52 protein-coding genes, 2 pseudogenes and 1 riboswitch (1 of these 55 cut by a window edge) are annotated in these 56,548 nt (G+C 62.2%); of the genes and pseudogenes, 32 read left to right on the forward strand and 22 right to left on the reverse strand.

All coding sequences use genetic code 11. The annotated features are described in order from the left end of the window. Positions 1–203 (reverse strand): thiamine pyrophosphate-binding protein (locus ACF8EF_RS11125; RefSeq protein WP_249226214.1); only part of this gene is annotated, 203 nt, incomplete at its 3' end. 185 nt (positions 204–388) lie between these two features. Between ACF8EF_RS11125 and ACF8EF_RS11130 the strand changes: the two genes are divergently transcribed. From ACF8EF_RS11130 to ACF8EF_RS11150, 5 genes are all read left to right on the forward strand, one after another. Continuing rightward, a complete protein-coding gene (locus tag ACF8EF_RS11130; RefSeq protein ID WP_021783794.1) occupies positions 389–1,270 on the forward strand; it encodes a LysR family transcriptional regulator in 882 nt (293 codons plus the stop codon). Between the two features lie 92 nt (positions 1,271–1,362). Further along, positions 1,363–2,547 (forward strand): MFS transporter, encoded by a 1,185-nt coding sequence (locus tag ACF8EF_RS11135; RefSeq protein WP_176683471.1) that lies wholly within the window; start codon positions 1,363–1,365, stop codon positions 2,545–2,547. 62 nt (positions 2,548–2,609) lie between these two features. Next, positions 2,610–3,461: a LysR family transcriptional regulator gene (locus ACF8EF_RS11140; protein ID WP_392461140.1), complete on the forward strand. Its 852-nt coding sequence runs from the start codon at positions 2,610–2,612 to the stop codon at positions 3,459–3,461. A 96-nt stretch (positions 3,462–3,557) separates the two neighbouring features. Continuing rightward, positions 3,558–4,553, forward strand: coding sequence for an aldo/keto reductase (locus tag ACF8EF_RS11145; protein WP_176683469.1), 996 nt, complete (start codon positions 3,558–3,560; stop codon positions 4,551–4,553). A gap of 93 nt (positions 4,554–4,646) precedes the next feature. Then, complete coding sequence (locus tag ACF8EF_RS11150; RefSeq protein WP_392461141.1) at positions 4,647–5,612, forward strand: endonuclease; 966 nt, start codon at positions 4,647–4,649, stop codon at positions 5,610–5,612. Between the two features lie 42 nt (positions 5,613–5,654). Here the strand turns inward: ACF8EF_RS11150 and ACF8EF_RS11155 are convergent, their stop codons facing one another. The 8 genes from ACF8EF_RS11155 to ACF8EF_RS11190 form a co-directional block, all read right to left on the reverse strand. Further along, on the reverse strand, positions 5,655–6,617 hold the full coding sequence (locus ACF8EF_RS11155; protein ID WP_392461142.1) for a 2-hydroxyacid dehydrogenase: 963 nt from the start codon (positions 6,615–6,617) through the stop codon (positions 5,655–5,657). Between the two features lie 10 nt (positions 6,618–6,627). Further along, positions 6,628–7,920, reverse strand: a complete 1,293-nt coding sequence (locus ACF8EF_RS11160; RefSeq protein WP_392461143.1) for an MFS transporter — start codon at positions 7,918–7,920, stop codon at positions 6,628–6,630. 55 nt (positions 7,921–7,975) lie between these two features. Then, on the reverse strand, positions 7,976–8,926 hold the full coding sequence (locus ACF8EF_RS11165; protein WP_392461144.1) for a sugar kinase: 951 nt from the start codon (positions 8,924–8,926) through the stop codon (positions 7,976–7,978). Further along, positions 8,919–9,698 (reverse strand): sugar phosphate isomerase/epimerase family protein, encoded by a 780-nt coding sequence (locus tag ACF8EF_RS11170; RefSeq protein ID WP_392461145.1) that lies wholly within the window; start codon positions 9,696–9,698, stop codon positions 8,919–8,921. Before ACF8EF_RS11170 ends, ACF8EF_RS11165 begins: the two co-directional genes overlap by 8 nt. A gap of 67 nt (positions 9,699–9,765) precedes the next feature. Next, positions 9,766–10,785: a transcriptional regulator PtxS gene (ptxS, locus tag ACF8EF_RS11175; protein ID WP_392461146.1), complete on the reverse strand. Its 1,020-nt coding sequence runs from the start codon at positions 10,783–10,785 to the stop codon at positions 9,766–9,768. Between the two features lie 266 nt (positions 10,786–11,051). Next, on the reverse strand, positions 11,052–12,299 hold the full coding sequence (locus ACF8EF_RS11180) for a c-type cytochrome (protein WP_392461147.1): 1,248 nt from the start codon (positions 12,297–12,299) through the stop codon (positions 11,052–11,054). Positions 12,300–12,311: 12 nt separating this feature from the next. Continuing rightward, on the reverse strand, positions 12,312–14,096 hold the full coding sequence (locus ACF8EF_RS11185; RefSeq protein WP_392461148.1) for a GMC family oxidoreductase: 1,785 nt from the start codon (positions 14,094–14,096) through the stop codon (positions 12,312–12,314). A gap of 3 nt (positions 14,097–14,099) precedes the next feature. Next, positions 14,100–14,846 carry a gluconate 2-dehydrogenase subunit 3 family protein gene (locus tag ACF8EF_RS11190; protein WP_103444449.1) on the reverse strand — a complete coding sequence of 249 codons (747 nt, stop codon included), beginning with the start codon at positions 14,844–14,846 and terminating at the stop codon, positions 14,100–14,102. Positions 14,847–15,294: 448 nt separating this feature from the next. Here ACF8EF_RS11190 and ACF8EF_RS11195 point away from each other — a divergent pair, with 448 nt between their 5' ends. The 6 genes from ACF8EF_RS11195 (at position 15,295) to ACF8EF_RS11220 (ending at position 22,101) form a co-directional block, all read left to right on the forward strand. After that, positions 15,295–16,623, forward strand: coding sequence for a hypothetical protein (locus tag ACF8EF_RS11195; RefSeq protein ID WP_176683453.1), 1,329 nt, complete (start codon positions 15,295–15,297; stop codon positions 16,621–16,623). Positions 16,624–16,655: 32 nt separating this feature from the next. Further along, a complete protein-coding gene (locus ACF8EF_RS11200) occupies positions 16,656–18,887 on the forward strand; it encodes an Ig-like domain-containing protein (protein WP_392461149.1) in 2,232 nt (743 codons plus the stop codon). A gap of 15 nt (positions 18,888–18,902) precedes the next feature. Continuing rightward, a complete protein-coding gene (locus tag ACF8EF_RS11205; RefSeq protein WP_176683451.1) occupies positions 18,903–19,376 on the forward strand; it encodes a curlin in 474 nt (157 codons plus the stop codon). Positions 19,377–19,392: 16 nt separating this feature from the next. Beyond that, positions 19,393–20,838 carry a curlin gene (locus ACF8EF_RS11210; protein ID WP_176683450.1) on the forward strand — a complete coding sequence of 482 codons (1,446 nt, stop codon included), beginning with the start codon at positions 19,393–19,395 and terminating at the stop codon, positions 20,836–20,838. Positions 20,839–20,997: 159 nt separating this feature from the next. Continuing rightward, positions 20,998–21,645, forward strand: a complete 648-nt coding sequence (gene alkB / locus ACF8EF_RS11215) for a DNA oxidative demethylase AlkB (protein WP_392461150.1) — start codon at positions 20,998–21,000, stop codon at positions 21,643–21,645. Positions 21,646–21,813: 168 nt separating this feature from the next. Beyond that, positions 21,814–22,101 (forward strand): hypothetical protein, encoded by a 288-nt coding sequence (locus ACF8EF_RS11220; protein ID WP_176683473.1) that lies wholly within the window; start codon positions 21,814–21,816, stop codon positions 22,099–22,101. A gap of 123 nt (positions 22,102–22,224) precedes the next feature. Here ACF8EF_RS11220 and ACF8EF_RS11225 read toward each other — a convergent pair whose 3' ends face one another. The 4 genes from ACF8EF_RS11225 to ACF8EF_RS11240 all read right to left on the reverse strand — a co-directional run bounded on the left by ACF8EF_RS11225 (position 22,225) and on the right by ACF8EF_RS11240 (position 25,225). Then, positions 22,225–22,485: a DUF1652 domain-containing protein gene (locus ACF8EF_RS11225; protein ID WP_392461151.1), complete on the reverse strand. Its 261-nt coding sequence runs from the start codon at positions 22,483–22,485 to the stop codon at positions 22,225–22,227. Between the two features lie 232 nt (positions 22,486–22,717). Then, complete coding sequence (locus tag ACF8EF_RS11230) at positions 22,718–23,605, reverse strand: pirin family protein (RefSeq protein ID WP_176683447.1); 888 nt, start codon at positions 23,603–23,605, stop codon at positions 22,718–22,720. Between the two features lie 96 nt (positions 23,606–23,701). Then, a complete protein-coding gene (locus tag ACF8EF_RS11235) occupies positions 23,702–24,574 on the reverse strand; it encodes an alpha/beta hydrolase (RefSeq protein WP_339533490.1) in 873 nt (290 codons plus the stop codon). Positions 24,575–24,595: 21 nt separating this feature from the next. Next, the gene (locus tag ACF8EF_RS11240) at positions 24,596–25,225 is read right to left on the reverse strand and encodes a LysE family translocator (RefSeq protein ID WP_392461152.1); all 630 of its coding nucleotides are present in this window, start codon (positions 25,223–25,225) and stop codon (positions 24,596–24,598) included. Between the two features lie 124 nt (positions 25,226–25,349). Between ACF8EF_RS11240 and ACF8EF_RS11245 the strand changes: the two genes are divergently transcribed. From ACF8EF_RS11245 to ACF8EF_RS11280, 8 genes are all read left to right on the forward strand, one after another. Further along, positions 25,350–25,829, forward strand: a complete 480-nt coding sequence (locus ACF8EF_RS11245) for a GNAT family N-acetyltransferase (RefSeq protein WP_176683444.1) — start codon at positions 25,350–25,352, stop codon at positions 25,827–25,829. A 119-nt stretch (positions 25,830–25,948) separates the two neighbouring features. Continuing rightward, positions 25,949–26,172, forward strand: a riboswitch (cobalamin riboswitch). Between the two features lie 92 nt (positions 26,173–26,264). After that, positions 26,265–26,453, forward strand: coding sequence for a CbtB domain-containing protein (locus tag ACF8EF_RS11250; RefSeq protein WP_176683443.1), 189 nt, complete (start codon positions 26,265–26,267; stop codon positions 26,451–26,453). A gap of 9 nt (positions 26,454–26,462) precedes the next feature. Continuing rightward, a complete protein-coding gene (locus ACF8EF_RS11255; RefSeq protein WP_176683442.1) occupies positions 26,463–27,149 on the forward strand; it encodes a CbtA family protein in 687 nt (228 codons plus the stop codon). Continuing rightward, the gene (locus ACF8EF_RS11260) at positions 27,149–27,535 is read left to right on the forward strand and encodes a cobalamin biosynthesis protein (RefSeq protein ID WP_176683441.1); all 387 of its coding nucleotides are present in this window, start codon (positions 27,149–27,151) and stop codon (positions 27,533–27,535) included. The genes ACF8EF_RS11255 and ACF8EF_RS11260 overlap by 1 nt, the downstream gene beginning before the upstream one ends. Positions 27,536–27,569: 34 nt before the next feature. Further along, entirely contained in the window at positions 27,570–28,322 is a 753-nt protein-coding gene (gene cobM / locus ACF8EF_RS11265) for a precorrin-4 C(11)-methyltransferase (protein ID WP_176683440.1), read from the forward strand. A 66-nt stretch (positions 28,323–28,388) separates the two neighbouring features. After that, positions 28,389–28,631 carry a DUF1272 domain-containing protein gene (locus ACF8EF_RS11270; protein ID WP_176683439.1) on the forward strand — a complete coding sequence of 81 codons (243 nt, stop codon included), beginning with the start codon at positions 28,389–28,391 and terminating at the stop codon, positions 28,629–28,631. 221 nt (positions 28,632–28,852) lie between these two features. Beyond that, on the forward strand, positions 28,853–29,467 hold the full coding sequence (locus tag ACF8EF_RS11275; RefSeq protein WP_176683438.1) for a response regulator transcription factor: 615 nt from the start codon (positions 28,853–28,855) through the stop codon (positions 29,465–29,467). A 13-nt stretch (positions 29,468–29,480) separates the two neighbouring features. Further along, positions 29,481–32,753 carry a transporter substrate-binding domain-containing protein gene (locus ACF8EF_RS11280; protein ID WP_339533492.1) on the forward strand — a complete coding sequence of 1,091 codons (3,273 nt, stop codon included), beginning with the start codon at positions 29,481–29,483 and terminating at the stop codon, positions 32,751–32,753. On the opposite strand, the gene ACF8EF_RS11285 is transcribed toward ACF8EF_RS11280, so the two are convergent. Both ACF8EF_RS11285 and ACF8EF_RS11290 read right to left on the reverse strand, forming a co-directional pair. After that, a complete protein-coding gene (locus ACF8EF_RS11285; protein WP_373604740.1) occupies positions 32,728–33,222 on the reverse strand; it encodes a methyl-accepting chemotaxis protein in 495 nt (164 codons plus the stop codon). The genes ACF8EF_RS11280 and ACF8EF_RS11285 overlap by 26 nt on opposite strands. 42 nt (positions 33,223–33,264) lie before the next feature. Beyond that, positions 33,265–34,149: pseudogene (locus ACF8EF_RS11290) on the reverse strand (PAS domain-containing protein); the annotation flags it as partial. A gap of 344 nt (positions 34,150–34,493) precedes the next feature. Here ACF8EF_RS11290 and ACF8EF_RS11295 point away from each other — a divergent pair. Both ACF8EF_RS11295 and ACF8EF_RS11300 read left to right on the forward strand, forming a co-directional pair. Further along, positions 34,494–34,827 (forward strand): annotated as a pseudogene (locus ACF8EF_RS11295) (IS66 family transposase zinc-finger binding domain-containing protein); the annotation flags it as partial. After that, complete coding sequence (locus ACF8EF_RS11300) at positions 34,767–34,946, forward strand: transposase domain-containing protein (RefSeq protein ID WP_392461153.1); 180 nt, start codon at positions 34,767–34,769, stop codon at positions 34,944–34,946. The pseudogene ACF8EF_RS11295 and the gene ACF8EF_RS11300, both read left to right, overlap by 61 nt. Positions 34,947–34,976: 30 nt before the next feature. Here ACF8EF_RS11300 and ACF8EF_RS11305 read toward each other — a convergent pair whose 3' ends face one another. Further along, complete coding sequence (locus ACF8EF_RS11305) at positions 34,977–35,666, reverse strand: YafY family protein (RefSeq protein WP_209965614.1); 690 nt, start codon at positions 35,664–35,666, stop codon at positions 34,977–34,979. Positions 35,667–35,735: 69 nt separating this feature from the next. On the opposite strand from ACF8EF_RS11305, the gene ACF8EF_RS11310 reads away from it, so the two are divergent. Continuing rightward, a complete protein-coding gene (locus ACF8EF_RS11310) occupies positions 35,736–36,101 on the forward strand; it encodes a VOC family protein (RefSeq protein WP_176683419.1) in 366 nt (121 codons plus the stop codon). A gap of 297 nt (positions 36,102–36,398) precedes the next feature. Here the strand turns inward: ACF8EF_RS11310 and ACF8EF_RS11315 are convergent, their stop codons facing one another. Beyond that, complete coding sequence (locus ACF8EF_RS11315; RefSeq protein ID WP_392461154.1) at positions 36,399–37,418, reverse strand: LacI family DNA-binding transcriptional regulator; 1,020 nt, start codon at positions 37,416–37,418, stop codon at positions 36,399–36,401. Positions 37,419–37,624: 206 nt separating this feature from the next. Here ACF8EF_RS11315 and ACF8EF_RS11320 point away from each other — a divergent pair, with 206 nt between their 5' ends. The 3 genes from ACF8EF_RS11320 to ACF8EF_RS11330 all read left to right on the forward strand — a co-directional run bounded on the left by ACF8EF_RS11320 (position 37,625) and on the right by ACF8EF_RS11330 (position 40,017). After that, a complete protein-coding gene (locus ACF8EF_RS11320) occupies positions 37,625–38,164 on the forward strand; it encodes a gluconokinase (protein WP_176683417.1) in 540 nt (179 codons plus the stop codon). Between the two features lie 111 nt (positions 38,165–38,275). Next, the gene (locus ACF8EF_RS11325; protein WP_176683416.1) at positions 38,276–39,628 is read left to right on the forward strand and encodes a GntP family permease; all 1,353 of its coding nucleotides are present in this window, start codon (positions 38,276–38,278) and stop codon (positions 39,626–39,628) included. A gap of 86 nt (positions 39,629–39,714) precedes the next feature. Beyond that, positions 39,715–40,017 carry a hypothetical protein gene (locus ACF8EF_RS11330; RefSeq protein WP_176683415.1) on the forward strand — a complete coding sequence of 101 codons (303 nt, stop codon included), beginning with the start codon at positions 39,715–39,717 and terminating at the stop codon, positions 40,015–40,017. Between the two features lie 14 nt (positions 40,018–40,031). Here the strand turns inward: ACF8EF_RS11330 and ACF8EF_RS11335 are convergent, their stop codons facing one another. The 4 genes from ACF8EF_RS11335 to ACF8EF_RS11350 all read right to left on the reverse strand — a co-directional run bounded on the left by ACF8EF_RS11335 (position 40,032) and on the right by ACF8EF_RS11350 (position 45,447). After that, a complete protein-coding gene (locus ACF8EF_RS11335) occupies positions 40,032–41,459 on the reverse strand; it encodes a sigma-54 dependent transcriptional regulator (RefSeq protein ID WP_176683414.1) in 1,428 nt (475 codons plus the stop codon). Then, positions 41,428–42,921, reverse strand: a complete 1,494-nt coding sequence (locus ACF8EF_RS11340; RefSeq protein WP_392461155.1) for a sensor histidine kinase — start codon at positions 42,919–42,921, stop codon at positions 41,428–41,430. The genes ACF8EF_RS11335 and ACF8EF_RS11340 overlap by 32 nt, the downstream gene beginning before the upstream one ends. A 306-nt stretch (positions 42,922–43,227) precedes the next feature. Beyond that, the gene (locus ACF8EF_RS11345; protein WP_176683412.1) at positions 43,228–44,679 is read right to left on the reverse strand and encodes a HAMP domain-containing sensor histidine kinase; all 1,452 of its coding nucleotides are present in this window, start codon (positions 44,677–44,679) and stop codon (positions 43,228–43,230) included. A 174-nt stretch (positions 44,680–44,853) separates the two neighbouring features. After that, positions 44,854–45,447: a lytic transglycosylase domain-containing protein gene (locus ACF8EF_RS11350; RefSeq protein ID WP_176683411.1), complete on the reverse strand. Its 594-nt coding sequence runs from the start codon at positions 45,445–45,447 to the stop codon at positions 44,854–44,856. A 185-nt stretch (positions 45,448–45,632) separates the two neighbouring features. Between ACF8EF_RS11350 and gspG the strand changes: the two genes are divergently transcribed. From gspG to ACF8EF_RS11385, 7 genes are all read left to right on the forward strand, one after another. Next, the gene (gspG, locus tag ACF8EF_RS11355) at positions 45,633–46,058 is read left to right on the forward strand and encodes a type II secretion system major pseudopilin GspG (RefSeq protein ID WP_003253843.1); all 426 of its coding nucleotides are present in this window, start codon (positions 45,633–45,635) and stop codon (positions 46,056–46,058) included. Positions 46,059–46,069: 11 nt separating this feature from the next. Next, entirely contained in the window at positions 46,070–47,260 is a 1,191-nt protein-coding gene (locus tag ACF8EF_RS11360; RefSeq protein ID WP_176683410.1) for a type II secretion system F family protein, read from the forward strand. A 191-nt stretch (positions 47,261–47,451) separates the two neighbouring features. Beyond that, positions 47,452–48,693 carry a multidrug efflux RND transporter periplasmic adaptor subunit MexE gene (gene mexE, locus ACF8EF_RS11365; RefSeq protein ID WP_392461156.1) on the forward strand — a complete coding sequence of 414 codons (1,242 nt, stop codon included), beginning with the start codon at positions 47,452–47,454 and terminating at the stop codon, positions 48,691–48,693. Positions 48,694–48,706: 13 nt separating this feature from the next. Beyond that, on the forward strand, positions 48,707–51,886 hold the full coding sequence (locus ACF8EF_RS11370; protein WP_339533494.1) for an efflux RND transporter permease subunit: 3,180 nt from the start codon (positions 48,707–48,709) through the stop codon (positions 51,884–51,886). Further along, complete coding sequence (locus tag ACF8EF_RS11375; RefSeq protein ID WP_176683407.1) at positions 51,883–53,298, forward strand: efflux transporter outer membrane subunit; 1,416 nt, start codon at positions 51,883–51,885, stop codon at positions 53,296–53,298. The genes ACF8EF_RS11370 and ACF8EF_RS11375 overlap by 4 nt, the downstream gene beginning before the upstream one ends. 225 nt (positions 53,299–53,523) lie before the next feature. Continuing rightward, the gene (locus ACF8EF_RS11380) at positions 53,524–54,579 is read left to right on the forward strand and encodes a HEAT repeat domain-containing protein (RefSeq protein WP_176683406.1); all 1,056 of its coding nucleotides are present in this window, start codon (positions 53,524–53,526) and stop codon (positions 54,577–54,579) included. A 78-nt stretch (positions 54,580–54,657) separates the two neighbouring features. Then, positions 54,658–56,274, forward strand: a complete 1,617-nt coding sequence (locus tag ACF8EF_RS11385; protein WP_392461157.1) for a response regulator — start codon at positions 54,658–54,660, stop codon at positions 56,272–56,274. A gap of 6 nt (positions 56,275–56,280) precedes the next feature. Here the strand turns inward: ACF8EF_RS11385 and ACF8EF_RS11390 are convergent, their stop codons facing one another. After that, on the reverse strand, positions 56,281–56,548 hold the 3' portion of the coding sequence (locus ACF8EF_RS11390; RefSeq protein WP_176683404.1) for a PAS domain-containing sensor histidine kinase. It continues 1,796 nt past the right edge of the window; the window shows 268 of its 2,064 coding nt (coding positions 1,797–2,064); the start codon falls outside the window, past its right edge — the gene reads right to left on this strand; the stop codon is at positions 56,281–56,283.

Genomic DNA, 56,548 nt, shown 5'->3' on the forward strand with positions numbered 1-56,548 from the left:
CTGACGCCGGTCTTGCCGGTCAAACGACCGTAGGTGGCAGCCATGAAACCTGCAGACTGCTCATGACGGGTCAGTACCAGCTTGATCTTCGACTTGCGCAGGGATTCGAGCAGGTCGAGGTTTTCCTCACCGGGGATGCCGAATACATACTCGACACCTTCATTTTCCAGGCATTGCACAACGACATCGGCGGCCTTGGCCATTTGGGGTACTACCTCAAAATCTTTGTGGGATTGCAGATTTATTAAGCTGCGTGACTGAGATGTTGCAGGATGTCTCAGTGGCGCGCATCGTAGGCCCTCTGGTTAATAATAATAAATATATTGTTATGATGCTTAGCATCACATTTCGTTATGAATGCATCCCGCATGAAAGGTAGCACCCCTCAATGAACCTCAAGGCATTGCGTTGCTGTGTCGAAATCGTCCGCCAAGGCAGCTTCACCAAGGCCGCGCAGCACCTGCACATCGCCCAGCCAGCGCTGAGCATGGCCGTTACCCGGCTGGAAGAAGAACTGGGGGTCACCCTGTTCAACCGCACCACGCGCAAAGTGATCCTCACGGCAGAGGGCGAGCAGTTCTTGCCGCGAATTGCCTCCGCCCTGCGCGAAATGGACATTGCCCGGCAAGAACTGCGCGACATGGCCGATCTCAAGCGTGGTGAAGTTCGCCTGGGTATTCCGCCGATGTTCGGCCTGCACTACGTCCCCGGGTTGATGAACGCCTTCCGCCAGTTGTACCCGGGCATTGCCATGACCGTGTTCGAAGGCAGTGCCGAAGACATTGGCCACCGCCTGGAGCAACGGGAAATCGACCTGGCGCTGCTGGAGTCCCGGCGTGTGCCGCCCGACAAGGAGTCGATCCTGCTGGGCAGCGACGAGATGCTGGCGTGCATGCACCCTGATCATCCCTATGCCGGCAAAGCCTTCCTCACCGCCGAAGACCTGCGCAATACCGACATGGTGGTGTTCGATCGCACCTTCGTTCAACGCCATCTTCTGGATGCGTTCTTCGCCGAACATGGGATCACTTACCAGGTGGCGCTACAGAGCAACTTCGTCTCGCTGGTGGTGCAGGCCGCGCTGGACAACATGGGGGTGGCGACCCTGTTGCGCTCAGTGCAGCAACGTACGCCAGGTATCGTCGGTGTGCCCTTCCGGCCGGCACAGCAAATGAGTTTCCGCTTGTGCTGGCGCTCGGGGGAATACCTGTCGCTGGCGAGCAAGCGGTTCATCGACTTTGCTGCACAGACGCATTACCTGGAGCGCTGAGGGCCAATCGGGGGCAGCATCCTCGACGTTGCAGCCATCGATTGACTATTATCCCGCCTTGAACGTTTCAGCATGTTTCAATAGGGATACAGATGTCAGTCCAGGAACGCCCCCCGCTACCCAGTAAAAGCACCGTCGCCAAGATGGAAGCTGCCATGGCACTGGGCAGCTTTGCCATCGGCACCGGCGAATTCGCCATCATGGGCCTGATGCCCGACATTGCCAGCAATTTGCAGTTGAGCGAGCCGCAGGTGGGTCATGCCATCAGCGCTTATGCGCTGGGGGTGATGGTTGGCGCTCCGACACTGGCCATTCTCGGTGCCAAACTGCTGCGCAAGCACATGCTGCTGCTGTTGATGCTGCTGTATGCCGTGGGCAACCTGGCCACTGCCTTTGCCCCCTCGTTCGGTGGCCTGGTCACATTTCGTTTCATCAGCGGCCTGCCCCACGGTGCCTACTTCGGCATTGCCGCAGTGGTGGCCTCGAGCATGGTGGCCAAGGATCAGCGCGCGGGGGCCGTTGCCCGGGTGATGATGGGCCTGACCTTGGCCATGTTGCTCGGCAACCCGGTTGCCACCTTCCTGGGCCAGTACTTCGGCTGGCGTTCGGCATTCGTGCTGGTCGGCGCGATCGCCCTGTGCACCATCGCCCTGGTCTGGCGTTTCGTGCCCCAGCGCCACGACGAAACACGCAGCGACCCGCGCAAGGAACTACAGGCCTTTGCCCTCCCACAGGTCTGGATGGCGCTGGCCATCGCTTCGATCGGTTTTGCCGGCATGTTCTGCGTGTTCAGCTACCTGGCACCGACCATGCTGCAAGTGACCCAGGTGTCGCCACAGTGGATTCCGTTCGGTCTGGCAGCGTTCGGCGTGGGCGGTATCGTCGGCAACATCGCGGGCGGCAAGCTGTTCGACCGCCTGCAGTTCCGCGCCGTGGGGCTGGTACTGGTGTGGTCGATTGCCGTGTTGCTGTTCTTTACCTTCGCCGCCCAGGCGCTGTGGAGCCTGCTGCTGGGCATCGGCCTGGTGGGTACCATGATCGCCCTGGCGGCACCGCTGCAAATTCGCCTCATGGACATTGCCCATGAAGCGCCAAGCCTGGCAGCGGCGTCGAACCATGCGGCGTTCAACCTGGCCAATGCCCTGGGGCCATGGCTGGGAGGCATGGCGATTACTGCGGGTATGGGCTGGACCAGCACCGGGTACATCGGCGCCGCGACTGCGCTGGTAGGCCTGGGCATCTACCTGGTGGCGCGGCGGATGAAAGGCGGGCATTGAAGCCGGCATGGTCATAAAGGGTTACCCTACCCCGTTATGCACCCGCCACTGCCGAGTCATTCATGTTCGATTGGGAAGACCTGCGCCATTTCTCCGCCTTCAGCTCGGCCGGCTCGCTGTCGGCCGCCGCCAAGACCCTGGGTGTCGACCACGCCACCGTGGCCCGGCGCATCGCCTCGCTCGAAGCTTCGCTCAAGCTCAAGCTGGTTGACCGGCGCCCCCGCGCCTATGCCCTCACCCACGAAGGCCAACGTGTGGCGGAACTCGCCGAACAGATGGCCATGTCCTCTTTTGCCCTGGAGCATTTCGCCAGCGCCGGCCAACAGGCAGTGGAAGGCGAAGTGGTGCTCTCGGCACCACCGGCGCTGCTGGGCAGTATCGTCGCCCGGCGCCTGGGCGAGCTGTACCAGCGCTACCCACAACTGCGCCTGAAGCTGGTAGGCAGCAAATCCAGGGCATCCCTGGCCCGCCGCGAAGCTGACATCAGCATCGCCCTGGCCAGGCCGACAGAGCCAACCCTGGTGGTCAGCCTGCTGGGGCACCTGGATTACCGGCTGTACGCGTCGCCCGGTTACCTGGCCAGCGCAACGGCAAGGCGCTACATCGGCTACGACGAGTCCCAGGCCCGTTCACCACAACAGCAATGGCTCAACCTCCAGGCCGGCCAACAGCCGTTCGCATTGCACAGCAATGACCTGCGCATCCAGGCCCAAGCCTGTGCCGGCGGCATCGGTATCGCCTGCCTGCCCGCGTTCATGGCACAGGAACACGGCCTGAAGCAAGCAGGCAGCGCCGAACAGACCATGAGCATCGAGATCTGGCTGGCAGTGCATGAAGACGTACGCGCCACACCGCGGATCAAGGCGGTTACCGACTTCCTCCAGCAGCAGGTCCGGCCGCTGCTGCGCTTGTGAATTCTTGCAGATGGCAAATGCATCAATACGGAATTTTCGCCCAAGTCTTCCAGCGTTAGGCTAACTCCATCACTCACGCCCTTGAAGGAGACGACGATGCAGTACGTAAAGCTGGGTAGCACCGGGCTGGACATTTCAAGGCTGTGCCTGGGCTGCATGACCTTCGGTGAACCCGACGCGGGCACTCATCCCTGGACCTTGGGCGAAGACGCCAGCCGGCCAATCATTCGCCACGCCGTCGAGCAAGGCATCAACTTCTTCGACACTGCCAACAGCTATTCCGCCGGCACCTCGGAAATCATCCTCGGCAAACTCCTGAAGGAGTTTACCCGCCGCGAAGAAACCGTGATCGCCACCAAGGTGTTCTTCCCTGCCAACATGTGGGAAGGCGCCAGCCGGCCCAATGAGCAAGGCTTGTCACGCAAGGCGATCATGGCCAACATCGACGCCAGCCTCAGCCGCCTGGGCACAGACTACGTCGACCTGTACCAGATCCACCGCTGGGACTACCACACTCCCATCGAGGAAACCATGGAAGCCCTGCATGATGTGGTCAAGGCCGGCAAGGCGCGCTACATCGGCGCATCGTCGATGTATGCCTGGCAGTTCGCCAAGGCCCAGCAGGTAGCCGCCAGCCACGGCTGGAGTCGCTTCGTGTCGATGCAGAACTACCTCAACCTGATCTACCGCGAAGAAGAGCGAGAGATGATTCCGCTGTGCCTGGATCAAGGCATCGGCCTGATGCCCTGGAGCCCGATGGCGCGCGGCCGCCTGACCCGGCCGCATGGGCAGCAGACCGAGCGCACGCGCACCGATGTGTCCGGGCAGTCGTTCTATGAAAAGACCGAGGTGGAGGATGGCCGGGTAATCGATGTGGTCGAGCAGATCGCCAGCGAACGGGGTGTGCCGATGGCCCAGGTTGCGCTGGCCTGGGTGCTGGGTAAGGCCGGTGTTAGCGCCCCTATCGTCGGCGCCTCGAAGCCCGCCCACCTGGACGATGCTCTGGGCGCACTGTCACTGCAGCTGAGCGAAGACGAGGTGGTGCGCTTGCAGGCCCCTTACGTTCCCCACGCGGTCACCGGCTTCAAATAGCGCGGGCTTGCGGCAGTTGGTATGGGTCCGCGAGCTGGTCAGCCTCGCGGAAACCATTACAATGCGCGGCCCAACCTGAAATATGTTTTCCCCATGAAATCACTGCTTTACGCCATAACCTTATTATTTTCCTTTACCCTCCCCGCCTTGGCCAACCCGCCGGCCACCTTCACCGAAGCCAAGGTGGTGGCCAAGCAGAAGGTTTATCTGGACCAGGCCAGCAGTGCCATGGGTGACCTGTACTGCGGTTGCAAATGGACCTGGGTGGGCAAGTCTGGCGGGCGCATCGATGCCGCCTCGTGTGGTTACCAGACGCGCAAGCAGCAGAACCGCGCCGAGCGCACCGAGTGGGAACACATCGTGCCCGCCCATACCTTCGGCAACCAGCGCCAGTGCTGGAAGAACGGCGGCCGTGAGCACTGCGTGGACAACGACCCGGTATTCCGCGCCATGGAGGCCGACCTGTTCAACCTTTACCCGGCCGTGGGTGAGGTCAACGGTGACCGCAGCAACTTCAACTACGGCATGGTCACTGGCAATACCGGCGAATACGGCCAATGCACCACCAAGGTCGATTTCGTCCAGCGCACCGCCGAACCGCGTGACGAAGTCAAAGGCCTGGTGGCCCGCACCACCTTCTACATGTTCGACCGCTACAAGCTGAACATGTCGCGCCAACAGCAACAGTTGCTGATGGCCTGGGACAAGCAACACCCGGTGTCGGCCTGGGAGAAAGAACGCGACCGGCGCATTGCCGCGATCATGGGCCATGGCAACCCGTTTGTAAGCGGCGAACGCAAGTGGACTGCCGGCTACAAGCCGGTTGGCAGCGGCGTGGCACAGACGGTGCCGGTAAAAGCGGCCAAGCCTGAGGCCAAACCAAGCCTGGCCAGCGCCGGTTCGGTCGGCGCCGTGCTTGGCAACCGCAACAGCCACGTCTATCACCTGTCAGTCGGCTGCCCGAGCTACAACCAGGTTGCAGCGAAGAATCAGGTCACCTTCGCTAACGAAGGTGAAGCGCAGGCAGCAGGCTATCGCAAGGCAGGTAACTGCCGCTGATCGTTTCAAAGGCTGCGCGGCCCCTGTGGGAACGGGGTCGCGTCAGCCGTTGACCAGGTTTACCGGCCGCTCACCGGCCAGCGCGCTGAGCAGGTTGTCCACCGCGCAACGCGCCATGGCCTGGCGGGTGTCCTCGGTCGCCGAGCCGATGTGCGGGGTCGCTACCACGTTATCCAGCTGCAACAGCGGCGAGTCGGCCGGCAGCGGCTCATGCACGAACACGTCCAGCCCCGCACCGCGGATGCGCCTGGCCCGCAGCGCATCGATCAGCGCCTGCTCATCCACCACGCGACCGCGTGAGATGTTCACCAGAATTGCCTCTGGCTTCATCAACGCAAGTTCCCGTGCGCCTATCAGCCCTTCGGTGCTGGCGCTCAACGGCACCGTCAGGCAAACGAAATCTGCCTGCTGCAACAGCTTATCCAGGCTGCACTGGCATGCGCCATAGCGTGCTTCCACCTCGGGCTTGGCACGCTGGCTGTGATACAGCACGCGCATGCCAAAGCCCGCGGCCGCGCGCCGGGCCAGGGCCTCGCCAATGCGGCCCATGCCGACGATGCCCAGCGTCTTGCCGTGTACATCACTGCCAAAATGCGCTGGCCCCAGGTTGGCCTGCCAGCGGCCGTCACGCACCCAGTTCGCCAGCTCCACCACCCGCCTGGCGGTAGCCAGGATCAAGGCAAAGCCTGTGTCCGCGGTGGTTTCGGTCAACACGTCGGGCGTGTTGGTGAGCATCACACCACGCCTGCTGAGTTCAGCAATGTCGTAGTTGTCCACGCCTACCGAAACGCTCGACACCACTTCCAGTTGCGGGGCAAGGTCGAGCAGGCTGGCATCCAGGCGCAGGCTGGCCCCCAGCAACCCGTGCGCCCCCGGTAACGCATCGCGCAGGCGGGCCAGGCCATCGGGCTGGGTAGTATCCACCCAGGTCACCTCGACGCGATCTTGCAGGCGTGCCATCAGGTCGCCGGACAGGCGTTTATACAGGACGATTCGCTTCTTCATTGCGGGTTTCCTAATGGTTCATGGCCAGACGCGAGCTATCGCGCTTTGCCCGGCCAGAGGTCTGGGAAGTATTGAGCGCAGCGGTAAGCGCCACTGCCGTCAGCAGCGCACCGCACATGAACAGATAAGAGGCGCCGGGCCCGCCCGTAGCCCCATTGAGGTAACCCACCAGCCACGAACCGCCAAACGAGCCCAGCGCCCCCATGCTGTTGATCAGCGCCATGGCGCCGCCTGCGACGTTGGCCGGCAGGATTTCGGGCACGATCGCGAAGAACGGGCCATAAGGTGCGTACATGCAGGCACCAGCAAGCACCAGCAATGCATAAGACAGCCAGAAATGCTCGCTGCCCAAGGCGTAAGAGCTATAGAACGCCACGGCGGCAATCAGCAGCGGCGGCCAGACGAAGCGCTTGCGCTTTTGCAGGCGGTCCGACGCCCAGGACACGCCCACCATCGCCAGCACCGCCGCCAGGTAGGGCACCGAGGCCAGCCAGCCGGCCTGCACGATATCGACGTTCGCCGCCTGCTTGAGAATCGATGGCAGCCACAGCACGAAGCCATACACGCCGATGCTCCAGCAGAAGTACTGCAGCGCCAGGATGATCACCTGCGGCGAGCGAAACGCTTCGCGGTAGTTCTTCACAGGCTTGATACCCTGCTGCTCGGCAGCCAGCGCCTGCGCCAGGGCGGCCTTCTCCTGCTCGCTCAGCCACTTCACCTGGGCCGGGCGGTCATCCACCAGGCGCCACCAGAAGAACGCCCAGATCACAGCGGGCAAGCCTTCGATGATGAACATCCAGCGCCAGTCGTAATGCTTGATCAGGTAACCCGACACCACCGACATCCACAGAATGGTCACCGGGTTGCCCAGCATCAGGAAAGTGTTGGCGCGCGAACGCTCGGCCCGGGTGAACCAATGGCACAGGTACACCAGCATGGCCGGCATGACCGCAGCCTCCACCACCCCGAGCAGGAAGCGGATGCCAATCAGCATGTAGACGTTGCTGACCATGCCGGTAAGCGTGGCAAGGCCGCCCCACAGGATCAGGCAGACGAAGATGAGCTTCTTCACGCTGCGCTTTTCAGCGTAGATGGCACCAGGCACCTGGAAGAAGAAGTAACCGAGAAAGAACAGCGCCCCCAACAGCGAAGACATCACCGGGGTGATATGCAGGTCTTCGGCCATGCCGGAGGCAGCGGCGAAGCCGTAATTGGCGCGGTCCAGGTACGCCAGGCTGTAGGTGACGAACACAATCGGGATGATGTACCACCAGCGGCGAGGTGCCAGGCTTTGGCTTTGCATGGTTTGTTTCTCCTGAGCTTGTTGTTTTTGTTGCAACAGGTGATTCGGGGTCGGCTCATGCGCTTCTGCGCAGGTCGTAGGCCTCCAGTTCATGGCGCAGCGGCAACCCTTCCATGTCGCCCCGCGATTGCACGGCACGGCTGCCGCACCAGTTGCCACGCGCTACCGCCTCGACTATCGGACGGCCCTCCAGTAGCGCGCTAAGCACACCGACGGCAAAGGCATCACCTGCACCGACGGTGTCCACCACGCGGCTGACTGGCACGGCGGCTACCTGCCCTTCGCCCTTGGCGCTGCGGAAGTAGGCGCCAGCGTCGCCCAGCTTGATCACCACGAGCTCCACCCCTTGGTCCAGATAGAACGCGGCGATATCAGCCGGGGTGTGCTGACCGGTCAACAACCGCCCCTCTTCCAACCCCGGTAAAACCCAGTCGGTCTTGGCCGCCAGGGCATTGATTTCACGCACCATGCTGCTTTGATCGGGCCACAGCGAGGGACGCAGGTTGGGGTCGAACGATAGGCTTCGCCCGGCTGCGCGCATCTCGTCCAGCAGCGCGTGGGAAAGCGCCCGACAGCTGTCCGACAACGCCAGCGGAATACCGGTAGCGTGCACGTGGCGAGCCTGCAGCCAAACGGGGCTCAACATCGCAGGTGACAGCCTGCTGGCCGCCGAACCGCGGCGAAAGTACTCCACTGCCGGGTCGCTGCCATCATCGCTGCGGGCCTTGAGCTGAAAACCCGTCGGGTAGTTGGCATCCACCTCGACGCCGGAACAGTCCAGGCCTTCGCCGCGCAAGCTGTCGAGCACGAAACGGCCCAGCGAATCGTCACCAACCCGGCTCAGCCAGCGTACCTTGAAACCCAGCCGCGCCAGGCCGATCGCCACGTTGCTGTCGGCGCCGGCGATGCGTTTGCCGAACTGGCCGACAGCGGCCAGGTCGCCGGCCTGCTCGGCAACGAACATGGCCATGGTCTCGCCAAAACACAGCACGTCATGTTCATGCATGGTCCAACTCCTGCGCCGCGCCCAGTGCAGACAGGTGACGTACCTGGACCCGGGTCAGCGCCAGCAGGTCGTCGCCCACCAGTGGGTACTCGACAGCGCGCACCACGCCCGGCGCGAACTCGGCCATCAGCGCTGCCCACTCCTGCAGGTCCGCCGCTTGCGGCGGTATGGCAACCAGACGGCCATCGGCCCGACGTTGCACGGCCTTGCAATGCACATAGCGCACCCAACGGCCTAGCTGCCTTGCAGCTTGCCGCGCAGGCTCACCCTGCCACTGCCAGTTACCGATATCGAACGTCATACCCAGGCGCAGCCCAAGCGGGTCGACGCGCTGGAAGAACTGCAGCATCGGTTCGAGCCTGCCACCTTGTGCGGTCTGATCGTTTTCCACCAGCAACAGAGGCCCATGCGCAGGCAGCAGCGACGCCAGGGCCGTCACATCGCAGTGCTCATCGAAGTGCCCCAGGGAAACCTTCAGCGCCACCGCGCCAAGCGACCGGGCAATTTCCAGCTTCTGCACCAGTAGCGGGTCGGGCACGCCTTGCGCGGTCCACAGTTCAAGGGGGGTGGAGTACAGGCATTCCAGGCGCAGCGCGGCAATGACCCTACCCAGCGCAGCGGCGTCCGGTGCACTGGCGAACAATTCTTCGCGCAGTTCGACGCGGCTGACGCCAGCGGCGGCCAGCAGGTCCAGAAACTGCTCCTGGCCACGTTGGCGCACAAAGTCGGCGCCGTAGCTGGAGAGACTGATGGAAACGGGGTTCGCGTGCATTGTTCTTGTCCTTATGAAACCGGTTTCATTTTTTGATCAACAGCAGCAGGCACAAACCTGCTGTTTCTTACTGGGGTTGGGTTGAACCGCGAATGATCAGGTTGGCTTTGAAGTCGATGCGCCGTGCTGCGCCGCTATCGCCGCGCAAACGACCGAGCAGGCTTTCGAATGCCGCCACGCCGATACGCTCGGTGGGCTGGGCCAGTGCGGTAATGCCTTTGCCAACCAAGGGGTACCAGTCGAGGTCGTCGAGGGCGATCAGCCCGACATCGGCAACCAGGTTGCGCCCGGCCTCGAGCAGGGCCCGGGTCACCGCCAAGGTGGCAACGCCGTTGAAGGTGAAGATGGCTTGCGGACCATGGCCACTGTGGGCAAGAAACGAAGCCAACTGGCCCTGCAGCTCTGCGCTGATTTCAAGTACCTGCTGACGCATGCCTGGCCGGCGGCTGATCGACGCGCCGAACGCCTGCACCCGCTCCAGGCGTGAACTGGTGCCATCGAGGGGTTCGCTGACCGCCAGGATGTCGCGGTAGCCCTGGGCCTGCAGGTGGTCGAGGGCCTGCTCGACTGCGTCGGCATTGTCCAGGCCGACAAGGTCCACATTCAGCTCGGGCAATTGGCGGTCGACCAGCACCATGGGGATGTCACGCTGCAGGTTGAGCAGTTCGCCGGGGTGGTGACCGAGCGTGTTCACGATCAACCCTTCGACGTTGTAGCTCTGCAGGGCCACCAGGTGGTGACGCTCCTGCTCGTCGTCGCGGTTGGTGTTGCACACCACCAGGCTGTAACCATGTTGACGGCAGGCGGTTTCCACGCCGTGCATCACGGCCACTGAATAGGGGTTGAGGATATCGGCCACCAGCATGCCGATCAGTCGCGTCTGGCCGCGCTTGAGGCCGCGAGCCATCTGGTTGGGGCGATAGCCGAGGCGTTCGATGACCTCTTCCAGCCGCTTGGCCGTGGCTTCGGCCAGCAATTGGCGGTCGCCACCAATGTAACGGGAGACGGTGGCTTTGGAAACGCCAGCAACACGCGCCACTTCGCTGATGGTGACCCGTTCGCGGGTATGGGCAGGCGCGTCGGTCATGGGTTTTCCTTATGATTGTTTTAATGGGGATGAAACCGGTTTCAATACAGCAAAAATGCGCGGGTTCGTCAACAGGCCGTTGGTCGGGCGCGAATTCAGTAAATGTTAAATCGCATTAATAATATTGCATAAATTATTGATATTTTTAGATTTATATCTATGGAACAGGGCTTACCCTGGAATCTGATTACGTTAGGGGATGGCACGGGCTTCGCCCGTGTTCGCGGGTAAACCCGCTCCTACGGGCGAGGGCGCAGAAAAACACGTCAGCGAAGCGACTTCACGTCACCGGCCGTGACGGCACTGCCTTGGTTACCCCAACTGCTGCGAATGAAATTCACCACCTCGGCAACCTCCTGGTCGCTCAGGCGCCAGCCGAAAGCCGGCATGGTGAAGTTCGACGGCGCAGTGTGCGTTGCCGGTACCGTGCCACCGGCAAGCACCACATGGATCAGCGACGTGGCATCCGCCGTCTGCACCACCGGGTTGCCGGCCAAGGCCGGGAACACGCGGGTGTAGCCCTGCCCGTCGGTGCGGTGGCAGGCCGCGCAGTTGTCGATGTACACCGCCGCCCCAGGCTTGCTGTCGTCACCCTTCCATAGCGCATCCGCGACCTGCTTGTCGTAGACATGCGGCTGGTCATCCGGATTGCTCGGCGGCAGGGTTTTCAGGTAGCGGGCGATCGCGGTCAAGTCGGCATCACTCATGTGCTGCATGCTGTGCTCGACCACATCGCTCATGCCGCCGAACACGGCGCTGCGATCACTGCGCCCAGTCTTGAGAAACTGCACCAACTGCGCTTCGCTCCAACTGCCCAGGCCGTCCTTGTGATCGCCACGCAGGTTCTTGGCAACCCAGCCTTCCAGCGGCGCGCTGCCGGCCAGAAACTGCTCGCCATCGGCCGCGCTCAGGGCCTTTTCCTGCATGGTCAGTGCCCGCGGCGTATGACAAGCGCCACAATGCCCAAGGCCCTCGACCAGGTACGCACCGCGGCTCACAACAGGGTCGGCTGTCGCGGATGCCTGCCAGGGCTTGGCCTCTGGCGCGAACAGGCCGCGCCAGATTGCCAGCGGCCAGCGCATGCTCAGCGGCCAGGGAATGTCAGAGGCCTTGTTCGCCTGCTCGACAGGCTCCACGCCCTTCATGAAATAGGCGTAGAGCGCCTGCATGTCCTGCTCGCTGACCCGCGCATACGACGGGTATGGCATGGCCGGATAGAGCGTACTGCCGTCCTTGCCGATCCCCCTGCGCACGGCCTTGTCGAAGTCTTCGAAGCTGTACTGGCCAATGCCACTGGCCGCCGGGGTGATGTTGGTGGAGTACACCGTGCCAATCGGCGTTTCCATCGGCAACCCGCCGGCAAAGGGCTTGCCGTCTTTGGCGGTATGGCAGGCCACGCAGTCACCGGCGCGGGCCAGGTACTCGCCCAGGCGTACTTGCGCATCGTCATTCGCTACGGCCTGTGCAGCCGCACCGGCGCCCAGCACCAGGGTGGCGATCAACAGTGTCTTCATGCTCATCGCTCCTCAAGCCTGGACCAACGGACCGGGGTTTTTCAGGTACTGCTCACGGATGGCGCGGGCCGACCAGTACGTGAGCGCGGCCACCAGCCCGGTCGGGTTGTAACCCAGCCCCTGCGGGAACGCCGAAGCCCCCGGAACGAACACGTTGTGTACGTCCCAGCTTTGCAGGTAGCGATTCAGTGCACTGGTTTTGGGGTCGGTGCCCATGATTGCCCCGCCGTTCAGGTGGGTGGTCTGGTAACGGGTGGTGTTGAAGTGGTCCTTGACCTGCTTGCCCAGCACGGCAATGGCCTTGGGGTTCATCGCTTGGGCGATCTTGCTCAGCTTGTCGACCATGAACTGGTTCATCTTGATGTCGTTTTCCTGCCAGTCGAACGTCATGCGCAGCAGCGGCTGGCCGTAGGCATCGCGGTAGGTGGGGTCCAGGTCCAGGTAATTGCCACGGTAGGACTGATGGGCGCCGTGGGCGTCCATTGACACCTGGTGGGTGTAGTAATCGGCCGTGGCTTTCTTCCAGGCACTGCCCCAGGCCGGCGTGCCCGGCGGGTTGGAGGTACCGGCAATCGGCCGGCTGCCGGCCTGGTTCACCCACATTGGCGAACCGCCGACGAAGCCGTGCGGGCCATGGTCGAAGTTGTCGGCGTTGAAATCGTCGATGGCAATGCCATTGCCACCCGCGCCGATGAAGTTGTTGGTGTAGGTGTCCTTGTCGAAGAACGCCTTGACTGTCCCCATGTTCTGATAGGCGAAGTTACGCCCGACCACACCCTCGTTCTTCACCGGATCATAAGGTTTGCCAATGCCGGAAAGCAGCATCAGACGCACGTTGTTGAACTGGAAAGCCGCCAGAATCACCAGCTCTGCCGGCTGCTCCACCTCGCGCCCCTGGGCATCGATGTAGGTCACGCCGGTGGCCTTGCGCTTGCGGTCGTCCAGGTTCACCCGCAGCACATGGGCATTGGGCCGCAACTCGAAGTTGGGCACCTGACGCAGCGCCGGCAGGATGTTCACGTTGGGCGAGGCCTTGGAGTACATGTAGCACACGTAGCCACTGCAAAAACCGCAGAAGTTGCACGGCCCCATCTGCGCCCCGTAGGGGTTGGTGTATGGCCCTGAGGTGTTGGCTGACGGCAGGTTGTAAGGTTTGTAGCCCAGGCTGGTGGCAGCCTTTTCAAACAGCCTTGCCGATACAACGTTCTTCTGCGCGGGCAGCGGGAACGGGTTGGAACGGTCCGGCGCATAGGGGTTGCCGCCCTTCCCTTCACCGACCACCTGGCCTTTGACGGTCCAGGCCTGGCCTGAAGTGCCAAAGACCTTTTCGGCAAAGTCGAAATAGGGCTCCAGCTCTTCGTAACTGACCCCGAAGTCCTGGATGGTCATGCCTTCGGGAATGAACGTACGCCCGTAGCGCTCTTCATAGTGGCTGCGCAGGCGCAGCTCGACGGGGTCGACCCGGAAGTGCACACCCGACCAGTGCAGGCCCGCGCCCCCCACGCCCTTGCCCGGCAGGAATGCGCCCAGCTGGCGATTGGGCAATGCCACATCATGCACGCTATGACGGACAGTGACGGTTTCTTTCGATACATCGACGAACAGCTTCTTGCGCACGCTGTAGGTCAGCTCATCGATCACCTGCGGGTAGCTGCCTTCGGGGTAGGTATCCTGCATCGGCCCCCGCTCCAGGGCTACCACGTGCAGCCCGGCCTCGGTCAGCTCCTTGGCCATGATCGCACCGGCCCAGCCGAAGCCGACGATCACCGCATCCACTTTGTTCAACACAGTCGCCATGCCTCAGGCCCTCTCGCCGCGAATCGATACAGCCGGGAACGGGTAAGGCTCGTTGCGCTCGACCCAGTCCATGAAGTCGGCGCGGGCGCCGGGGAAGCCGATCTGGGTCCAGCCGACCATGCCTTTGTTGCCGCCATGAATCGGGTCGCAGAAGAACCCTTCGCGCGTGTTTTGCACCAGCAGGCTGAAGAACACCTTGGCCGGAACGGTTTCGAAAACCACCTCTCCTGCCTCCAACGTACTGAGAATGCGGTCCTGGGTAGCGCTATCTTGCGCAGCAAAAACCTGTCCGCCATTGGCCTTGCACCAGCCATCCACGGCAGCGATGCCCAGGCGGTAGATTTGTTGCGGGCTGAGCTGCAACTGGTAGCCCAGCTCGGGCGGGGCGTCGGCGTTGAACGGCCCTTGCATGTACCACTGTGCGCCAGTCGCGTAGGGGGTGTTCATTTGCCTGTCGATAAATTCGGCGGCGCCCGCTTCGAGTGCCCCTGGGCCAAGCTCATCGGCCGGGATGATGCGGGAAACGGCAGCTTGTAAAAAAGCCCATTCTTCGGCGCTGAAGAATGTCGGTTGATAATTGCCCGCAGGCGGCGTAGCCGGCACTTTCGGTTGCTGATGCGGTTGCGGGGCCGCAAGCAGTTGGCTGGCGCCCACGCCAAGCCCTGTACTGGCCACTGTAACGACAGGGATCAGAGTCAAGGTCTTGCGCAGAAAATCCCTGCGCGGGTTGTCTGGGGCATGCTCAGGCATTGCGAATCCTCATCGGCTTTGGGGTGGCCTTGATAAGCGCCATCTGATTTTCAATTGAGAGGTGATCTTGATAGGCCATCAAGAAGACAGCCGAATAATCTAGCGCGTTCAGAAAGGTTTTGAAACCGGTTTCATTCTTACCTTCCCACCCGGCTTAACCTCCAAGGACGCGGTTCCAGATTGCAAGAATAACCGGCCGCGCCTACTGCATGATCTGAGTTCAGAACTCGACTTTGCGCCGCAAATCGGGTTGAAATTACCGCCCCCAAATCCCCCAACCTTGGGGGAACGCAGCCCACCGCCAGCCGCTCGCAAAATACCCTGCTGAGAGGTTCGAACCCTTGCCCCACAAGGCCTGCAACGCAGACCTCAGATATTGGCACAGCTCTTGCCGATGTCCTCCCAGACGCCCCAAGTCCATGGGCCCGTTTGCAGGAGGAATTGACTCATGCACCGACCGATACCCCACCCGCTGGCAGTGGCGATTTTCGCCAGCATGCTCCAGCTCCCGGCGCAGGCCGCCTTGAACGCTGTCGATCCAGGCGCTTACGTTCCTGCCAACGGCGGCTTCCCCGCCTGGTACCAGGACAGCCACGGTCGAACCCTCGACCTGTGCCTGACCAAGGCCGTCAGCTCCCGGGTCGCCGGCGCGCCTGACGCACCCTCATACATGTGCACGCTGCTGCCCACGCCTGGTGTGTTCGACGATACCCAACCCATCGTCTTCCCCACCAACTTCCCTGACGAAGCGTTCTGGTTCACCGCCGACGCTGCAATCGTCGACGCCGCCCGTGGCATCGACCTCAGCTACGGCACGGCGATCGAAGCGGCATTCGCCGCCGAGGAACCTGTCGAGGGTGACCAGGTCAGCTTTGCCCGAGTCCGTATTCGGGTCGACGTCCCCACCGCGGGCACCTACGTGGTCACCCACCCCTATGGCGTTGAAGTGTTCGATGTACCCGCTGCAGGACGCCGGGCGATCAACATGACCCGCGACATCGGCATCGCCGGCGCAGGCGACTTCACCGGCGCACTCAAGGGCGATGTCGGGCCGTTCCTGCGCAGTGTCAACGGCCCCTACACCGAAGGCAACGAGCGCTTCATCGGCGACCCGAACCTGGAAGAGCAGGTCACCGGCAGCCCATTCAACACCAATTACGTACGCATCGAAGGCCCTGGTGGCATCGACCTGCGCACCGAGCTGTTCGCTGTCTCCGGCAAGCTTTCCGAAGTGGCCCTGCCAACCCCGCTGATGCCACAACGCAGCACTTACTCAAGGCATACCGAGAACGGCGACCTGATCGCCCAGCAAGACATATTCGTGTTGGCCCCGCCGCCACCGGCAAGCGTCACCCTGACCAGCCAAACGCCCAACCTTGGCCTCACCGAGGCCAACGGCACCGGCGCCTGGTACGCACAGTCAGCCCTCAACCCGGCGGCCGGAACCATCGTGACACTGTCCGCTGACAACAGCGTGGCGGTCCCCACCAGCAGCCTGACCACCAGCAACATGCCACTGACCGACCTGGTCACCATCACACAGGCCCAGTACCGCTTGTCCACCGGCGAGCTGACCTTGGTGGCCAACACGAGTGACGAAACCACCCCTCCAGTACTTACCGCACATACCGGCAACGGCACGTTGATCGGCAACCTGGGCGGTACCGGCGCCGTGAAGACGTTGAGCATGACCTTCTCGCCCATTCCGCCGGCCAAGGTGCAGGTCACCAGCGCCAACGGTGGCAGCGACACCGAAGACGTGGTGCTGGTGCCATGAACAGACAAAGGCTCAGCCTTCAAGGAGGCAGCATGAACACTTGGTCGCGCCGTGCGCTGTTGGCCGCCGGTTTCTCTCTTACCGTTACCAGCGCCGCATTCGCCGCGCTGTCTGATGTCGACCCGGGGCCCTACACCTTCGCCACAGGTGGCTATCCGATGTGGTACAAGGACAGCCTCGACCAATCCCTGGAGCTGTGCCAGTCACGTGCCACCAGCACCCGTGCGCCAGGCGCGCCAGGGGCGCCGGCCTACATGTGCACCTTGTTGCCCGAGCCCGGTGTCTATGACGATGCCCTGCCGCTGGTATTTCCAGATAACTGGCCACCGGAGATGTTCTGGTTCCTGGCCGAAACCTCGATACCACAAGTAGGTAACAGCGGTTATGAGCTGGAGGTCTACGTTGCCGGTTTAGAGGCAGCCTTCGCTGCTGAAAACCCGGTAGACGGTGATCAGCAAAGTTTCGCGCGCATCCGTATCCGTGCTTCGGTCCCACGCACCGGCACCTACACCATCACGCACCCTTACGGGGTGGAGACGGTCAACGTCACCACGGCAGGACGTCGTGCGATCAACATCACGCGGGACATAGGCATTGGCGCTCCGGGCAACTTCCAGGGGGCGCTGGAGGGTGCGATCGGCCCTTGGCTGAAGGGGGTTGGCGGGCCGTATACAGAGGTCAACCCTGACACTGGTACCACCGAAACCTACATCGGCGACCCCAATATCACCGAAGCGGTAACCGGTAGCCCCTTCAATACCAACTTCGTGCGCATCGAAGGGCCCGCTGGCACCATTCAGACCAACACGTTCACAGTGTCTGGCAAGGTGCTGGACCAGCGGGCACAAACCCCGGTCACCCTGGAGCGAGCCACGTACTCGCGCAACGGCAGCGGCACCCGCGTGGAAGTGTTCGCCAAGGCCCCGAATGAGGCCAGCCTGTGTATGCGCAATGGCCTGGCACTGATCGGCACGCCGCCTTCGCCGTGTCAGTTCACCCTGACTTCGGACAACAACGGTTTGTTCTTCAGCCAGCAGTTCAACCAGTCGGTGCCGCCAGCGGTGGTGGTTGTCACCGCCAGCAATGCAGTCGGCGGCACCCAGCCGACTGCACTCTCGAGCAAGCTCAGCGACGTGGTCAAAGTCAGCACCGCACGCTATGACTGGGCCAACAAACGTCTGTTGATCGAGGCCAGCTCCAGTGATGAAGTCGTGGTCCCCGACCTGCTCGCCCAAGGCTACGGCCGCATGTCGAAATCGGGCACGCTGCAAAGCATCACGGTCAACGACCTGGCTCAACCGCCCGCCACCGTCACGGTCAAGTCTGCCCATGGCGGTAGCGATGTGGAGCCGGTGATCGTGGTCGGCAACGCCCCGGTCGAGGCCGCCAACCAGCCACCGCTGGCCCAGGCCGATGTCGGCAACACCAGTGTCGGTGTCCCGATCACACTCAACCTGCTACTGAACGACAGCGACCCGGATGGCGACGTGCCGCTGACCATCAGCGACCTGACCCAACCCGGAACCGGCCTTGGCGGCGTCGTGATGAACGGCACCACCTCGGTGACCTACACGCCGCCGAGCGGGGCCACACAACCGCTGGTAGCCACCTTCAGCTACCGGGCGATGGATGCCAAGGGCCTGAAGTCGGAACCGGCCACGGTCACCATCAACGTCGCGCCTAACCAGGCACCGACTGCCAACCCGGAGACCGTCGCCACCCTGGGCGTGCCATTGACCATCAACGTGCTGGCCAACGACACCGACCCGGAAGGCAACGTGCCGCTGAGCGTGACCAACATCACCCAACCGGCAGCCGGCCGTGGCACGGTCAGCACCGACGGCACGACCGTAACCTATACCCCACCGGCCACTGTAACCACAGCCTTCACCACCACCTTCACCTACCAGGCACGTGACTCGCTGGGGGGGCTGTCCACCCCAGGTACGGTCACCGTCAACGTGTCGCCTCGGCCTGCCGCTGAAACCTTCGCTGTCACGACAGCCACAGTAACGGCGCGCTCCAACAACCGTTACAACTGGGACATCAGTGGCACCTCGTCGGTGACTACCGGCAATACCGTGACCGTGCAGGTAACCACAACTACCGGTGTCCAGACCTTGGGTACGGCCACGGTAGCGCTGACCGGGCGCTGGCGCCTGGTGGTCAGCAATAGCACCACGATCATCCCGACTGCGGCACCGACGGCGACGATCACCACCAGCCAAGGCACCACGCGCACCGTCAACGTCATCGTGCAGTAAAAGCCGGAGGCTTCGATGAAACGGCTGTACTCCCTGTTGCTCTGCCTGGCCCTGGCGGGCCAGGCCTGCTGGGCAGAGGACCTGATGGACAATGCCGACCTCGCACCCGGCAACGACCTCGGTGAACCAGTGATCATCCGCCTGCTGCCGGCCGGTGCCGGCCAGGCTGCGGTGATCGAGCAACAAGGGTCAGGCAACCGCGCCGCCCTCGACCAGAACGGTCAGGCTCTGCTGGGCCGTATCGTCCAGTCTGGCGGTGCTCAGGAAGCGTACATCTTGCAGGAAGGCAGTGACCTGATGGCCATCATCAGCCAACAGGGAAATGGCAACAGCGCGTCGATTCGCCAGAGCGGCAGCAGCAACAGCGCCGCCATCGAGCAGATCGGCAACGACAACAGCGCCAGCATCGTGCAGTCCGGCTCGGGGCTCAACAGCTCCGTTACCCAGGCTGGCAATGGCCAGCATGTTCAGATCACCCAATACCGATAGACCTGGAGGCACCACCATGTACAAGCTCGCTCCGCTCAGTGCCGCTATCGTCCTGGCCCTCGCAGGTCAGGCCATGGCTGCTGACAGCACCTCGTCCCAGACCCAGGACGGCAAGGAAAACATCGCCGAAGTCTTTCAGGCTCAGGCCCCCTTCGCCTCGGCCACCCAGCACCAGACTGGCAAGGGCCACAACCACCTCGCCGTGCAAGCCGAAAGCACCAGCGATATTCAGCAGAGCGCCACCGGCCAGTACAACGCCGGCTACGCTGAGCAACTGTTCGAGAACGGCAGCCAGATCACCCAGCAGGCCGCAGGCAGTTACAACGATGCCTTCGCCAGCCAGTCGATAGGGGCGAACAACGAATCGCTGCAAACCCAGCAAGGCGTCGGCAATAGATCCACCGTGTGGCAGGACAGCCAGGAAGGCAGCAAAGCCACCAGCTGGCAATCCGGCCAGCGCAATGAGGCGTTCATCGAGCAGACCTTCGGTGGCAGCAACAATCGCAGCACCGTCAACCAGACCGGCCAGGACAACTATGGCACCACCGAGCACCTGAACCATGTCGATGGCGATATCCAGATCTACCAGGATGGCCACGACAACTGGGCCTATGGCGACCAGCGTGACGGCACCGGTGGCACCATTGCCATTGGTCAATACGGGGGTGGCAACTCGGTGGAAGTGTGGCAGGACACACAAGTGGGTAGCCAGGCCTCCGTGGTCCAGACCGGCCAGCTGAACGAAGGCTATATCGACCAGAGCTTCGGCGTCAGCAACAAGGTCAGCCTGTCGCAGCAAGGCAATGCCAACGCCAGTTGGTCGGACCAGTTCGAGACCAACAATTCAACCACCAGCATCACCCAGACCGGCAACAACAACCTGCATTTCACCTATCAGAATGGTGAAAACCTCAACCTCACCATCAACACCCAAGGCAATGGCAACAGCATCACCGCCAGTAACTGGAAAGGCGCCAAGATGGGTGGCCAGTTCGGTACCAACCAGAACGCCACCATCAACCAGACCGGCAATGGCAACGGCGTAAACCTGACCCAGAAGGGCGCTGACCAGCTGGCCACGCTGACCCAGACAGGTAAAGGCAACCAGATGTCGACCAAGCAGGATGACGTCAGCAACGAGCTGTACTTCGAACAGAACGGCACTGACAACATTCTGATCGCCGACCAGCGTGGTACCGACAACTATGCCTACGGCAGCAGCCAGGGCACCGGCAATACCATCACCCTCGACCAGTCCGGCTATAGCAACCAGAGCTACACCAACCAACTTTACGGAAGCGGCAACGAAGCCACCATCAAACAGACTGACAACATCAACGTCGCCTACGTGACCCAGGGAGGCCAGGGCAACATGGCGTTCGTCGACCAGAGCGGTGTCGCCCAATCCGCCACCATCACCCAGCTGGGCAGCGCGAACCTGGCCACTGTGACCCAGCAGTAAACCGCTCCCCCTTGAACCGCGGTGCTCCTCTCCCTGGTGCCGCGGTTCCTTTTTCTGTTGCCCCTCCCTCTGCAGTCTTTCGATCCGGTCGGCATGTGCAAGCCCTTGGAGTGTATCTGTCGGGGTACAATGGCAAACCGATCAAAGATGTGCAGCAGCATGATCCAGTCCGACCTCGACCTGTTCGGCCCCCAGCCGCAACGCCTGGCCAGCCATACCGTGCTGCTGCCCGGCTTCGCCCTGGCCGAAACCGAGGCGCTGCTCGATGCCCTGCGCCCGGTGCTACGTGCCGCGCCGTTCCGGCACATGTACACCCCAGGAGGGCTGCGCATGGCGGTAGGGCTGACCAACTGCGGTACGTTGGGGTGGGTGAGTGATCAACACGGCTACCGATACAGCCCCAGCGACCCACTCAGTGGCCAGCCCTGGCCTGCCCTGCCCCCGGTCCTGCTCGCCTTGGCCGCCCACGCGGCAGCCATGGCCGGGTTTGACGGTTTCGAGCCGGATGCCTGCCTGGTCAACCATTACCTGCCAGGCACACGCCTGAGCCTCCACCAGGACCGCGACGAGCAGGATTTCGGCCAACCGATCGTGTCGGTGTCGCTGGGTTTACCGGCGGTGTTCCTGTTTGGCGGCCTGCAGCGTGCCGACAAGGCTCAGCGCATTGCACTGAGCCACGGCGATGTGCTGGTCTGGGGCGGCGAAGACCGCTTGCGCTTCCACGGCGTGCTACCGATCAAGCCCGGTGTTCATCCGCGCCTGGGCGAACGGCGGATCAACCTGACCTTGCGTAAGGCAGGTGCCTGAACAGGGTCAGTCCTCTGCCGCCCAGTGCAGAACAAGATGAACCCACATGAAACACATTGAACATCTTGGCCAGGCAAGCTTCGAATGATAAGCCGCCTACTTCTGTCTGGAGCCTGCCATGCCAAACCCGCCTGGTTCTTCGAGCCGTTGCACCGGAGCCATGTACCGATGAAGATGCCTGGCCGCGCCCCCAATGCCTCGCTGCAGCTCGACTACGTACGCGACACCCTGTTCGGCCCCGTGGCGCAAAGTGTGGAATGCCAATGCCAGCTCGCCGCCCTCAACCTGCAAGGCCGCCCAGGGCTGCGCTTGCACATTTGCCCCCCACTGCCCGACAAGATCGACCGCGCTCACAGTGTGGCCTTTGTCTGGGATGGGCAGAGTTACCATGGCGTGGTCCGCGACAAGGGTAAATGCGGCGACGGTGGCCTGAACCTGCTGCTGGAACTGCAATAAGCCGATCAGCGGCAGCTGCGGCCGCACTTAAGGCTGCCAGGGCTGATACCTGCGCATTGCTAGTCAGCGGCTAGAATGCATGAACCCGGCCAGCCTGGGCTGACCGGGGCACGACAGGTGCGCTCAGGCAATCGCCTTGAGCGGCGCCGGGTGGCTGTCACGCAGCGCATGCAGCTGCTCCACCAGGTTGACCAGATCACGACAACTGTTGAGATTTTGCAGGGCGACCCCGCTGACGGTCACGCCTTGATCGAGATCCTGGCCCTGGCCCAGGCGGATGGTCAGGTTGGCGCCGTCCGGGCAGCTGACCTCACAGCGATCTGGCAAGCAGGCCTGTTCGATCATTTGCCGCATCTCTAGTATCGAAACGCCTATCAACGACATGGTACGACCCTCTCTGTGGGATGGCCTGTTGTTTGGAAGTACGCCTTTGTCGGGCGGGGCGCCAATTGATATTGCGCATGCTCGGGCAGCAGTCCATGCGCCCGGGCAATGAGCTTGCGGGGAATCCTCTAGCACCTTAGTGGAAGATTCCCTGCGTGGGCCGAGCGTTCGAATGCATTAGCAGACTTGACGACGAGTGGTCTTGGACAGCAAGGCCACCCAATCAACAGGATCAGTGCGCGGCACCTCCCCTCTCATTCTGCATCTGCCCAAACCGCCCGGCATGGAAATCATCGAACGATTCGGCAATCTCCGCCTGGCTGTTCATCACGAACGGACCGTAGCCGACGATCGGCTCATCGATTGGCTCACCGCTGAGCAGCAGCACACTGGCGCCTTCCAGCGCCTCGACCGCTACGTCTACACCCTCCCGGTCGAGCAGCACCAGGCTGGACGGACCTGCTTCGCGTTCGCTGTTGATTCGAACGTTTCCACGCAACACCACCAGCGCCGCAGTGCGGCCGGCAGCAATGGGCAACTGCAAGACAGCGCCGGCGTTGAGCCGCAGATCCCACACATCCATCGCGGTGAAGGTCCGAGCCGGCCCCTGGTGCCCATGATAGTCACCGGCAATTACCCGCAAGCTCCCGGCATCACCGTCCAGCGCTAGCACCGGAATGTCGCCGGCCAGCAGCGTCTGGTAGCCGGCCGCTGCACGCTTGTCCCGCGCCGGCAGGTTCACCCACAGCTGGACCATTTCCAGTGTGCCACCACTGCGTGCAAAGTCCGGGGAATGAAACTCCTCATGGAGGATGCCGTTGGCAGCCGTCATCCACTGCACGTCACCTGGGCCGATCAAGCCGCCGGCACCCGTGGAGTCGCGGTGCTCCAGCTCACCTTGGTAGACGATGGTCACGGTTTCGAAGCCGCGATGCGGATGCTGGCCTACGCCGCGTCGTGCTGGGGTCGGGGCGAAATCATGCGGCCCGGCGTAGTCCAGCAGCAGGAATGGGCTGATCCGGCTGGCCAGGTTGTCGTAGGTGAACAGGCTGCGCACCGGGAAACCATCCCCCACCCAATGGGCGTGAGGGCTGTGGTGGATACCCAGAATCTTTTTCATGAGAAGGCTCCTCTCTTGGTTGAGATAACCTTATCAATGATGCCAATCAAGCGGTAGACGGCTGAAATGGCATGCATCGTCCCACCTGCAGAACAGTCAGCCCTGCAAGAAACCGAGCACCTGCTCGGCCGCCATGGCCGGGTCTTCCTGCATGAAACAGTGCCCACCGGGCACTTGCAGTGCGGTCACATTGCGGTTTAGCAGCGCCAGGCGATTCACCGAATGAGGCACAAAGGGATAGGTGTCTTCTCCATACAAGACCCGTGTCGGCGTCCTGATTGCGGCCAGACTGGCCCACATGCGTTTAGGGAATGAACTGAAGATCTCCACTTCACGGCTGGGCCGGCACTTGAGCACCACGGCCTCGCCACAATCCCCGATGGCATGCTCGACATAGGCCTGCAGCGCCGCATGGGTCCAGCCTTTGAAGATGCCACGCCCTTGCAGCGAGGCCAACGCTGACTCGCGATCGGGCCAGTGGCTGCGACGACTGGCAGCCTTGCGGGCCAGGGCGTGGCGCTGATGCAGGCCGACCAAGGCTGCTGCCCCCATCACGCCGATCATGCGTCGGCTGAACAACACCGGGTCGAGCAGCACGGCGCGTGCAAACAGTTGCGGTTCACTGCTCAGGATCAGCCCTGTGAGCACGCCACCAAAGCTGTGCCCTGCGGCAAACCGCTGTACGTCGCCATACTCGCCACGTCCGCCCTGAAAGGCCTCCACCGCCAAGGCGGCGGTGCGGTTCCAGCCGCGAAACACCCCGCCATGGTCACTGTCGCCATGGCCTTGAACGTCGCAGAGCCACAAGTCGAAATGCTTGCCAAGGTGCATCAACAGCGGTTGGTAGGTCAGGCAACAGAAGCCATTGCCATGCAGGAAGTGCAGCAGCGGTTTGCCACTGGCCGGGGTTCGCCAGCCACGCAGGGTGAAACCTTCGGCGCATTCGTGGGACCAGGGAATCAACTGCATCGGCTTACTGTACTCTCGGGGTCAGGAAAACGCTGATTCTACAAACAGCAGCGGGTACAGTGAAATCACCAGCAACAGGGCCATCACGACATTGAACAGCATCAGCCAGCGTGAATGCTGCAACAGGTTGCGCAGGGCGCTGCCGAACATCACCCATACCCCCACGCTCGGCAGGTTGACCAAAGCGAACAAGGCCGCAATGACGATCACGTTGGTTACATAACCTTGCGCGGGCGTGTAGGTGGTAATCGCCCCCACCGCCATCACCCAGGCCTTGGGGTTGACCCACTGGAACGCCGCTGCTCCCCAGAAGCCCAGCGGTTTGTGGGCACTGGACGAGGCCGTGCCGACCGGCCCGGAAGTGGCGATCTTCCAGGCCAGGTACAGCAGGTAGGCGGCGCCAGTGTAGCGCAGGACCGTATACAGTGGTGGCCAGGCCTTGAATACCTCACCCAGCCCCAGGCCGACGGCCAGCACCATCATCATGAAACCAAAGCTGATACCCAAGGCATGAGGGACCGAGCGGCGCACGCCGAAGTTCACCCCCGAGGCCAGCAACATGGTGTTGTTGGGGCCAGGCGTGATGGAAGACACGAAGGCAAACAGCACAAAGGCGGTCAGCAGGTCGGCAGAGGCAAGCATGGCGGGCATTCCACTTTCTTTATAGGTGCTGTCACACTACCGGAGTCGCCTTCCCCAGCGACCGGTACAGTTTGATTAAATTATGCAGATACACATCACTGTATCGCCAATCCGGACCAAGGAAGCTGTCACCATGAGCCTCACCATTCGCCCTGCCGTGCGTACCGATGCCGCGCAGATCCTCACCTTCGTCACCGAACTGGCCGAGTACGAACGCGCCCGCCACGAGGTGGTCGCTACCCTTGCCGACATCGAGCACAGCCTGTTCGACGAAGGCAGCACCGTGCGCGCCCTGATGTGCGAGCGTGATGGTCGTGCAATCGGCTTTGCCGTGTACTTCTACAGCTACTCGACCTGGCTCGGGCGCAATGGCATCTATCTGGAAGACCTGTACGTGACCCCCGAACAACGCGGCGATGGCGCCGGCCGGCAGTTGTTGCAGCACATTGCCCGCGAAGCGGTGGCGAACAACTGCGGGCGCCTGGAATGGAGCGTGCTGGACTGGAACGAGCCAGCGATCGGCTTCTACCAGAAGCTAGGGGCCGAAGCACAGGATGAGTGGGTGCGCTACCGGCTGGATGGCGACAAGCTGGCGGCATTCGCCCGCGGGTGATCGCCCGGCGCCTGCACTTCTGCCTGCTGGACGAACACCGCAGGCGCGAGGCGGTGGTACCTGCTGTTCGACAGCCTCGTGCTCTGTATGACATTGACGCCAAGCCCGCCCCATGCTCTCCTTATGCCTCGCGTTCAGGTGCCCCTCAGGGGGTGAAACGGGAAACCGGTGCGTCCCAGGCCCTTCAGCAGGGCCGGACAATGCCGGTGCTGCCCCCGCAACGGTAAGCGAGTGAAGCGTCTGTACCACTGTGCCTTGTAGTACGGCATGGGAAGGTGACGCGTTCCAGGAGCCCAGCTCTTCCTCGCAAGCCCGGAGACCGGCCTGACGTTCATGAACACCCCGCGGTGGGCGGGCGCTGTTGCATTCCCTTGGGCGGCCACGCCCGGGGCTGCCGCGCTCGCCCATTGCCCACAAGAAGCAGAGGACCGCGTCATGCCCGTCACCAGCGCCAAACAACACAGCCTTGCGACCCCCGTTACCCTCAGCCAGCGTGTAACCATCGCCATCGGTGCCAGCTTGCTGGGCCTGTGCCTGGTGTACTTTGCCGGTTTCTCGCACATCGAGGCCGTGCACAACGCCGCCCACGACACCCGCCACAGCGCCGCCTTCCCCTGCCACTGAGTACGCCTGATGATCACGCGCATTGCCCGTACTGCGGGCTTCAGCGGGCTTCTTGCAGCCCTGTTGCTGACCTTGCTGCAAAGCTTCTGGGTTGCCCCGCTGATTCTTGAGGCGGAAACCTACGAGTCCTCGGCCCCGGCCGCACACCACGAACACGGTAGCGAAGTGGTCGCTCATGAACACAGCGCCGAAGCCTGGTCGCCGGAAGACGGCTGGCAACGCGTGCTGTCCACCACAGGCGGCAATCTGGTGGTCGCGGTCGGCTTCGCCCTGATCCTCGCCGCCCTGTACAGCCTTCGCGAGCCCAAACGCGCCGCCACTGGCGCATTGTGGGGGTTGGCTGGCTTCGCCGTGTTCTGCCTGGCCCCAACCCTGGGCTTGCCACCAGAACTGCCAGGTACTGCAGCCGCCGACCTGGGGCAACGCCAGACCTGGTGGGTCGGTACAGCCAGTGCCACAGCGCTGGGCCTGGCCTTGCTGGTGTTCGCTCGCCACTGGCTGCTGAAGGCACTGGGCGCCGTGCTGCTGGTCATTCCTCATGTGATCGGTGCACCGCAACCTGAGGTGCACGAAAGCCTCGCCCCCGAAGCACTGGAAACCCAGTTCAAAGTAGCCTCCTGGCTGACCAACGCCGCCTTCTGGCTGGCCTTGGGCCTGCTCAGCGCCTGGCTGTTCCGCCGTTCCAGCCAGGCTTGATGCCTGCCTTCTACGCCGGTTTTGGCTGCCGCCGGGGTTGCCCGGCGGATACCTTGCAACGCTTGCTGTGCCAGGCACTGGACAACCAGGGCCTGGCGTTGGCCGACCTGCGCGGCATCGCAAGCATCAGCCTGAAGGCCGACGAACCGGGTTTGCAACAACTGGCAGAGCACCTCGGCTTGCCCTTGGTGCTGTACCATGGCGCGCAACTGCAACCCTATGAACCACTGCTCAGCCACCGTTCCGCCGCTGCCCACCAACACAGTGGCTGCTGGGGCGTCGCCGAGAGCGCGGCACTGGCCCTGGCCAGCCAGCGGCAGGGTACGGCCAGGTTGCTGCTGACGCGCCAGGTACTGGGCCCGGCGACGCTCGCCCTGGCCTGCTGAGCGTTTCGTACCCTCTTTCTTGCCAGGACTTAGCATGACCATCTACTTTATCGGTGCCGGCCCCGGCGACCCGGAACTGATCACGGTCAAGGGCCAACGGCTGATTCGTCAGTGCCCGGTGATCATTTATGCCGGTTCACTGGTACCCGCCGCCGTGCTCGAAGGCCACCAGGCCGAAACCGTGATCAACAGCGCCGAACTGCATCTGGAGCAGATCATCGCCGCCATGCGCAGCGCGCACGAACAAGGGCAGGATGTGGCGCGGGTGCACAGCGGCGACCCCAGCCTTTACGGTGCCATCGGTGAGCAGATCCGCCACCTGCAGGCGCTGGGCATCGATTACCAGATCATCCCCGGCGTTACCGCCACGGCAGCGAGCGCCGCCCTGCTCGGCTGTGAGCTGACCTTGCCTCAAGTGGCGCAGACGGTGATCCTCACCCGCTATGGCGACAGCTCGCCCATGCCGCCTGGTGAGCAGTTGGATGACCTGGCGCGCCATGGCAGCACACTGGCAATCCATCTGGGGGTCAAGCACCTGTCGCGCATTGTCGATGAGTTGGTGCCGCACTACGGCGCGAGCTGCCCGGTTGCGGTGGTGCATCGGGCCACCTGGCCAGACCAGGACTGGGTGCGCGGCAACCTCGGTGATATTGTCGAACGCGTAGCGGCCAAGGATTTCCGCCGCACGGCGCTGATCCTGGTAGGCCACGTACTGGGGGATACGCCGTTCGCCGAGTCGGCCTTGTACCGAGCCGGGCATGCCCACCTGTACCGTCCTGGCGACTGAGCATTGCCAGCCTTGCCTCGGGCATAGCAGACTCCGGGTTCCCGCCTGCGAACAGGAGCCATGCCCATGCTGGAGTTACGCCCCAACTGCGAGTGCTGTGATGCCGACCTGCCGGGTGACAGCCCCGACGCCCTGATCTGCTCCTTCGAATGCACGTTCTGCCGTGCCTGTGCCGAAACCCGCTTTCAAGGCCGCTGCCCGAATTGTACCGGGCAGTTGGTGGCCCGCCCGACGCGGGTCGGGCAGGCATTGACCAACAACCCTGCCTCCACACTGCGTATACACAAACCGCACGCTGCCTGCGCCTGAATAACTGCAAAGAACCGGCATCACCGCTGTTTCAGGGTGATGCCTTTCCTGTTTCTTGTAGGATTTCTCAACAATAAGTAATAGGGATTTCAACACTTCTATACTCGGCATTACCAAACCTCGGGAATGGTCGTATCGTGCAGCGCTTCCGATAACCCCACTTGCAGACGTATTCCTGAGTGTTCCAGGAAGCGGACCACATCCCTACAGGAGTTTTCCCCATGACAACCGTGCTGATCGTCGACGACCACCCTATTGTCCGGCTGTCCCTGCGCCTACTGCTCGAGCGCGAGCGCTTCCATGTCGTCGGCGAGGTCGGCAATGGCAGTGAAGTGGCTCAGGTAGCCCGTGAACTGCGCCCGGACGTGGTCATTCTCGACATCGGCCTGCCTGGCCTGGACGGTATGGAAGTCATCAAGCGATTGCAGAGCCTGGAGCCGGCACCGAAGATCATGGTGCTGACCGGCCAGGCCACCGATCTGTATGTGCGCCGCTGCCTGGATGCCGGGATAGGCGCCTTCGTCACCAAGGAAGAGGACCACGAGGCACTGCTGTTCGCTCTCAAGGCCCTGATCAAGGGTTATTCGACCTTTCCGCAAATGTCGGTCAACAGCAACTCACTGGAGAGCGAGCCAGTGCGCCTGGCCAGTCTCTCCAACCGGGAAATGGAGGTGCTGCGGCGCCTCGCGCGCGGCGAGAACAACAAGAACATCGGCACTTGCATGAACCTCAGCGCCAAGACCATCAGCACCTACCGGGGCCGTATCATGGAAAAGCTCAAGACCGAGTCGCTGGTGGAAATGGTCGACCTGGCCAAGCGTAACAACGTCTATTGAGCGCTCGGCTGCCATGAAACAGTTGCTGGCGAGCGTCCTTCTGGCTATTGCTCTAGCCAAGTCCCCGGTGCTGCAGGCCAGCAGCGAGCCACGCCATCTGCTGGCGCGCTCAATCAGCGCCTCTGCCCCGCTGACGTTGTCCAGCGATGATCGCCACTGGCTGAAACAACGCCAACACCTGGTACTGGGCAGTGCGCGCCCCGACTACCCCCCGTTTGAAATCAATGTGAGTCAGCATGACTATGAGGGGTTAAGCGCAGACTACGCCGGCATCATCGGCGAACAGCTTGACATACCTATTGAAGTTCGCCGCTTTAACAGCCGTCACGAGGCCATCACTGCCTTGCGTGATGGCCGTATTGACCTGCTGGGTAGCTCCAACGCCTTCGAAGCGGCGGACGCCCAGCTTAGCCTCAGCACCCCTTATGCCGACGACCTGCCCGTAATCGTCACCCGTGAGGGGCACAGCTTGAAAAGTACGCCCGACCTCGCCGGCCTGCGCCTGGCGATGGTCGATCACTACCTGCCGGCCGTCAGCGTTCGTACCCAGTACCCCAAGGCGCAACTGAGCCTGTACCGCTCGACCCTGGCCGGGCTCGCTGCCGTGGTGCTGGGCGAGGCAGACGCCTATCTGGGCGATGCCATCAGCACCGACTACATGATCGGCAAAAGTTTTCAGGGCACGTTGAAAATCGACCATTTCTCCCAACTGGCCCCAGAGGCTTTTGCCTTCGCCATCGCCAGCGACAACCCGCGCTTGCATCGGCTGGTGGACAAGGCGCTGTCACGCATAAGCGAAAGTGAACGTCTGAACATTCTGCGCCGCTGGAGCAGTGGTAATACCAGCCTGCTGCTGCAGCGCCACCTCACTGCCTTGAGCGAAGAAGAAGAATCCTGGATCACCGACCACCCCACTATCAGTGTACTGGTCAATACCTCGCTGGCACCTCTGACGTTCAACGATGCTCAACACCGCCCTAGCGGTATCACCCTGGACCTGCTCAAGCAGATCTCATTGCGCACGGGGCTGCAGTTCAAACCCGTCGAGAGTGCTTCATCGCAGGTCATGATCGACCGCCTGTTACACGGCGAGGCACAGATGATCGGGGCGCTGGGCTATGGCGCCGACCGTTTGAAGCAACTGCGCTACACCCGCCCCTACCTGGTCAGCCCGCGCGTGCTTGTCACCCGCAACGAAGGCGAATCATCTGCACAGTCCAAGGCCCTGGATGGCAAGCGCATCGCCTTGGTGCGCGGCTCACCGCAGCAGGCCGTTTTGCAACAGCGATACCCGCAGGCCGAGATAGTCGAAGTTGACAACCCACTCGGTCAGATGGAGGCCGTGGCCAACGGTGTTGCAGACGTAGCCCTGAGCAGCCATATCAATGCTACCTATTACATCAGCCATGTATTCAAGGAACGTTTGCGCATCGCCGGCGTGCTCGACGACGCCCCGGCCATTGCCGCCTTTGCCGTAGCCGCCGACCAGCCCCAGTTGCAGGCCATTCTCGACAAGGCGCTGCTAAGCATTCCACCTGAAGAACTCGACCAGCTGATCAACCGCTGGCGTACCAGCACACTGGTGAGCGACAGCCCATGGCGCGACTACCGCACCCTGGCCTTGCAGGTACTGGTGCTGTCGGCCCTGCTGCTGGCCGGGGTGGTGTTCTGGAACAGCTACCTGCGCAAGCTGATCAACCAGCGAACCGAGGCACAGCACGCGCTGCAGGCACAGCTTGCGCTCAGTCGCGGGCTGCTGGAGCAGTTACGCCAGGCCAAGGACGATGCCGAACAGGCCAGCCAGACCAAAAGCACCTTCCTGGCCACCATGAGCCATGAGATCCGGACCCCGATGAATGCCGTGATCGGTCTGCTGGAACTGGCCCTGGAAGATAGCCGCAGCGGCCGCAGCGACGCCCAGACCCTACAGACCGCCCATGATTCAGCCATTGGCCTGCTTGAGCTGATTGGCGATATTCTCGACATTTCCCGCATCGAGTCCGGGCACATCAGCCTACAGCCTGTGCCTACCAACTTGGTCGAACTGGTGCGCGCCACGCTGCGGGTGTTCGAAGGCAATGCCCGGGCCAAAGGGTTGCATCTGCACGGCGAGCTGCCTGCGGAGCCGGTATGGGTGCTGGCCGATCCACTGCGACTCAAGCAAATTCTGTCCAACCTGATCAGCAACGCCATCAAGTTCACCGACCGTGGTGAAGTGCAGGCATGCCTGCTGCTGCCCAAAGTTGCCGGCCAGGGCGTTCTGGCTATCGAGCTGAATGTGCGCGACACCGGCATCGGCATCAGCCCCGCCGACCAGGCGAGGCTGTTCAGTGCCTTCGTTCAGGCCGATGGCCCAAGGGCACGTCAGGGCGCAGGCCTGGGGTTGGTCATCAGCCGCACCCTGGCCGAACTGATGGGCGGCTCCTTGACCCTTCAGAGCGTCGAGGGCGTTGGCACCCGGGTACAAGTCAACCTGCAGTTGCCCGTCTGCGCAGCACCGACACAAGCGGAAGAGCAACTCACGACACATGAAACCAGCAGCGGCCCGCTCAATATCCTGGTGGTCGACGACTACCCGGCCAACCTGTTATTGCTGGAAAGGCAACTGCAAACCCTGGGGCACCATGTGACACTGGCGGAGAATGGCGAAATCGCCCTTGCGCGCTGGCAGGACGCGCGCTTCGACCTGGTGATCACCGATTGCAGCATGCCGGTCATGGACGGACATGAGCTCACCCGGCGCATTCGCAGCCTGGAGTGCGAGGGCGGCCTGCCGGCAGGCCGTATTCTTGGGGTGACCGCCAACGCCCAGGCCGAGGAGCGTACTCGCTGCCTGGCCAGTGGTATGGACGAATGCCTGTTCAAGCCGATTGGCCTGCGCACGCTCAAGGCCCATCTGCCACAGGTACGCCCTCAGCAGCCGTCACCGGGCCCCTGCCATAGTGGGTTCGACCTGGCCGAATTGCGCCACCTGACCCAAGACGACGAACAGTTGACGCGGCATTTGCTGGAGCAATTGTCGATCAGCGTCGGTGAAGACCTGGCCGCCCTGCGCGCCTTGGCAACAGACGCCCCTGATGACGCAGTGCGTGCCTTGGCCCACCGCATCAAGGGTGGCGCCAAAATGATCAGGGTGCGCACCGTGGTCAAAGACTGTGAAGCTATCGAACACGCCCACGCGAAAGGACTGCCGACCGCCGAACAACGCGCGCAATTGCAAGTCAGCCTGCAGGCACTGCTTGACGAGATGCGCGAGGCGCTCAATGCAATTGCAGCGTCGAGCTGATCTGGCTGATGGCATCCACGACGTGCCGTGAGCCTTGCTGGATTTCCATGATCACCGTGCCCGCCTCATTGGCCAGCGCCACGCCGTGACCGGTGCGGTTGAGGCTCGATTGCATACTGGCCACTGCCAATAGCGACAGGTCGTGGTTCTGCCGCACCACATCGACAATTTCCAGGGTGGCCTTGCTGGTTCGCGCGGCAAGGTTGCGCACCTCATCGGCCACCACGGCAAAGCCGCGCCCGTGCTCGCCGGCACGCGCTGCCTCGATGGCTGCATTAAGGGCCAACAGGTTGGTCTGGTCGGCGATGCCACGGATGGTCAGCACAATCTGCCCGATCACATCCGACTGCTTGTTTACCGCATCGATGCTGCGCGCTGCGTCGTTAAGCTCCTGGGAAATCTGCTCGATTACCTGTACTGCCTGCTGCACCACTTCGGTACCCTTGCGCGCGCAGGCATCGGTCTGCACCGAACTGGCATGGGCAGCATGGGCGGCGCTTTGCTGGGTGCAGACCTGCTGGGTGATGTCGCTGGCAAACTTGACCACTTTGCACAGGCGGCCTTTGCTGTCGAAGATCGGGTTGTAGGAGGCCTCCAGGAAAACGGTCTGGCCTTGCTTGTTGACGCGTTCGAAGCGGTGTGAATGGTACTCGCCACGGTTCAGAGAAGCCCAGAACTCACGGTACTGGGCCGATTCGCGTTCATGCGCCAGGCAGAACAACCCGTGGTGGCGGCCAACCACTTCATCGAGGCGGTAGCCCATGGTGTCGAGAAAATTCTGGTTGGCCTTGATCACCCGGCCTTGCGGGGTGAACTCGATCACCGCCATGGAGCGGCTGATGGCCTTGAGCAGGCTTTCGCTCTCGTGCTCCAGCATTACCCGCTGGGTGATGTCCGATGCCACCTTGATTACGCTGGTGACTTGCCGGTGCTCGTCCAGCACAGGCATGTAGCTGGCTTCCAGCCAGACCTCGCGCCCTGCCTTGTCGATGCGCTCGAACGTACCACTGATTGCCTTGCCCTGCCCCAACTCGCGCCACAGTTGCTGGTACTCGGCGCTTTTTGCATAGTCCGGCTCACAGAACAGCCGGTGGTGCTTGCCACGCAGCTCGTCGGCGCTGTAGCCCATGGCCTGGCAGAAACGCTCGTTAGCGTCGAGGATAGTACCGTCGGGGGCGAACTCGATCATCGCCATGGCACGGCTGATAGCAGCCAGTTTGCTTTGCGCATCGGCCAACGCCTGGCGGCTGCGCTGGATTTCTGCCAAATCAGACTTGCGATGGAAATCGAACATGACACGGGGCTCCCTATGCGCGGTTTTCTGAGCATAGATCGCCGTTTGCAAGTCGTGGCATTTGTGGCGCCTGATAGATCCAGCGCCGTTCGCGCGGCGCATCGCGAACAAGCTCGCTCTTACACCTACAGCGCCTGTCTTTAGGCAGGCCGGTTTCCTTGCGATCACTTGCAAGGCGAAAAATCCGCAGCGCCCGGGGAGCTCACCTTCCGGACTCCAGCATTAAGGGCGATGGTGTCTGCGTCTTTTTAAGCGGACGCGATCACCCTTGAGGCGTCAGTGATCATCGAGTTACCCATGGCCGAGCAAATGATCACGGTGAAATGGCCAGCCTCAGATCCCGAAGGCTGCTCGGTGCAGGCGGTGTGATCAGCATGCTGTAAACGCCGGCCATTTGGCCGCTCTACATGTCGTCGTCCAGTACCTGCTCTGGGACAATCGGCGGCATGACTTCCTTGCCCAACCTCGACCAGATGACCCCGGAACAGCTTCGTGCCTAGGTAGCACAGGCGTTGCAGTTGCAGTCTCAGGTCGAGGCGATGAGCAAGAAGATTCAGGCAGTTGCCGCGTAACCTAATTCGTCACGACCCTGAAAACACCCTGTGCGCCTGTGGCTACCGACTTCAACGCATTGGTGAAGACGTCAGCAAGAAGCTGGACTACACGCCGGGCGTATTTACCGTCGAGCAACATAAGCGTGGTAAGTAGGCCCGCCGTCAGTGCGAAACCCTAATTCATTCGCCAGTGCCAGCGCAGGTCATCGACAAAGGTATCCCGACCTAGAAACTTGCGATGGGCATGATCCGTATGCCTATCTCAAAGATGTGCTGACGCGGCTGCCCACGCAGTGGGCCAGTATGATCGGGCAACCGCTGCCTCACCAGTGGAGGCTGGCCTGATTCATCTATGCCTGCCCCATTGAAATTAGTTCATGGAACTACATCCAAACGCGAGCCTCGCCACTTGGCCAGCAGCCACCCTCCTTGGTTTTTGAAGTCAGCATCGAGGAGTACTAGGGATTGAATTCGATTTAATAGAAAGTGCCTGAAGTCCCTGCGAGATTCACACCATGCAGCTAGGATTTCCATATCTTCAAAATATCCAATTCCCAGCGGCCAAACGGTACGCTCCGTCTCTACGGATTTTTCACTCACATAGACTAAGCGAATTTTCGTCTCCAGCCGTATGGCATCGCGTAAGCACTTGGCGTCAAACCCATATGCACCACGAGATTGAGAGGATGCAGCGAATAATGGCGTCTTGAACAATCTACCAGCAACAGCTGATGGTAGTACCGCTTCTGCCTTTGACAATACGTCGAGCGCTGCTTGAGCCAACGACGCGTCAGGTTGCTGTGCTACCCAACGCATGCCAAGCATCAGTGCATCAAGCTCTTGCTCATTGAACATAAGAGGTGGGAGAACGAATCCTGGACGGAGTATGTAGCCGATACCAGCCTCACCCCGAATGTCGGCGCCTTGAGCCTGCAATGTAGCAATATCGCGATACACAGTGCGCAGACTTACTGACATCTCCTCCGCAAGCCTCTGTCCAGTCACTGGATGACGGCGCGCGCGCAGAATTTGTACGAGAGAAAGAAGTCGTTGAGTACGGGTCATGCGTCAATGCTGACATTTTTTGTCAGCAGAGTCGAATAGCATCTGAGCCTCAATGTTCGAGGATATTTCATGGCAAGCCCAAACCTATTCCTGTTGTACGTAGAAGACCCTCAGAAAAGCTGTGACTTTTATGAAAAGTTGCTTGAACGGAAGCCGCAGTCGGCATTCCCCAGTTATGTTTCGTTCTTGCTTGATAATGGTACGGCCTTGGGCCTCTGGTCGACCAATGCCAAGGATTACAAAAGCGGAGGTAGCGGTCATCGTACCGAGGTTGCCTTTCTGGTTGAGACGGAAACGCAGGTAGAAGATCTTCATCAAAAATGGACGGCTGAAGGCGTCCACATTGAGCAGGCGCTTCACCACGCAGTGTTTGGTCTGACATTCGTGGCACTCGATCCGGATGGCCATCGACTACGAGTGTGCATGCCTGATTGACTTGATTCTTGGCATGGATTCGAAAAATGTTCATGCCTCGCATTCCTTCAGTCATGCCAAAGCACGCGAAACTGACTCACGTGTACACTATGCGTCAGGTTCCGCTCTGCTGAGTGTTCGCCGGACGCTTACCAAAATCCATCCGTTAGCGCCCCCGTAGGAGCGGGTTCACCCGCGAACACCGGCACAGCCGGTGCCATGCCCCGCGTCGCCGGCTTCGCGGGTAAACCCGCTCCACATCTGTTTTGGGCCAATCATTCCTGTGGAAGTCGCGCGAGAAGGCCTTGGCGGGCACTCTCAGGTGCTCTCGCGCACCATCAACTCAAAGCCCAGATCCTGCTGCGCATTCGTCACCCGCTTGCCATCCAGCAACGCCAGCAGCGCTTGCGCTGCGCCCCGACCCACCGCAGCCCGTGGTGTACGAATCGAGGTCAGGCGCGGCACCATGTGCGCCGAGGCCGGCAAATCGTTGAAACCGACCATCGCCACCTGACGTGGCACCTCCACCCCTTGACGCAAGGCCTGCAGCACCGCGCCCTGGGCCAGGTCGTCGTTACAGAAGAAGATGCCGTCGACATCCGGCGCCTGCTGCATCAGCTGGCTGAACAGCGCGCTGCCCAGGGCAATCGACGATGGCTCCGGCGCCAACACTTCTAGCTCGGAGGCCTGCAAACCGGCCTCTGCCAGCGCCTGACGGAAGCCCTCGGCGCGCTGCATCACCCTTGGATCCAGCTGAGCGGCAATGAATGCCAGACGCTTGCGCCCGCGCTCGATCAGGTGCCGTGCAGCAGCACGTCCGGCCTGATGCTGCGAGAAGCCGACCGACAAAGCCCCTGGCTCGCCATTGAGCTCCATCATGTGCACACACGGCACGCCGCTGGCAGCCAGCATCTGCCGCGCAGCTTCGCTACGCTCGAAGCCGGTCAACAAAATGCCGCAGGGCTGATAGGCCAGGTAATTGCGGATCAGGTTCTCTTCTTCGGCGAGGTCGTAGTGATAGTTGCCGATCAGCACCTCGAGCCCACGCGGACGCATGACCTCGTGAATGGCCTCAAGGGTGTCGATGAACAGTTGGTTGGACAACGACGGGATCAATACCACCACCGACTGGCTGCGTGCCGAGGCCAACGCCCGGGCGGCCGGGTTGGCCACATAGCCGAGGCTCGCCGCCGCGGCGATGACCTTTTCCACCAGGGCGGGCGCAACCGTGCTGACCCCACGCAAAGCGCGCGAAGCGGTAATTGGGGAAACCCCAGAAAGCCTGGCAACTTCAGCCAGGGTGGGACGACCTGTAGTACGGGAGCCGATGCGGGACATGAATGTTGTAATTTTACTACTTGCAAGGATAGGGAACGGCCACTAAGGTAGCGCTGTCTCAGGATGCAGGCAATGTAATCTTTGGTAGCAGCCACCACGCGCTTGCCACCAGGCGTCCATACTGCGTAAGGACAAGACCAATAACACCGGGGAGGTGGCTGTTCGTCAATGGCGAGACAGCGCTATCTCACCCGCAGGAGGTACTGATGAATTCTCCCCTGTCCGCCATTGTGGTGATGGGCGTGGCCGGTTGCGGCAAAAGCTGCATCGGCGCCGCCATCGCTGCCAGAAGCGGCGGCCGCCTGATCGAAGGCGACGCTTTCCACCCTGCCGAAAACATCCGCAAGATGAGCGCTGGCATCCCGCTGGACGACAGCGACCGTGCCGGCTGGCTGGTCCGCCTTGGTGAAGAGTTGCAAACCACCACCCAGGCCGGGGAACGCCCGATCCTGACCTGCTCGGCACTCAAGCGCCGCTACCGCGATACCCTGCGCGATGCCATGCCCGGGCTGGTGTTCGTGTTCCTCGAACTGTCGCCTGCCGAGGCTGAAAAACGCGTGCTGGCTCGCCCAGGGCACTTCATGCCGGCCAGCCTCATCGACAGCCAGTTCGCTGCCCTGGAATCGCCACGCGGCGAACCACTGACACTTGCACTGGACGCCACCCAACCGATCGAAGCACTGGCCGAAGCGGTGGACCGCTGGCTAAAGCGCTGCGGTGAGTCGGGCCTGGCGCAAACCGCCTGACCTCGGCGGTTTTTCCGTCTCACCAAAGACAGCGCTACCCCGACCCGTAAAGCGGGCAAAGACTCCATAAAGCTACGCCCAAAACAACGATAAGACCGAGGCCTTCAAACCATGTTCGGACTGGCTACTGATACCTTCCTGCTACTCGACGCGCTGGTTACCATCGTCGGGCTGATCCTGCTGATCACCCACTTCAAGGTTCACCCCTTCGTCGCCCTCACCCTCGCGGCCGGCTTCCTGGGCCTGACCTCCGGCATGCCGGTGGCCAAGGTCATGAAATCGTTCCAGGACGGTTTTGGCGGCGTATTGGGCTTCGTCGGGATCGTGCTCGCCCTCGGCACCATGCTCGGCAAACTGATGGCCGACTCCGGCGGTGCCGACCAGATCGCGCAAACCCTCATCCGCGCCTTCGGCAAGAAGAACGTGCATTGGGCGATGATGTTCGCCGCCTTCCTGGTGGGCATCCCGCTGTTCTTCGAAATCGGCTTTGTGCTGCTGATTCCACTGGTGTTCATCGTCGCCCGGCGCTCAGGCGTCTCGCTGGTGAAAATCGGCATTCCGCTGCTGGCCGGCCTGTCGGTGGTGCACGGTCTGGTGCCACCACACCCGGGCCCCTTGCTGGCGATCGGCATTTTCCACGCTGACATTGGCAAAACCATCTTCTACGGCCTGCTCGTTGCACTGCCCACCGCGATCATCGCCGGTCCTCTGTTCGGTAACTTCATTTCCCGCTACATCCCGGGCAACCCGTCCCAGGAACTGATGGACCAGATCGCCAAGGATTCTGACCAGGGCAACCTGCCAAGCTTCAGCATCACACTGATCACCGTGCTGCTGCCGGTCGCGTTGATGCTGCTGAAAACGTTCGCCGACGTGGTGCTGCCTGCCGAGCACATCGTGCGCCAGTGGATGGACCTGATCGGCCACCCGATCACCGCCCTGCTCGCCGCCCTGCTGCTGGCCTTCTACACCTTCGGCTCGGCCCGCGGCTTCAATCGCCAACAGATCATGAAGATGCTCGACCAGAGCCTGGCACCGACTGCCGCCATCGTGCTGATCGTCGGCGCTGGCGGTGGCTTCAAGCAAATGCTGGTGGACACCGGTGTGGGTAGCGTGATTGGGCAAATGGCCGTGCAGGCGGAAATTTCGCCGATCATGCTGGCTTGGCTGGTGGCGGCGGTGATCCGCATCGCAACCGGCTCCGCCACGGTCGCCACCATTACCGGCGCGGGCATCGTGGCCCCGGTGATCGACCTGGTGCCGGGGGTGAACCGTGAGCTGTTGGTACTGGCCACCGGTGCCGGCTCGCTGATCCTGTCCCATGTGAACGACGCCGGCTTCTGGCTGGTGAAGCAGTACTTCAACATGACCGTTGCAGAAACCTTCAAAACCTGGAGCATGATGGAGACGATCCTGTCCATCGTCGGCATCATTTTCATCATGTTGCTGTCACTGGTGGTGTGACCGTTGATCGGGGTAATGGCACCTTCACGTTTCGGGTAAGGCCAAAGGGATGTATGAGCCCTACCCGTATAGCAAAGGAGCCTGCCATGCCCCGCTCAATCATCCTGTCGATCGCCCTGCTCACCTCGCCGCTGGCCTTTGCTGCCGGTACAGGTCCGACCTACCCCGACGACCCGCACAATACGGCGCCACAGCCGGGCGTGGACAGCACCCTCAACCCGATCGAGAAGCCCTTGCCGCGGGACACCGACCCGCGCATACAGGGCAATGACCCGCAAAGCCCGCCGGCGCAGCAGCATGACAACCGCGATCTGCCGGGGATGGATGGCAGTAGGTCGGAAGGTACCGGGCGGCAAGGAGAAGGCAGCACGGGCACAGGTAACCCCTGACAACCCTGCCTGTACTACCACTGACGTTTGTCAGGCCGGGTCAGTCCCAGCTTCTCGATCCGGTAACGCAGCATATCCCGCGACAACCCAAGCATCCGTGCCGACTTGGTCACGTTCCAGTCGGTACGGTCCAGGGTCTTGCAGACAAGGTCACGCTCCATGTCAGGCAGACTTGTACCCGGCTCTGGTTCGTGCCGCGGCATTTCAAACATGGCCGCCATCGGCTGTTGCGCCAACGGCTCGTCAACCAAGGTCATGCACAGGTTCAACTGATGCGCCTGCACGACCTCGTTCGGCGCCAGCAACACGGTCTGCTCCAGCATGTTGCGCAATTCTCGTACATTGCCAGGCCAGCTATAACCGAGCATCAGGCTTTCGGCCTCGGCCGAAAAGCGCAGGTTCGGCTTGCCATAACGGCGGCTATGGTGGGCAAGGAAATGCCGCGCCAATAGCAGTATGTCCTGCCCACGCGAATACAGGCGCGGCACCTTCAGGGCGATAATGCGCAGGCGGAAGAACAGGTCACGGCGGAATTTGCCCTGCTGCACCATTTGTTCCAGGTTACAGTTGGTGGCGCTGATCACCCGCAGATCGACCTTGCGTTCCTTCACAGCACCAATCCGGCGGATGCTGCGGTCTTCCAGCAACTTGAGCAATTTGGCCTGTAGCACCAGGTCCATTTCGCCGATCTCGTCAAGGAACAAGGTGCCGCCATCGGCAGCCTCCACCAGCCCCACCCGGCGCTCCTTGGCATCGGTGAAAGCGCCCTTCTCATGACCAAACAGTTCGGCCTCAAGCAGGTTGGCAGGGATCGAAGCGCAATTGAACTCGATGAACGGCCCTTTGCTGCGCGAACCATCAAAATGCAGGGCACGAGCCACCAGCTCCTTGCCAGTACCGGTCTCGCCTTCGATCAGCACCGGTGGCAGGTCGTCACTGGCCATGCGCCGCTCGGCATCGAGCACCTGGCGCAGGGTGTGCTTGAGGGTGAGCATCACCGGCGACTCGCCGATCAATGCCTGCAACCCGGACTTCTGCGCCTCGCGTTCCTGGTAGAACGACAGCGTGCGCTCCATACGCTCGGTTGCCAGGGCCTTGTCCAGGGTCAGCTTGAGCTCGGCCAGTACCACCGGTTTGGTCAGGTAATGAAAGGCGCCCTCCTTCATCGCCTGCACGGCATCTTCGACATTGCCGTAGCCGGTCATCATGATCACCTTCAGGTCCGGTGCCTGGGCCACCAGGGTACGCAGCAGGTCATGCCCGCTCATGCCTGGCAGCGAGTTGTCGGTCAGCACCGCGTCAGGTTGCGCCCGCTTGATCTGCTCCAGCGCCAGTTCCGCGCTGTGGCACACGATGACATCGTAGCCCTTGAGGCTGAGGTAAGTGCGAATGTTGTCGGCAAGGATTTCATCATCCTCGACGACCAGGATGCTGTGCTCCATGTTCCCCTCCCGCTGCAATATTGAATGTAAGGCTGACGCGGGTTCCTTCCTCTTCGCGGCTGCGAAGGCTGACCGAGCCGCCAAAACGTTCCATGATGCGCTTGACCAGGGCCAGCCCCACGCCAAGGCCACCCTGTTTGGTCGTGAAGAACGGCTTGAACACCATCCGTTCCTGCTGTTGGCTCATGCCTTTGCCCGTGTCGGTCAGCACGAACTCGGCGCGCAGGCCTTCTTGCACATTGACCTGGGCATTGAGCATCCCGCCAGCGGGCATGGCCTCCAGGGCATTGGAAAACAGGCTGTTGAGAATCTGCGTGAGCTGCAGCGGCTGGCTGACCACCCACTGCACGTCAGGCCCTTCGAAATGGAAGCGCACGCCGTTGCGTTCGATCTGCTGGGCGAAGGCCAGGTGGGTGTCTTCGATGGCCGCCACCAGATCCACGGCCTCGGGTTCTTCACTGGACGGACGCAACGACACCAGCAGGTCGCGCACCCAACGCGACATGCGGTCGACCTGGCTGATGATGTCAGTGATGTTCTTCTGCGCAGCAGGGTTGGCGGTTTCCTGGGCAAGTTCGGCGCTGGAGAGGATATTGGCCAGCGGGTTGCGCATGCTGTGAGCCACTGCCGAAGACATCTCACCCAGCGCCACATAGGTTTCGCTTGCCACCAGCCGCTCCTGCTGCAGGTGCAGCATGTGCGCCGCACGGCGCACGATCCAGAACAGCCCGAAGTAAATTAACGCGCCACCTACCAGAGTCGAGGCCCAGATCAGCAAATAGCCGCGCTGGATGCGCCGGATCAGATCCTGCGGTTCCTTGTAGATTTCCACCATGGCCAGTACCTGCTCACCCTGGCTATCGAACAGCGGGATGTAGTTCTCGATAAACAGGTAGCGTGGTTCGCGCTGGAACTTCTGCTCTTCGCGATCATCCGCAACCTTGTGATAGCTGGCCGACACCGCCTTGCGCGAGCGGAAGGCGCGCTCAAGATCACCATCAACTTCTATCCGCTTGCCAATCAGCTCTGCGTTGGTGGACCAGACAATGGTGCGGTCGCGGGCATAAACGTTGGCCAGCAAGGTGTCCGGCAGGTGCTCGACATGATCGAGGAACTCGACCCGGGTCGACTCGGCCAAGGCCGGGGTGAACTGCCGATGCTGCAGGTCCAGTCGCGGGTCCAGCAACTCGCCCATGGTGGTGCCAGGCGGTAATTGCGAATGACGCACTTCGGCCTGGGCCATTGCCTGAATGAACTGCGCGGTGAGCATGGCATCGCGCTCTACACTGTCGCGCACCACGAAGCGCGTCGAAACGTACCCCAGCCCACCTGCCACCGAGGTAATGATCAACAGGCTGATAACCGAGAACCAGCGCAGCAAGTTGAATTCACGCAAAGGTAAGACCCGTCCGCTGGCGGTCGCACTGACCTTGTCGGGCGCTTCGTTTTCCAGCATCTGCATCGCGTGGTTCCCGCGCTGGGCGTACGTTCAGAACTGCATCAAGGCCAATGGCAGTAGCCACTGGGTAGCAATCCACCCGGGCAGTCGCAGCTGCCATTTGTAGCGTATTGCGCTTCACACATTTCACTGCAAAAACTTAGCCAGCAGAATATGAAAAACTAAAACTGTTATTTTTTAGTAGGTTACAAGTACTTATTAATCCCAATCAGAAGGATATCCCCCACAACTGGGGCATTTTCACCCACAAAAAGTTAATTTCTTTAATATCAATATCTTACAACACTTAAGTAATGTCGTTTGACGAGTTCAAGCCAGTCGAAAACTTAACGAGACCCTCGTGCCATGGCCCTCGCTGCTGCTGAGCCGAACCGCACCGCCGAAGCGTTCCATGATGCGTTTCACCAGCACCAGCCCCACCCCCAGCCCACCCTGTTTGGTGGTGAAGAATGGCCGGAAGGCCATGCGCTGCTGCGCGTCGTTCATGCCCTTGCCATTGTCGGACAGGCGCAAGGTCAGGCTGCGTCGGTTATGACGCACCACTTCGATACGCAACCGCCCGCCCTGCTCCATCGCCTCCAGGGCATTGGCGATCAGGCTACTGAATACCTGGCGCAGCAATACCGGGTGCCCCAACACCTGCACGCTCGGTAACGGTTGCAAGTCCAGGCTTACTCCACCGCGCGCCAGCGGCACAGCGTAGGTCTGCAGGCTTTCCTGCAACGCCTGCGGCAAGTCCACCGCCAATGCCTCGTCGTTCAGCGGGCGCAGTGACTGCAGCATCTGGCGGATCCACTGCGACATCCGGTCGACCTGGCTGATGATATCGTTGACCTGGCGTTGCGCCGGGCCTTCGTCGAACGCCTGTGCCAGTTCGGCACTTGAGCGGATACTGGCCAGCGGGTTGCGCAGGCTATGGGCCACCGCCGACGACACCTCACCCAGTGCCACGTAGGTTTCGCTGTTGATCAGCCGCTTCTGCTGCACCGCCAGCAGCCGGGCGGCGCGGTGCATGATGCCGTAAAGGCCGACATAGACCAGTGCAGCGCCGACGGTGATGGCCAACCAGATCAGGATCAGGCCATGCTCGATGCGTGCGATCAGGTCATGGGGTTCTTTATAGATCTCGACCATCGCTGTGACCTGCTCGCCATCGGCATCGAACAGCGGAATGTAGTTCTCGATCAATAGCTGCTTGGGCGGGGTGATGAACTTCTGCTCGGAGCGGGCATGTTCGAAACTGTGGTAGCTGGCCGAAACGCGCATCTTGTACTCGAAAGCCCGATTCAGGTCTTCATCGCCTTCGATCAACTGGCCGATCAGTGCCGGGTTGCTGGACCAGATCACAGTGCGGTCCAAGGCATAAATATTGGCCAGCAGCATATCGGGCAGGTGAGCGATATGGTCAAGAAACTCGCCGCGGGCCTTGCGCCGGGCATCCGGGTCGACGTCGGGCAAGTTATTGCGGTCGGTGCGCGGATCGAGCAGTTCGCCCATGGTACGCACATTGGGGATCGACACATGGCGCACTTCGGCATCGGCGATGGAGGTGATGAACTGTGCGGTGAGTAACGCGTCACGCTCGACGCTCTCGTCGATGATGAAGCGGCTGGAAATCAGCCCCAGCCCGGCAGCCACCGAGAGAATGATGGCTAGACTGACCCAGGCATACCAGCGCAGAAGGTTGAATGGCCTGCGCGGGGCGGCCAACTCGCTACCGGCAGGCACGTCAATAGTGTCGGAACGAGGGGCGACGTCCATAACGGACACCTCAGCTGGGCACCTTTAGAAGGTTATAGCCCAGAGTTGGGGAAACCATAGTATTAAATTGATGGCATCCGCCGAAGGGTATTTATTCCCTCCCCACTTCACCTGCCCGATACAGCCTGAGGATGGTGTGGCCCCTGTGGGAATGCGTGAGCTGCAAGCCAGTTGTTACAAAGGCGAGTCGTCATTCAACCCTTGCAACTTGCGATACTCGCGCAGCACCGTGGGCACATAACGCCGGGTCTCGGCAAACGGCGGCACGGCACCGCGCCGCAATACAGCATCCGGGCCGGCATTGTAGGCCGCTACGGCCAAGGTGATGTCGTTGTCGAACAGGGTGAGCATCTGCTTGAGGTAGCGCGCCCCTCCGTGCACATTGTCTTCAGGGTCCAGCCGGTCTTGCACCCCCATCTCGCGGGCGGTGTCCGGCATCAGTTGCATCAACCCCACTGCCCCCGCCCGCGAACGGGCTTTGGGGTTGTAGCCAGACTCGGCCTTGATCACCGCGTGCAGCAGCGCCGGCGGCACATTGTGGATGCGCGCAGCCGTGGCGACTACCTCGGCGTAAGGGCGGCCAGTGATCATTTGCGCCTTGACCGGCCCACCCTGGGCCAGCGGCTCGTTGATCACCCTCTCATAGTGGCGCCCTGGTCTATGGACATTGCTCAGCACGTAGCCCCCCTTGGCATCGATTGAGATGTACACATCGGCGTGGGCAACACCTGCCGCCAGCCAGATCAAACCGAGGATGAGTCCACGCATGCCGGTCGCCTCTTCGTCGTGGCCCCGAAGTGGGGGAAATGCCCCGGAAAACCCGAGGACAGTCACCACGACGCAAGCACTGTGCCGCTTCCTGTGCCCCATGGCGCAAGGCCCCGGGGCTGACGTGCACGGCTGTTGCATGGTGCATGTCAACGCGTGTCCCCATAGCAGTGGAGGGCTTCACCATGCAGCGCAGAACCAACCCGCAACGTGGCTTCACTCTGCTTGAACTCCTGGTGGTACTGGTGGTACTCGGCCTGCTGGCCGGCATCGTCGCGCCCAAGTACTTCAGTCAGCTCGGCCGCTCCGAGGCCAAGGTTGCGCGGGCGCAGATCGAGGGGCTGAGCAAGGCCCTGGACTTGTACCGCCTGGAGGTCGGCCACTACCCCAACAGCGAACAAGGCTTGCAGGCGTTGGTGGTCGCCCCCAGTGGCGAGGCTCGCTGGACCGGCCCGTACCTGCAGAAGGCCGTGCCACAAGACCCGTGGGGCCGCCCTTACATCTACCGGCAACCTGGCGAGAACGGCGGTGAGTACGACCTGCTGTCGATGGGCAAGGACGGCCAGCCGGGTGGTGATGGGGAAAACGCCGAAATCACCAGTTGGCAGTAAGGAGAGCGGCCATGCGCTACAGCCTCAAGGCCCTGGGTAGGCAGGGCGTGGTGCAGTTGCAGATCGACGCCGAGGACGCCGACCACGCCCGCCGCCAGGCCGAAGACCAAGGCCTGCGTGTACTCAGCCTGCGCAGCAGCGGCGGCGCCTTGCGCGGCATGGCCTGGCGCCGTGAAGCGGCGTTCGACCTGGTGCTGTTCAGCCAGGAACTGTCAACCTTGCTCAATGCCGGCCTGCCGCTGATCGACGCACTGGAAAGCCTGGCAGAGAAGAGCCCGGCAGCGACAGCGCGCAAGGTGCTCGCCGAGTTGGTACGCCAGCTGTACGAGGGCCGCTCGCTGTCCCAGGCTCTGGGCCAGCAACCGAGGGTATTCCCGCCGTTGTATGTGGCGCTGGTGCAGTCCAGTGAACGCACCGGTGCTCTGGGCGACGCCCTCACCCGCTATATCAGCTATCGCCAGCGCCTGGACCTGGTCCGCCAGAAGCTGGTGGGTGCCTCAGTCTACCCGTTGCTGCTGTTGCTGGTGGGGGGGGGTGTGGTGCTGTTCCTGCTCGGCTATGTGGTACCGCGTTTCAGCCAGGTGTTCGAGGGCATGGGCACCGAGCTACCCTGGCTGTCACGGGTGCTGATGCAGGTCGGCCTGTTTCTGCATGCCCAGCAATTGCCGCTGGCGCTGGGCACCGTCGTCGGGGTGGCGACACTTTGGCTGCTGCGCCGGCACCCGCGTGTACGGCACTGGGCCTCCTGCCAACTGCGGCGTCTGCCAGCACTGCATCAGCGCCTGATGATGTACGAGTTGGCGCGTTTCTATCGCTCGCTGGGTATCCTGCTGCAAGGCGGAATTCCCATCCTTACCGCCATGGGGATGGCCCGTGGCCTGCTCGGCAACGCAGCAGCGCAGGGCCTGGAGCAGGCCAGCCTGCGGGTGGGCGAAGGGCTGCCCCTCTCGGATGCACTGGCGGCCGGGCACCTGGTGACGCCGGTATCACTGCGCCTGCTGCGGGCTGGCGAGCAGTCTGGCAACCTGGGCGAGATGCTGGAGCGCTGCGCCGACTTCCATGACCAGGAAATCGGCCGCTGGGTGGAGTGGTTCGTCAAACTGTTCGAGCCGCTGCTGATGACCTTCATCGGCCTGCTGATCGGCCTGATCGTGATCCTCATGTACATGCCGATCTTCGAACTGGCCTCAAGCATTCACTGAATGGCCAGGCCCAGGCTCTCGCGTAACGGGGTGCCTGCACAGGCAGTGCGCTGTGCCCAACCATGGCCGCCATCGATAACTGATCCCCACTTATCATTCGGCGTGATAGTAACCTTCGCCCTGTTCGATTCGTACCTCACGCGCAACACACTCACACTCCGCCCACTACTAATACATTGGCGGAGTTCTCCATGGAACAATCACTCAAACCCTTGCGCTTCCCCCTCGCTGCCCTGGCAGTGGTGGTGATCAGCGCTTGCGGTCGAACCCCCGACGCCGTGCAGGCTCCCGCCGCGCCGAAGGTAAGTGTGGCCAAGGTGATCGAGCAACCGATCACCGAATGGGACGAGTTCACCGGCCGCCTCGAAGCCCCGGAAACCGTCGAAGTGCGCCCGCGGGTCTCCGGCCAGATCGACCGGGTGGCTTTCACTGAAGGTGCCCAGGTCAAGAAAGGCGACCTGCTGTTCCAGATCGACCCGCGCCCGTTCCAGGCAGAAGTCCGCCGCCTCGAAGCCCAGTTGCAACAGGCCAAGGCCACCGCCATCCGCAGCGCCAACGAAGCCCGCCGTGGCGAGCGCCTGCGTGACAGCAACGCCATCTCCGCCGAGCTGGCCGAATCGCGCAGCAGTGCCGCTGCCGAGGCCCGTGCCGGGGTCGATGCAATCCAGGCCCAGCTCGATCTGGCGCGCCTGAACCTCAGCTTCACCCGCGTCACTGCGCCCATCAGCGGCCGTGTCAGCCGCGCCGAGTTCACCGCCGGCAACATCGTCACAGCCGATGTCACCCCGCTGACCAGCGTGGTGTCCACCGACAAGGTCTACGCCTACTTCGACGCCGACGAGCGCGTGTACCTCAAGTACACCCAGCTGGCCCGTGAAGGCCAGCGTGGCCAGAGCACCCCGGTATACCTGGGGCTGACCAACGAAAGCGGCAACCCGCACCTGGGCCACATGAACTTCGTCGACAACCAGGTCAACCCGCGCACCGGCACCATCCGCGGCCGCGCGGTATTCGACAACAGCGACGGCGAGTTCACACCAGGCTTGTATGCGCGCCTGAAACTGGTCGGCAGCGCCCAGTACGACGCCATGCTGATCAACGACGAAGCCGTGGGTACTGACCTTGGCAAGAAGTTTGTGCTGGTCATGGGCAAGGACAACAAAGCCACCTACCGCACCGTGGAACTGGGGCCGAAACTTGAAGGCTTGCGCATCGTACGCAGCGGCCTGGACAAGGGCGAACGCATCGTGGTGAAGGGCCTGCAGCGCGTGCGCCCTGGTTCGCCGGTAACCCCGGAAGAAACACCGATGGCCAGCGAGCAAACCCTCGCCGCCCTCGCACGGCAGCGTCAGGCCCTGGAGGCCAGCAACCCGGCGCCGAAAATGGCGGGCAATCACGTGAAAGTCGCCGGCGCCCAGGCGCCACGCGGTTAAGGGACCCCTACCGATGAACTTCTCGAAATTCTTCATTACCCGGCCGATCTTCGCCGCGGTGCTGTCGCTGTTGCTGCTGATTGCGGGTTCTATCTCGCTGTTCCAGTTGCCGATCAGCGAATACCCCGAAGTGGTGCCGCCCACCGTTGTGGTGCGCGCCAACTTCCCCGGCGCCAACCCCAAAGTCATCGGCGAAACCGTCGCCGCGCCGCTGGAACAGGCCATTACCGGTGTGGAGAACATGCTGTACATGTCCTCCCAGTCCACTGCCGATGGCAAGCTGACGCTGACCATCACCTTCGCCCTGGGTACCGACCTGGACAACGCCCAGGTGCAGGTACAGAACCGCGTCACCCGTACCCAGCCCAAGCTGCCCGAGGAAGTGACCCGTATCGGTATCACCGTCGACAAGGCCTCGCCTGACCTGACCATGGTCGTGCACCTGACCTCGCCGGACAACCGCTACGACATGCTCTATCTGTCCAACTACGCCATCCTCAACATCAAGGACGAACTGGCGCGCCTGGGCGGCGTCGGCGACGTACAACTGTTCGGCATGGGCGACTACTCGCTGCGCGTATGGCTGGACCCGAACAAGACCGCTTCGCGCAACCTGACAGCCAGTGATGTGGTCGCCGCAATCCGCGAGCAGAACCGCCAGGTGGCTGCCGGCCAGCTGGGCGCACCGCCTGCCCCAGGGTCGACCAGCTTCCAGCTGTCGATCAATACCCAGGGCCGTCTGGTCAACGAGGAAGAGTTCGAGAACATCATCATCCGCGCCGGGGCCGATGGCGAAATCACCCGCCTGAAGGACATCGCCCGGGTCGAACTCGGCTCCAGCCAGTACGCCCTGCGCTCGCTGCTGAACAACCAGCCGGCGGTGGCCATCCCGATCTTCCAGCGCCCAGGCTCCAACGCCATCGAGATCTCCGACGAGGTGCGGGCGAAAATGGCCGAGCTGAAAAAGGACTTCCCTGAAGGGATGGACTACAGCATCGTCTATGACCCGACCATCTTCGTGCGCGGCTCCATCGAAGCGGTGGTGCACACCCTGTTCGAAGCCCTGGTGCTGGTGGTGCTGGTGGTGATCCTGTTCCTGCAGACCTGGCGCGCCTCGATCATCCCGCTGCTGGCTGTGCCGGTCTCGCTGATCGGTACCTTCGCGGTCATGCACCTGTTCGGCTTTTCACTCAACGCGCTGTCGTTGTTCGGGCTGGTGCTCGCCATCGGTATCGTGGTTGACGATGCCATCGTCGTGGTGGAGAACGTCGAACGTAACATCGGGCTGGGCCTGAAACCGCTGGAAGCCACGCAAAAGGCCATGAGCGAAGTGACCGGGCCGATCATCGCCACCGCCCTGGTGCTGTGCGCGGTGTTCGTACCTGCAGCGTTCATTTCCGGCCTGACCGGGCAGTTCTACAAGCAGTTCGCCCTGACCATCGCCATTTCGACCGTCATTTCGGCGTTCAATTCGCTGACCCTGTCGCCAGCCTTGGCCGCGGTGCTGCTCAAGGAGCACCACGCCCCCAAGGACCGTTTCTCGCGGTTCCTCGACAAACTGCTGGGCAGCTGGCTGTTCTCTCCGTTCAACCGATTCTTCGACCGTGCGTCCAACCGCTACGTCGGTGGCGTGCGCCGGGTCATCCGCTCAAGTGGCATCGCCCTGTTCGTGTATGCCGGCCTGATGGGCCTGACCTACCTGGGCTTCTCGTCCACCCCGACCGGTTTCGTGCCGGCCCAGGACAAGCAGTACCTGGTGGCCTTCGCCCAACTGCCGGACGCGGCCAGCCTCGACCGTACCGAAGCGGTGATCAAGCGCATGAGCGAAATCGCCCTCAAGCAGCCTGGCGTGGCCGACTCGGTGGCCTTCCCGGGCCTGTCTATCAACGGTTTCACCAACAGCCCGAACAGCGGCATCGTGTTCACCCCGCTCAAGCCATTCGATGAGCGCAAGGACCCGAGCCAGTCGGCGGCAGCCATCGCAGCCGCGCTGAATGCCCAGTTCGCCGACATCCAGGACGCCTACATCGCAATCTTCCCACCGCCGCCGGTACAGGGCCTGGGCACGATTGGCGGCTTCCGTCTGCAAATCGAAGACCGTGGCAATCTGGGTTACGAAGCGCTGTACAAGGAAACCCAGAACATCATCGCCAAGAGCCACAACGTGCCAGAGCTGGCCGGCCTGTTCACCAGCTACCAGGTCAACGTGCCACAAGTCGATGCCGCCATCGACCGGGAAAAGGCCAAGACCCACGGGGTGGCGATCACCGACATCTTCGACACCCTGCAGGTCTACCTGGGCTCGTTGTACACCAACGACTTCAACCGCTTCGGCCGTACCTATCAGGTCAACGTCCAGGCTGAGCAGCAGTTCCGCCTTGATGCCGAGCAGATCGGCCAACTGAAGGTGCGCAACAACCTTGGCGAGATGATCCCGCTGGCGACCTTCCTCAAGGTCAGCGATACCTCGGGGCCGGACCGGGTCATGCACTACAACGGCTTCATCACTGCCGAGATCAACGGTGCCGCCGCACCGGGCTACAGCTCTGGTCAGGCGGAAGCTGCGATCGAGAAACTGCTGAAAGAGGAACTGCCCAACGGCATGACCTTCGAGTGGACCGACCTGACATATCAGCAGATCCTCTCGGGCAATACCGCGCTGCTGGTGTTCCCGCTGTGCGTGCTGCTGGCGTTCCTGGTGCTGGCCGCCCAGTACGAAAGCTGGAGCCTGCCGCTGGCGGTGATCCTGATCGTGCCAATGACCCTGCTGTCGGCCATCACCGGTGTGATCGTATCGGGTGGCGACAACAACATCTTCACCCAGATCGGCCTGATCGTACTGGTGGGCCTGGCGTGCAAGAACGCGATCCTGATCGTCGAATTCGCCAAGGACGAGCAGGCCAAGGGCCTTGACCCGCTGGCTGCGGTACTGGAAGCCTGCCGCCTGCGTCTGCGGCCGATCCTGATGACCTCGATCGCCTTCATCATGGGCGTGGTGCCCCTGGTGTTCAGCTCCGGTGCAGGATCGGAAATGCGCCATGCCATGGGTGTGGCGGTGTTCTCGGGGATGATCGGCGTCACCGTGTTCGGCCTGTTCCTGACCCCGGTGTTCTTCTTCCTGATCCGCCGTTTCGTCGAGCGTCGCCAGGCCCGCAAGGCTGAACACGCTCAAGTGCTGGAGAACCACGCATGAACCTGCTCAAACCCTTGACCCCAAGCCTGCTGGCACTGGCCCTGGCGGCCTGTGCGGTAGGCCCTGACTACCAGGCGCCAGCCACCGAACCTGCACAACTGGGCAGCGACGTGCAGGCCAAGGCCTACGACCGTAGCCGCTTCGAGAGCCTGTGGTGGAAGCAGTTCGACGACCCGGTGCTGAACCAGCTGGTGCAGGCTTCGCTGGACGGCAACCGTGACTTGCGCGTGGCCTTCGCCCGCCTGAAATCGGCCCGTTCGATCCGCGAAGACGCCGAAAACGACCCGTTCCCGGTGGTCACCAGCCGTGCCAGCAGCGATCTTGGCAAAGGCCAGATCCCCGGCCAGACCACGCAGCGGGTGAACAGCGAGCGCTACGACCTGGGCCTGGACATGGCCTGGGAACTTGACCTGTTCGGCCGCATCCAGCGCCAGATCGAAGCCAGCGAAGCCCAGGAAGCGGTGGCCGCCGCCGACCTGCAGCAGTTGCAGGTCAGCCTGATCGCCGAACTGGTCGATGCCTACGGGCAGCTGCGCGGTGCCCAGTTGCGCGAGAAGATCGCCCTGGCCAACCTGAAGACTCAGCAGGAATCACGCACCATTACCGAAACCCTGCGCGATGCGGGCGTGGGCAATGACCTTGACGTGGTGCGTGCCGATGCGCGCCTGGCCGGGGTCGAAGCCACCGTGCCGCAACTGCAAGCCGAACAGGCACGGGCGCGGCATCGCATCGCCACCCTGCTAGGCCAGGGCCCTGACGCGCTCAGCGTAGACCTGTCGCCCAAGGCGCTGCCGGCCATCGCCAAGGCGCTGCCGGTAGGTGACCCAGGTGAGTTGCTGCGCCGCCGCCCGGACATCCGCAGCGCCGAACGCCAACTGGCGGCCGCCACCGCCAACGTTGGCGTGGCCACCGCCGACCTGTTCCCCCGTGTCAGCCTCAGTGGCTTCCTCGGCTTTACCGCCGCCCGCGGCTCGCAGATCGGCTCGTCGGCGGCCAACGCCTGGGCGCTGGGCCCGAGCATTACCTGGGCAGCCTTCGACCTGGGCAGCGTGCGGGCCCGCCTGCGCGGCGCCAAGGCCGATGCCGAAGGGGCACTGGCCAACTACGAACAGCAGGTGCTGCTGGCGCTGGAAGAGTCGGCCAACGCCTTCAGCGATTACGACAAGACCCAGCAGCGTCTGCTGTCGCTGATGCGCCAGAGCGACGCCAGCCGCAAGGCTGCAGAACTGGCCTCGATTCGATATCGCGAGGGTACCGTGGACTACCTGGTACTGCTCGATGCCGAGCGTGAGCGGCTAAGTGCTGAGGATGCACAAGCCCAAGGTGAAGTCGAGCTGTACCGCGGCATCGTCTCGATCTACAAGGCCCTGGGTGGCGGCTGGCAACCGCAGACCTTGGCCAGCGCACACTGACACACCGCATTTCAACGACTCCTTTGGTTGGCTCCTCCCCCAACCGTTTGCCCCGCAGGCCATGGCCCGCGGGGCTTTTTTATGTTTGCCATCGTATTCACCCCAATACGCAGTGCCTGGAATGCCACCGCAGGCCTGGTGCCTGGCCAGCGGCGTGCCCGGTTCGGTTGCATTTACCCCCCGGCTGGCCCAAGCTCTGCCCTTCCCGCCGCCACGGATCGTCCGATGCCCAGACGCAACCGCTACCTGATCGCCCTGCTGTTGTCGATTCTGGTATCGGCCCTGTTCGGCTACCTGTGGCGCGACGCCCCGCCAACCCCGCCGAACTTGCCAGCACACAGCTACGCCAAAGCGCTGCGCCAGGCTCACGACGGCCAGCCCGGCGCCGCACGGGTGCTGTACCAGCAACTGCAGCGCAACGACCTGCCCGCCATCCGCCGTGCGGCGCTCTACGCCGAGTTGCCCAACTACCCTTCACCGCAGGCATTGAAACTGGCCCGCCAGGACCTGGAACACGCCGAGCCGCTGGTGCGTCGAGCGGCCATTGCCAGTATTCGCCGCCTGTTACCGCCGGCACAGCGCAGCCTGGTACTCGGCCCGCTGCTGGACGACAGTGAGCAAAGCGTGCGTTTTGCCGCCGTGGATGCCCTGCTGGGCCTCGATCCCGACGCCATCGGCCTCTATTTCGGCCCGCTGCAGTCAGCCCTGGAGCAATACCAAAAGGCCCTCGAGCAACAACCCGAAGATGCCGACGCCCAGGTGCACCTGGCGCGCCTGTACCTGCACGAAAACGACTACACGCAGGCCGCTGCGGCCCTGCAACGTGCGCTCGAGGTTGCACCTGCCAACCTCGATGCACTGGCGACTCAGGTACGTCTGCTTGAGCGCCAGGGCCACCACGACGCCTCCCGCCAGGTATTGGGCAAAGCCCTGGCGCTGAGCCCCGACTCGGCCTTTCTGCAGTATGAACTAGGGCTTTGGCTGAAGCGCCACGAACAGCGCGAGTATGCCTTGCTGGCCCTGTCCCGCGCGGTGGAACTGGACCCGGACAACGCCGACTACCGCTATACACTGGCGGTCACCCTGCATCAGCTTGACCAGCTCGACGCTGCCCAGAAGCAACTGGAAACCATCCTCAATCGGCAGCCAGCCAATCGCCGGGCACGGGTGCTGCTGATTCAGTACTGGAAAGAGTCCGGACAGTTGCAGAACGTGCAAGTATCGCTAGCCGAACTGGAGCGCCAGAACCCGGACGACCCTGCACTGCAACAGGGCCTGTAGGCAGTACCTGGATTCAGTTGAACCCTGAGGCTGTGCCAGGGTCCAGTGGGTATCAGGCCACCCTAAAGGAGAGTCGTTTTGGCCAGTTCGTTGGCGCTGGATGAACGTGCCTTGATCCTCGCACCGCCACAACTGGCGGCGGATACCTCACGTCTGCTTACCTCCGCCGGCATCAACAGCCTCTGCGCGGTCGACCTGGCAAACCTGCAGACGCGTCTGGCCGAGGGTGCAGGCCTGGCGATCATTGCCGAGCAGATGTTCAGCCAAGGCCCAAGCGCCTTGCTGCAGGCATTCATCGACCAGCAACCGAGTTGGTCGGATTTGCCCATTGTGCTGCTGACCCAGGGCGCCTGGTCGGCCGCTGGCGTGAGTCATCATCCGGTGGGCAATCTTCTATGGCTGGTTGCGCCCTACGAGAATGCCCAGTTGCTGCACATGACCCGGTCCGCGCTGCGCAACCGGCGTCGACAGTACGTTACACGTGACCAGCTCTATGGCATGCAGCAGCGCCTGGACAGCCGCCCTTCAACGCCGGGCCAGGAGCAGGACCGCATTGAATTCGCCCGCTGCCAGGCACGCAAGATGGAGGCCATCGGCCAACTGGCCGGCGGCGTCGCCCATGACTTCAACAACCTGCTCACCAGCATCAGCGGCAGCTTCGAACTCATCCAGCGGCGCCTGCGGCAAGGCCGCGACGACGGCCTGGACGGCGTTCTGGGCATGGGCCGCGAGGCCGTTTCACGCGCCGCACGCCTGACTCACCGCCTGCTTGCCTTCTCTTCCCGCCAATCGCTACACAGCCAACGTATAGACCTGCATCCCTTGCTCGACGCAGAGCGCCTGAAGGCTTGCCTGAGCCCGTCGATAACCTTGCAAGTGCATGCGGCCAAAGACCTGTGGCACGTGGAGGCGGATGACCAGCAGTTGCAAGAAGCCCTCGACAACCTCCTGCTCAATGCCAGCGAGGCCATGCCCAACGGTGGCCTGCTACGCATCGAAGCGAACAATCATCACATCGCCACCGAGCAGTTCGCCGGCAGCGCGCTGCGTACGGGCGATTATGTGCGCCTGCAGATCATCGACAGCGGCCAGGGCATGGCGCAAAGCACGCTGGAGCACGCCTTCGAACCGTTCTTCAGCACCAAGGCGACCGGCCAGGGCATTGGCCTGGGGTTGTCGATGGTGTACGGGTTCAGCAAGCAATCCCATGGGCATATCACCCTCCGCAGCGAGATTGGCCAGGGAACCCAGGTGGAGCTGTATTTGCCTCGCCATGTCGACCAGACCCTGCCATCCAGCGAGCCTGTGGCGCCCAGGCAAGACGGCTGCAGCCGACACGTGCTGATCGTCGAGGACGATCCCCATGTGCGCCAACTGCTTTGCCAGGCGCTGCGCGAAAACGGCTTCCCCTGCCAAAGCGCAGCCGACGCCAACGAGGGCCTGAAGGTGCTGCGCTCGGCACAACCGGTGGATTTGCTGATCACCGATGTGGGCTTGCCCGGCATGAATGGCCGGCAACTGGCGGAAATTGCCCGCAGGCTGCGCCCACGATTGCCGGTGCTGTTCATCACCGGCTACGCGGAAACGGCCATGGCCCGCGAAGGCTTCCTGGACGCTGACATGCACCTGATCTGCAAGCCGTTCGAGTTGCAGCAGTTGCAGGCTCGAGTGACACAGATTCTAGGCAAGCCTTGAAGCGCCTTACGCGTCAAGCATGCGTAGCGCCTCATCGGCAAGATGCGCCAGCGAGAACGGCTTGTTCAGCAATGCCGTGCCCGGCTGATCGAGCAATTGCGCTTCAATGGACTGATCCGCATAACCGGTGATGAATAGAATTTTCTGCTGTGCAAGCTGCATGCGCATGGCCTTGGCCACTTGCCGACCACTGAACCCACCCGGCAAACCGATATCGGTGATGACCAGATCGAAAGGGCCGCCATGGCGAAAGCGCTCCAGTGCGCTATTGGCA

The organism is Pseudomonas sp. zjy_15, from assembly GCF_043101865.1.
Classification (GTDB): Bacteria; Pseudomonadota; Gammaproteobacteria; order Pseudomonadales; family Pseudomonadaceae; genus Aquipseudomonas; species Aquipseudomonas putida_Y.

What these genes read in the sequence shown, in the direction of transcription:
- ACF8EF_RS11130 (WP_021783794.1), top strand. Translation starts at nt 389, where the DNA reads ATGAACCTCAAGGCATTGCGTTGCTGTGTCGAAATCGTCCGCCAAGGC.
- ACF8EF_RS11135 (WP_176683471.1), top strand. Translation starts at nt 1,363, where the DNA reads ATGTCAGTCCAGGAACGCCCCCCGCTACCCAGTAAAAGCACCGTCGCC.
- ACF8EF_RS11140 (WP_392461140.1), top strand. Translation starts at nt 2,610, where the DNA reads ATGTTCGATTGGGAAGACCTGCGCCATTTCTCCGCCTTCAGCTCGGCC.
- ACF8EF_RS11145 (WP_176683469.1), top strand. Translation starts at nt 3,558, where the DNA reads ATGCAGTACGTAAAGCTGGGTAGCACCGGGCTGGACATTTCAAGGCTG.
- ACF8EF_RS11150 (WP_392461141.1), top strand. Translation starts at nt 4,647, where the DNA reads ATGAAATCACTGCTTTACGCCATAACCTTATTATTTTCCTTTACCCTC.
- ACF8EF_RS11155 (WP_392461142.1), bottom strand. Translation starts at nt 6,617, where the DNA reads ATGAAGAAGCGAATCGTCCTGTATAAACGCCTGTCCGGCGACCTGATG.
- ACF8EF_RS11160 (WP_392461143.1), bottom strand. Translation starts at nt 7,920, where the DNA reads ATGCAAAGCCAAAGCCTGGCACCTCGCCGCTGGTGGTACATCATCCCG.
- ACF8EF_RS11165 (WP_392461144.1), bottom strand. Translation starts at nt 8,926, where the DNA reads ATGCATGAACATGACGTGCTGTGTTTTGGCGAGACCATGGCCATGTTC.
- ACF8EF_RS11170 (WP_392461145.1), bottom strand. Translation starts at nt 9,698, where the DNA reads ATGCACGCGAACCCCGTTTCCATCAGTCTCTCCAGCTACGGCGCCGAC.
- ptxS (WP_392461146.1), bottom strand. Translation starts at nt 10,785, where the DNA reads ATGACCGACGCGCCTGCCCATACCCGCGAACGGGTCACCATCAGCGAA.
- ACF8EF_RS11180 (WP_392461147.1), bottom strand. Translation starts at nt 12,299, where the DNA reads ATGAAGACACTGTTGATCGCCACCCTGGTGCTGGGCGCCGGTGCGGCT.
- ACF8EF_RS11185 (WP_392461148.1), bottom strand. Translation starts at nt 14,096, where the DNA reads ATGGCGACTGTGTTGAACAAAGTGGATGCGGTGATCGTCGGCTTCGGC.
- ACF8EF_RS11190 (WP_103444449.1), bottom strand. Translation starts at nt 14,846, where the DNA reads ATGCCTGAGCATGCCCCAGACAACCCGCGCAGGGATTTTCTGCGCAAG.
- ACF8EF_RS11195 (WP_176683453.1), top strand. Translation starts at nt 15,295, where the DNA reads ATGCACCGACCGATACCCCACCCGCTGGCAGTGGCGATTTTCGCCAGC.
- ACF8EF_RS11200 (WP_392461149.1), top strand. Translation starts at nt 16,656, where the DNA reads ATGAACACTTGGTCGCGCCGTGCGCTGTTGGCCGCCGGTTTCTCTCTT.
- ACF8EF_RS11205 (WP_176683451.1), top strand. Translation starts at nt 18,903, where the DNA reads ATGAAACGGCTGTACTCCCTGTTGCTCTGCCTGGCCCTGGCGGGCCAG.
- ACF8EF_RS11210 (WP_176683450.1), top strand. Translation starts at nt 19,393, where the DNA reads ATGTACAAGCTCGCTCCGCTCAGTGCCGCTATCGTCCTGGCCCTCGCA.
- alkB (WP_392461150.1), top strand. Translation starts at nt 20,998, where the DNA reads ATGATCCAGTCCGACCTCGACCTGTTCGGCCCCCAGCCGCAACGCCTG.
- ACF8EF_RS11220 (WP_176683473.1), top strand. Translation starts at nt 21,814, where the DNA reads ATGAAGATGCCTGGCCGCGCCCCCAATGCCTCGCTGCAGCTCGACTAC.
- ACF8EF_RS11225 (WP_392461151.1), bottom strand. Translation starts at nt 22,485, where the DNA reads ATGTCGTTGATAGGCGTTTCGATACTAGAGATGCGGCAAATGATCGAA.
- ACF8EF_RS11230 (WP_176683447.1), bottom strand. Translation starts at nt 23,605, where the DNA reads ATGAAAAAGATTCTGGGTATCCACCACAGCCCTCACGCCCATTGGGTG.
- ACF8EF_RS11235 (WP_339533490.1), bottom strand. Translation starts at nt 24,574, where the DNA reads ATGCAGTTGATTCCCTGGTCCCACGAATGCGCCGAAGGTTTCACCCTG.
- ACF8EF_RS11240 (WP_392461152.1), bottom strand. Translation starts at nt 25,225, where the DNA reads ATGCCCGCCATGCTTGCCTCTGCCGACCTGCTGACCGCCTTTGTGCTG.
- ACF8EF_RS11245 (WP_176683444.1), top strand. Translation starts at nt 25,350, where the DNA reads ATGAGCCTCACCATTCGCCCTGCCGTGCGTACCGATGCCGCGCAGATC.
- ACF8EF_RS11250 (WP_176683443.1), top strand. Translation starts at nt 26,265, where the DNA reads ATGCCCGTCACCAGCGCCAAACAACACAGCCTTGCGACCCCCGTTACC.
- ACF8EF_RS11255 (WP_176683442.1), top strand. Translation starts at nt 26,463, where the DNA reads ATGATCACGCGCATTGCCCGTACTGCGGGCTTCAGCGGGCTTCTTGCA.
- ACF8EF_RS11260 (WP_176683441.1), top strand. Translation starts at nt 27,149, where the DNA reads ATGCCTGCCTTCTACGCCGGTTTTGGCTGCCGCCGGGGTTGCCCGGCG.
- cobM (WP_176683440.1), top strand. Translation starts at nt 27,570, where the DNA reads ATGACCATCTACTTTATCGGTGCCGGCCCCGGCGACCCGGAACTGATC.
- ACF8EF_RS11270 (WP_176683439.1), top strand. Translation starts at nt 28,389, where the DNA reads ATGCTGGAGTTACGCCCCAACTGCGAGTGCTGTGATGCCGACCTGCCG.
- ACF8EF_RS11275 (WP_176683438.1), top strand. Translation starts at nt 28,853, where the DNA reads ATGACAACCGTGCTGATCGTCGACGACCACCCTATTGTCCGGCTGTCC.
- ACF8EF_RS11280 (WP_339533492.1), top strand. Translation starts at nt 29,481, where the DNA reads ATGAAACAGTTGCTGGCGAGCGTCCTTCTGGCTATTGCTCTAGCCAAG.
- ACF8EF_RS11305 (WP_209965614.1), bottom strand. Translation starts at nt 35,666, where the DNA reads ATGACCCGTACTCAACGACTTCTTTCTCTCGTACAAATTCTGCGCGCG.
- ACF8EF_RS11310 (WP_176683419.1), top strand. Translation starts at nt 35,736, where the DNA reads ATGGCAAGCCCAAACCTATTCCTGTTGTACGTAGAAGACCCTCAGAAA.
- ACF8EF_RS11315 (WP_392461154.1), bottom strand. Translation starts at nt 37,418, where the DNA reads ATGTCCCGCATCGGCTCCCGTACTACAGGTCGTCCCACCCTGGCTGAA.
- ACF8EF_RS11320 (WP_176683417.1), top strand. Translation starts at nt 37,625, where the DNA reads ATGAATTCTCCCCTGTCCGCCATTGTGGTGATGGGCGTGGCCGGTTGC.
- ACF8EF_RS11325 (WP_176683416.1), top strand. Translation starts at nt 38,276, where the DNA reads ATGTTCGGACTGGCTACTGATACCTTCCTGCTACTCGACGCGCTGGTT.
- ACF8EF_RS11330 (WP_176683415.1), top strand. Translation starts at nt 39,715, where the DNA reads ATGCCCCGCTCAATCATCCTGTCGATCGCCCTGCTCACCTCGCCGCTG.
- ACF8EF_RS11335 (WP_176683414.1), bottom strand. Translation starts at nt 41,459, where the DNA reads ATGGAGCACAGCATCCTGGTCGTCGAGGATGATGAAATCCTTGCCGAC.
- ACF8EF_RS11340 (WP_392461155.1), bottom strand. Translation starts at nt 42,921, where the DNA reads ATGCAGATGCTGGAAAACGAAGCGCCCGACAAGGTCAGTGCGACCGCC.
- ACF8EF_RS11345 (WP_176683412.1), bottom strand. Translation starts at nt 44,679, where the DNA reads ATGGACGTCGCCCCTCGTTCCGACACTATTGACGTGCCTGCCGGTAGC.
- ACF8EF_RS11350 (WP_176683411.1), bottom strand. Translation starts at nt 45,447, where the DNA reads ATGCGTGGACTCATCCTCGGTTTGATCTGGCTGGCGGCAGGTGTTGCC.
- gspG (WP_003253843.1), top strand. Translation starts at nt 45,633, where the DNA reads ATGCAGCGCAGAACCAACCCGCAACGTGGCTTCACTCTGCTTGAACTC.
- ACF8EF_RS11360 (WP_176683410.1), top strand. Translation starts at nt 46,070, where the DNA reads ATGCGCTACAGCCTCAAGGCCCTGGGTAGGCAGGGCGTGGTGCAGTTG.
- mexE (WP_392461156.1), top strand. Translation starts at nt 47,452, where the DNA reads ATGGAACAATCACTCAAACCCTTGCGCTTCCCCCTCGCTGCCCTGGCA.
- ACF8EF_RS11370 (WP_339533494.1), top strand. Translation starts at nt 48,707, where the DNA reads ATGAACTTCTCGAAATTCTTCATTACCCGGCCGATCTTCGCCGCGGTG.
- ACF8EF_RS11375 (WP_176683407.1), top strand. Translation starts at nt 51,883, where the DNA reads ATGAACCTGCTCAAACCCTTGACCCCAAGCCTGCTGGCACTGGCCCTG.
- ACF8EF_RS11380 (WP_176683406.1), top strand. Translation starts at nt 53,524, where the DNA reads ATGCCCAGACGCAACCGCTACCTGATCGCCCTGCTGTTGTCGATTCTG.